Annotated in this window: 50 protein-coding genes, 1 tRNA gene, 1 rRNA gene and 1 pseudogene; 36 read left to right on the forward strand and 17 right to left on the reverse strand. The window is 64.9% G+C overall.

All coding sequences use genetic code 11. From position 1 onward, the window contains the following. Positions 1–174 precede the first annotated feature (174 nt). From rrf to ACZY0Q_RS00055, 11 genes are all read left to right on the forward strand, one after another. Positions 175–291: ribosomal RNA gene (gene rrf / locus ACZY0Q_RS00005) — 5S ribosomal RNA — on the forward strand. Between the two features lie 330 nt (positions 292–621). After that, positions 622–2583 carry a hypothetical protein gene (locus tag ACZY0Q_RS00010; protein ID WP_463913191.1) on the forward strand — a complete coding sequence of 654 codons (1962 nt, stop codon included), beginning with the start codon at positions 622–624 and terminating at the stop codon, positions 2581–2583. A 6-nt stretch (positions 2584–2589) separates the two neighbouring features. Continuing rightward, the gene (locus tag ACZY0Q_RS00015; protein WP_463913194.1) at positions 2590–3579 is read left to right on the forward strand and encodes an HAD-IIA family hydrolase; all 990 of its coding nucleotides are present in this window, start codon (positions 2590–2592) and stop codon (positions 3577–3579) included. 9 nt (positions 3580–3588) lie between these two features. Next, positions 3589–3819, forward strand: coding sequence for a hypothetical protein (locus ACZY0Q_RS00020; RefSeq protein WP_463913196.1), 231 nt, complete (start codon positions 3589–3591; stop codon positions 3817–3819). A gap of 2 nt (positions 3820–3821) precedes the next feature. Further along, complete coding sequence (locus ACZY0Q_RS00025; protein WP_463913198.1) at positions 3822–4634, forward strand: TlyA family RNA methyltransferase; 813 nt, start codon at positions 3822–3824, stop codon at positions 4632–4634. A 13-nt stretch (positions 4635–4647) separates the two neighbouring features. Next, entirely contained in the window at positions 4648–5673 is a 1026-nt protein-coding gene (locus tag ACZY0Q_RS00030; protein ID WP_463913200.1) for an NAD kinase, read from the forward strand. A 3-nt stretch (positions 5674–5676) separates the two neighbouring features. Next, positions 5677–7416, forward strand: a complete 1740-nt coding sequence (gene recN / locus ACZY0Q_RS00035) for a DNA repair protein RecN (RefSeq protein WP_463913202.1) — start codon at positions 5677–5679, stop codon at positions 7414–7416. An 88-nt stretch (positions 7417–7504) separates the two neighbouring features. Further along, on the forward strand, positions 7505–9250 hold the full coding sequence (locus tag ACZY0Q_RS00040; RefSeq protein WP_463913204.1) for a CTP synthase: 1746 nt from the start codon (positions 7505–7507) through the stop codon (positions 9248–9250). Positions 9251–9275: 25 nt separating this feature from the next. Continuing rightward, a complete protein-coding gene (locus tag ACZY0Q_RS00045; protein ID WP_463913207.1) occupies positions 9276–9938 on the forward strand; it encodes an NUDIX domain-containing protein in 663 nt (220 codons plus the stop codon). Beyond that, positions 9938–10921 carry a site-specific tyrosine recombinase XerD gene (gene xerD / locus ACZY0Q_RS00050; protein ID WP_463913210.1) on the forward strand — a complete coding sequence of 328 codons (984 nt, stop codon included), beginning with the start codon at positions 9938–9940 and terminating at the stop codon, positions 10919–10921. Before ACZY0Q_RS00045 ends, xerD begins: the two co-directional genes overlap by 1 nt. Positions 10922–10958: 37 nt before the next feature. Further along, on the forward strand, positions 10959–11444 hold the full coding sequence (locus tag ACZY0Q_RS00055) for an 8-oxo-dGTP diphosphatase (RefSeq protein ID WP_463913211.1): 486 nt from the start codon (positions 10959–10961) through the stop codon (positions 11442–11444). A gap of 123 nt (positions 11445–11567) precedes the next feature. Here the strand turns inward: ACZY0Q_RS00055 and ACZY0Q_RS00060 are convergent, their stop codons facing one another. The 4 genes from ACZY0Q_RS00060 to ACZY0Q_RS00075 all read right to left on the reverse strand — a co-directional run bounded on the left by ACZY0Q_RS00060 (position 11568) and on the right by ACZY0Q_RS00075 (position 15894). Beyond that, complete coding sequence (locus ACZY0Q_RS00060; RefSeq protein WP_463913213.1) at positions 11568–12707, reverse strand: bifunctional 2-methylcitrate synthase/citrate synthase; 1140 nt, start codon at positions 12705–12707, stop codon at positions 11568–11570. A gap of 74 nt (positions 12708–12781) precedes the next feature. Beyond that, positions 12782–13687: a methylisocitrate lyase gene (prpB, locus tag ACZY0Q_RS00065; protein WP_463913216.1), complete on the reverse strand. Its 906-nt coding sequence runs from the start codon at positions 13685–13687 to the stop codon at positions 12782–12784. A 33-nt stretch (positions 13688–13720) separates the two neighbouring features. Further along, entirely contained in the window at positions 13721–15241 is a 1521-nt protein-coding gene (locus tag ACZY0Q_RS00070; RefSeq protein ID WP_463913218.1) for an MmgE/PrpD family protein, read from the reverse strand. An 11-nt stretch (positions 15242–15252) separates the two neighbouring features. Beyond that, entirely contained in the window at positions 15253–15894 is a 642-nt protein-coding gene (locus tag ACZY0Q_RS00075; RefSeq protein ID WP_463916190.1) for a GntR family transcriptional regulator, read from the reverse strand. A gap of 173 nt (positions 15895–16067) precedes the next feature. Here ACZY0Q_RS00075 and ACZY0Q_RS00080 point away from each other — a divergent pair, with 173 nt between their 5' ends. Further along, complete coding sequence (locus ACZY0Q_RS00080) at positions 16068–17966, forward strand: AMP-binding protein (protein ID WP_463913220.1); 1899 nt, start codon at positions 16068–16070, stop codon at positions 17964–17966. Positions 17967–18038: 72 nt separating this feature from the next. Continuing rightward, positions 18039–18587: pseudogene (locus ACZY0Q_RS00085) on the forward strand (aminotransferase class V-fold PLP-dependent enzyme); the annotation flags it as partial. 32 nt (positions 18588–18619) lie between these two features. Here the strand turns inward: ACZY0Q_RS00085 and ACZY0Q_RS00090 are convergent. Together ACZY0Q_RS00090 and ACZY0Q_RS00095 are read right to left on the reverse strand one after the other, a co-directional pair. Next, positions 18620–19333 (reverse strand): response regulator, encoded by a 714-nt coding sequence (locus ACZY0Q_RS00090; protein WP_463913222.1) that lies wholly within the window; start codon positions 19331–19333, stop codon positions 18620–18622. Next, on the reverse strand, positions 19330–20970 hold the full coding sequence (locus ACZY0Q_RS00095; protein WP_463913225.1) for a sensor histidine kinase: 1641 nt from the start codon (positions 20968–20970) through the stop codon (positions 19330–19332). Before ACZY0Q_RS00095 ends, ACZY0Q_RS00090 begins: the two co-directional genes overlap by 4 nt. A gap of 146 nt (positions 20971–21116) precedes the next feature. On the opposite strand from ACZY0Q_RS00095, the gene ACZY0Q_RS00100 reads away from it, so the two are divergent. From ACZY0Q_RS00100 to ACZY0Q_RS00145, 10 genes are all read left to right on the forward strand, one after another. Further along, positions 21117–22460 (forward strand): cation:dicarboxylate symporter family transporter, encoded by a 1344-nt coding sequence (locus ACZY0Q_RS00100; RefSeq protein WP_463913227.1) that lies wholly within the window; start codon positions 21117–21119, stop codon positions 22458–22460. Positions 22461–22702: 242 nt separating this feature from the next. Next, positions 22703–23602 carry a ParA family protein gene (locus ACZY0Q_RS00105; protein WP_056342349.1) on the forward strand — a complete coding sequence of 300 codons (900 nt, stop codon included), beginning with the start codon at positions 22703–22705 and terminating at the stop codon, positions 23600–23602. Between the two features lie 7 nt (positions 23603–23609). After that, a complete protein-coding gene (locus tag ACZY0Q_RS00110; RefSeq protein ID WP_463913230.1) occupies positions 23610–24422 on the forward strand; it encodes a segregation and condensation protein A in 813 nt (270 codons plus the stop codon). After that, complete coding sequence (gene scpB / locus ACZY0Q_RS00115; RefSeq protein ID WP_463913233.1) at positions 24419–25081, forward strand: SMC-Scp complex subunit ScpB; 663 nt, start codon at positions 24419–24421, stop codon at positions 25079–25081. The genes ACZY0Q_RS00110 and scpB overlap by 4 nt, the downstream gene beginning before the upstream one ends. A 110-nt stretch (positions 25082–25191) precedes the next feature. Next, the gene (locus tag ACZY0Q_RS00120) at positions 25192–26481 is read left to right on the forward strand and encodes a pseudouridine synthase (protein WP_463913235.1); all 1290 of its coding nucleotides are present in this window, start codon (positions 25192–25194) and stop codon (positions 26479–26481) included. A 3-nt stretch (positions 26482–26484) separates the two neighbouring features. Beyond that, entirely contained in the window at positions 26485–27594 is a 1110-nt protein-coding gene (locus tag ACZY0Q_RS00125; RefSeq protein WP_463913237.1) for a prephenate dehydrogenase, read from the forward strand. Further along, positions 27594–28307 carry a (d)CMP kinase gene (gene cmk, locus ACZY0Q_RS00130; RefSeq protein ID WP_463913239.1) on the forward strand — a complete coding sequence of 238 codons (714 nt, stop codon included), beginning with the start codon at positions 27594–27596 and terminating at the stop codon, positions 28305–28307. The genes ACZY0Q_RS00125 and cmk overlap by 1 nt, the downstream gene beginning before the upstream one ends. Before the next feature lie 31 nt (positions 28308–28338). Beyond that, the gene (locus ACZY0Q_RS00135) at positions 28339–29019 is read left to right on the forward strand and encodes a lysophospholipid acyltransferase family protein (RefSeq protein ID WP_463916191.1); all 681 of its coding nucleotides are present in this window, start codon (positions 28339–28341) and stop codon (positions 29017–29019) included. Positions 29020–29029: 10 nt separating this feature from the next. Next, the gene (gene der / locus ACZY0Q_RS00140; RefSeq protein ID WP_463913241.1) at positions 29030–30580 is read left to right on the forward strand and encodes a ribosome biogenesis GTPase Der; all 1551 of its coding nucleotides are present in this window, start codon (positions 29030–29032) and stop codon (positions 30578–30580) included. A gap of 148 nt (positions 30581–30728) precedes the next feature. Next, positions 30729–30805, forward strand: a tRNA-Pro gene (locus tag ACZY0Q_RS00145). 87 nt (positions 30806–30892) lie between these two features. Here ACZY0Q_RS00145 and ACZY0Q_RS00150 read toward each other — a convergent pair. Both ACZY0Q_RS00150 and ACZY0Q_RS00155 read right to left on the reverse strand, forming a co-directional pair. Beyond that, entirely contained in the window at positions 30893–31762 is an 870-nt protein-coding gene (locus ACZY0Q_RS00150) for an Fpg/Nei family DNA glycosylase (protein WP_463913243.1), read from the reverse strand. A gap of 3 nt (positions 31763–31765) precedes the next feature. Continuing rightward, positions 31766–32383 carry a hypothetical protein gene (locus ACZY0Q_RS00155; protein WP_463913245.1) on the reverse strand — a complete coding sequence of 206 codons (618 nt, stop codon included), beginning with the start codon at positions 32381–32383 and terminating at the stop codon, positions 31766–31768. 118 nt (positions 32384–32501) lie between these two features. On the opposite strand from ACZY0Q_RS00155, the gene gcvH reads away from it, so the two are divergent. From gcvH to ACZY0Q_RS00180, 5 genes are all read left to right on the forward strand, one after another. Beyond that, positions 32502–32888 carry a glycine cleavage system protein GcvH gene (gene gcvH / locus ACZY0Q_RS00160; protein WP_463913247.1) on the forward strand — a complete coding sequence of 129 codons (387 nt, stop codon included), beginning with the start codon at positions 32502–32504 and terminating at the stop codon, positions 32886–32888. Between the two features lie 144 nt (positions 32889–33032). After that, positions 33033–33509 (forward strand): FHA domain-containing protein, encoded by a 477-nt coding sequence (locus ACZY0Q_RS00165; protein WP_463916192.1) that lies wholly within the window; start codon positions 33033–33035, stop codon positions 33507–33509. A 23-nt stretch (positions 33510–33532) separates the two neighbouring features. Further along, entirely contained in the window at positions 33533–34249 is a 717-nt protein-coding gene (gene ftsR / locus ACZY0Q_RS00170) for a transcriptional regulator FtsR (protein ID WP_463913248.1), read from the forward strand. Continuing rightward, positions 34249–34752 (forward strand): bifunctional nuclease family protein, encoded by a 504-nt coding sequence (locus ACZY0Q_RS00175; RefSeq protein ID WP_056342311.1) that lies wholly within the window; start codon positions 34249–34251, stop codon positions 34750–34752. Before ftsR ends, ACZY0Q_RS00175 begins: the two co-directional genes overlap by 1 nt. 238 nt (positions 34753–34990) lie before the next feature. Next, the gene (locus ACZY0Q_RS00180; protein ID WP_463913250.1) at positions 34991–35587 is read left to right on the forward strand and encodes a MerR family transcriptional regulator; all 597 of its coding nucleotides are present in this window, start codon (positions 34991–34993) and stop codon (positions 35585–35587) included. A 106-nt stretch (positions 35588–35693) separates the two neighbouring features. Here the strand turns inward: ACZY0Q_RS00180 and ACZY0Q_RS00185 are convergent, their stop codons facing one another. Further along, positions 35694–36515: a ParA family protein gene (locus ACZY0Q_RS00185; protein ID WP_463913252.1), complete on the reverse strand. Its 822-nt coding sequence runs from the start codon at positions 36513–36515 to the stop codon at positions 35694–35696. Positions 36516–36816: 301 nt separating this feature from the next. Between ACZY0Q_RS00185 and ACZY0Q_RS00190 the strand changes: the two genes are divergently transcribed. Further along, positions 36817–40212, forward strand: coding sequence for a pyruvate carboxylase (locus ACZY0Q_RS00190; RefSeq protein ID WP_463913253.1), 3396 nt, complete (start codon positions 36817–36819; stop codon positions 40210–40212). 105 nt (positions 40213–40317) lie between these two features. Here ACZY0Q_RS00190 and ACZY0Q_RS00195 read toward each other — a convergent pair whose 3' ends face one another. Then, complete coding sequence (locus ACZY0Q_RS00195; RefSeq protein WP_463913255.1) at positions 40318–42126, reverse strand: AMP-dependent synthetase/ligase; 1809 nt, start codon at positions 42124–42126, stop codon at positions 40318–40320. A gap of 178 nt (positions 42127–42304) precedes the next feature. On the opposite strand from ACZY0Q_RS00195, the gene ACZY0Q_RS00200 reads away from it, so the two are divergent. Continuing rightward, complete coding sequence (locus ACZY0Q_RS00200) at positions 42305–43393, forward strand: ROK family glucokinase (RefSeq protein ID WP_463913256.1); 1089 nt, start codon at positions 42305–42307, stop codon at positions 43391–43393. Between the two features lie 10 nt (positions 43394–43403). Here the strand turns inward: ACZY0Q_RS00200 and ACZY0Q_RS00205 are convergent, their stop codons facing one another. The 3 genes from ACZY0Q_RS00205 to ACZY0Q_RS00215 are packed head-to-tail and all read right to left on the reverse strand — an operon-like array spanning position 43404 to position 45662. Further along, entirely contained in the window at positions 43404–44057 is a 654-nt protein-coding gene (locus tag ACZY0Q_RS00205) for a hypothetical protein (RefSeq protein WP_463913258.1), read from the reverse strand. Further along, positions 44050–44844, reverse strand: coding sequence for an alpha/beta hydrolase (locus tag ACZY0Q_RS00210; protein ID WP_463913260.1), 795 nt, complete (start codon positions 44842–44844; stop codon positions 44050–44052). The genes ACZY0Q_RS00205 and ACZY0Q_RS00210 overlap by 8 nt, the downstream gene beginning before the upstream one ends. Further along, a complete protein-coding gene (locus ACZY0Q_RS00215; RefSeq protein WP_463913262.1) occupies positions 44841–45662 on the reverse strand; it encodes an alpha/beta hydrolase in 822 nt (273 codons plus the stop codon). Before ACZY0Q_RS00215 ends, ACZY0Q_RS00210 begins: the two co-directional genes overlap by 4 nt. A 111-nt stretch (positions 45663–45773) precedes the next feature. Here ACZY0Q_RS00215 and ACZY0Q_RS00220 point away from each other — a divergent pair, with 111 nt between their 5' ends. Beyond that, complete coding sequence (locus ACZY0Q_RS00220) at positions 45774–46553, forward strand: lysophospholipid acyltransferase family protein (protein WP_463913264.1); 780 nt, start codon at positions 45774–45776, stop codon at positions 46551–46553. Positions 46554–46624: 71 nt separating this feature from the next. Beyond that, a complete protein-coding gene (locus tag ACZY0Q_RS00225; RefSeq protein ID WP_463913266.1) occupies positions 46625–48016 on the forward strand; it encodes a class II 3-deoxy-7-phosphoheptulonate synthase in 1392 nt (463 codons plus the stop codon). Between the two features lie 70 nt (positions 48017–48086). On the opposite strand, the gene pknB is transcribed toward ACZY0Q_RS00225, so the two are convergent. Next, positions 48087–50177 carry a Stk1 family PASTA domain-containing Ser/Thr kinase gene (gene pknB, locus ACZY0Q_RS00230; protein WP_463913268.1) on the reverse strand — a complete coding sequence of 697 codons (2091 nt, stop codon included), beginning with the start codon at positions 50175–50177 and terminating at the stop codon, positions 48087–48089. A 103-nt stretch (positions 50178–50280) separates the two neighbouring features. After that, a complete protein-coding gene (locus ACZY0Q_RS00235; protein ID WP_463913269.1) occupies positions 50281–51678 on the reverse strand; it encodes a LysM peptidoglycan-binding domain-containing protein in 1398 nt (465 codons plus the stop codon). Positions 51679–51919: 241 nt separating this feature from the next. On the opposite strand from ACZY0Q_RS00235, the gene ACZY0Q_RS00240 reads away from it, so the two are divergent. Then, positions 51920–52273: an Rv2175c family DNA-binding protein gene (locus ACZY0Q_RS00240; RefSeq protein ID WP_058929391.1), complete on the forward strand. Its 354-nt coding sequence runs from the start codon at positions 51920–51922 to the stop codon at positions 52271–52273. Between the two features lie 60 nt (positions 52274–52333). Here the strand turns inward: ACZY0Q_RS00240 and ACZY0Q_RS00245 are convergent, their stop codons facing one another. Beyond that, positions 52334–53428 carry a polyprenyl synthetase family protein gene (locus tag ACZY0Q_RS00245; protein ID WP_463913271.1) on the reverse strand — a complete coding sequence of 365 codons (1095 nt, stop codon included), beginning with the start codon at positions 53426–53428 and terminating at the stop codon, positions 52334–52336. After that, positions 53425–53955 (reverse strand): hypothetical protein, encoded by a 531-nt coding sequence (locus ACZY0Q_RS00250; RefSeq protein WP_463913273.1) that lies wholly within the window; start codon positions 53953–53955, stop codon positions 53425–53427. The genes ACZY0Q_RS00245 and ACZY0Q_RS00250 overlap by 4 nt, the downstream gene beginning before the upstream one ends. 140 nt (positions 53956–54095) lie before the next feature. Between ACZY0Q_RS00250 and dinB the strand changes: the two genes are divergently transcribed. The 3 genes from dinB (at position 54096) to mraZ (ending at position 56787) form a co-directional block, all read left to right on the forward strand. Beyond that, positions 54096–55253 (forward strand): DNA polymerase IV, encoded by a 1158-nt coding sequence (dinB, locus tag ACZY0Q_RS00255; protein WP_463916194.1) that lies wholly within the window; start codon positions 54096–54098, stop codon positions 55251–55253. A 264-nt stretch (positions 55254–55517) separates the two neighbouring features. Continuing rightward, entirely contained in the window at positions 55518–55892 is a 375-nt protein-coding gene (locus ACZY0Q_RS00260) for a DUF3040 domain-containing protein (protein ID WP_463913275.1), read from the forward strand. Positions 55893–56358: 466 nt separating this feature from the next. Continuing rightward, positions 56359–56787, forward strand: a complete 429-nt coding sequence (gene mraZ, locus ACZY0Q_RS00265; RefSeq protein ID WP_058929387.1) for a division/cell wall cluster transcriptional repressor MraZ — start codon at positions 56359–56361, stop codon at positions 56785–56787. The last annotated feature ends 120 nt before the right edge of the window (positions 56788–56907 follow it).

Below are 56907 nucleotides of genomic sequence, written 5' to 3' on the forward strand. Positions count from 1 at the left end.
GGTGGTAAAAAGAAAACAAGACTGCTTGCGTCCACTATGTGGTTCCCAAACAACAAACCCGCTACCCGCGGCACCGTTGCACAGGAACAAAACACAACAACATAACAACACCACAAATGTTGTAACCAGATTTCCCACCCCCAGCATCACAACTGGCGGGCCGGGTAGAAGGGTTACGGCGGTCATAGCGTGGGGGAAACGCCCGGTCCCATTCCGAACCCGGAAGCTAAGACCCACAGCGCCGATGGTACTGCACCCGGGAGGGTGTGGGAGAGTAGGTCACCGCCGGAACATCATTACAGGTCGAGAGCCCCCCAACCACCAGGTTGAGGGGCTCTCCCTTTTTAACCGGCATTCCGAACCACCACACCCGCAGCCCAAGGACCACAATGGCGTCCCGGGAACCCCGCAGAAACTGCGAGACCCAACGCTGGGAGTGTGAACATTCCCACGACGGCGGCCTGGAGGCGGATCCATGTCACCTGTTGATGGGCTCTCGCCTAGAATTGACTGAGATGTACGGACTTCGAAGCGCTTGATTTCGGGTTACGTAGGATAACGAAACACGGAACGAGCGGCTGCGATTGCGCCAGTGGTCGGCTCATAACAGGAGGAATCCCCATGGCTGAGCACAACGGCGGCAACCGCGGCGATAACGACCGCGGTCCTTTCCGCGGCAATAACAATTCCGGCGGCGAGCCGCGGGGATTCCGTTCCCGGGACGACCGTAACTCTGAGGCGCCGAAGCGCGCGCCTGGCTCCGGTGAACGTAAGCCTTTTGGTGATCGTCCGCGCCGCGAGGGCGACGGCGAACGTCGTAGCTTCGGTGCTGGAGAGCGCAAGCCCTACGCTGGTGGCGGTGACCGTAAGCTGTTTAGCGGTGGTGGCGAGCGGAAGCCTTATGGTGACCGTGACAACAAGTCCATCGGTGACCGGCCCCGTCGTGAGGGTGACGGCGAACGGAAACCGTTCAGCGGTGGCGGGGAGCGCAAACCGTATGGTGACCGCGACAGTAAGCCTTACGGTGACCGCCCGCGCCGCGAGGGCGACGGCGAACGTCGTAGCTTCGGTGCTGGAGAGCGCAAGCCCTACGCTGGTGGCGGTGACCGTAAGCCGTTTAGCGGTGGTGGCGAGCGGAAGCCTTATGGTGATCGTGACAACAAGTCCTTCGGTGACCGGCCCCGTCGTGAGGGTGACGGCGAGCGTCGCAGCTTCGGCGGCGGCGACCGAAAGCCGTTTACCGGCGGCGACCGAAAGCCCTTCAGCGGTGGTGGCGAGCGGAAGCCTTATGGTGATCGTGACAACAAGTCCTTCGGTGACCGGCCCCGTCGTGAGGGTGACGGCGAGCGTCGCAGCTTCGGCGGCGGTGACCGGCCCCGTCGTGAGGGTGACGGCGAGCGTCGCAGCTTCGGCGGCGGCGACCGAAAGCCCTTTGGCGACCGCCAGGACCGTGCGCCCCGCAGCTTCGACCGTGGAGATTCCGGCCCCCGCCAGTTCGGCCGCGACCGGCCAGAAGACCGCCCGGTCCGTGTACCCAATGCGCGTGATCTTCGCAGCGCCAACCGCCCGGACCGCGAGCGTTCACCGCAGATCGACGACGATGTCACGGGCAAGGAACTGGACCGCGCCACGCAGCACCAGATCAAGACCCTCGAGGACAACAGCGCCGAGTGGGTGGCCCGCCACCTGGTGATGGCCGGACGCCTGATCGACGAAGAGCCCGAGCTGGCCTTCCAGCACGCCCTCGCCGCGAGCAGGCGTGGTGGCCGCTTGGCTGCGGTCCGTGAAGCCGTCGGACTCACCGCTTACGCCGCAGGACACTACGGCGAAGCCTTGCGCGAATTCCGGACCTACCGCCGCATCAGCGGTTCGAACGTCCACCTGCCCGTGATGGCAGACTGCGAACGCGGACTGGGCCGGCCTGACCGCGCCCTCGACGTGGTGCGGTCCGAGGAAGCCAATGACCTGGACGCGCCCGGCAAAGTCGAACTGGCCATCGTTGCAGCCGGGGCGCGCACTGACCTCGGCCAGCTGGACGCTGCCGTGGCGGAACTTGAAATTGCCCAACTGGACATCAACCGGGCGTTCTCTTACAGTCCAAGGCTCTTCCGTGCGTACGGAAACGCCCTGGCCGCCGTCGGTCGCGAAGATGAAGCAGCAAAATGGCAGAGGCAGGCCGTTGTGGCTGAAAATGCCCTGGGTATTGGTGCCGATGAGGAACCGGACATCGTGGACCTTGGCTGGGACGAGGAAGAGGAAGCCCGCGAGGAAGCACAGCGCCGGCGCCTGCTCGAGCGCGCTTCCGCAGACTCCGAGACCAGTGCCTCCACGCCTGCTGCCCGTTCCGAGGTAGCCGCGGATAAGACCGTTGTTGAGGCCGCCGGCGTGGATGCAGCCATCGATGACGTGGAATCGGATTTCTTCGAGTCCGATGACGCCGAATCTGACGAGGATTCCGTGGAAGCAGACGAGCTGGAAGCCGGCGACGCCGAGCAAGATGACGAAGAGCCCGACGCCGAGCCCAGCGGCGCAGACGACAACACCAACGGCAGCGATACCCACTCTGACGGACGGGACAGCTAGCCCGCTATGACTGAAGTGCCACTGATTTCCCTGTTCGACGCCCTTTTGGCGGACCTGGACGGCGTTGTCTACGCCGGCCAGCTCGCTATCCCGGGCGCCGTGGATTCGCTGCAGCAACTGGAGGGTTTGGGCATTGGCCTGGGGTATGTCACCAACAATGCCTCCCGCACTCCGGCGCAGGTGGCAGCGCATCTTCGTGAACTGGGTGCACCGGCAGACGACGAACAGGTAGTGAGTTCCTCACAAGCCGCGGCTGAACTCCTGGCTTCACTCGTCGCCCCCGGAGCGCGGGTGCTGATCACCGGCAGCCCCGCCCTGGCACAGGAAATCGAGCTAGTGGGACTGACTCCTGTTTACAGCCAGGATGAGGGTCCGGTGGCCGTGGTCCAGGGATTCAATCCCGGGATCGGCTGGAAAGATCTGGCCGAGGCGGCGTACGTCGTGTCGGCCGGTGCGCTGTGGATTGCTACGAACACCGATATGTCCATTCCGCAGGCCCGGGGCATCGCCCCGGGCAACGGCACCCTGGTGGCGGCAGTCGCCGCCGCCACCGGTCAGACTCCGCGGGTTGCCGGCAAGCCGGAGGCCCCGCTGTTCCACACCGCAGCCAAGCGGCTCGCGGCTGACCGCCCGTTGGTGGTGGGCGACCGCCTGGACACGGACATCGTTGGCGGAAACAACGCCGGGTTTGCCACCGTGGCGGTGCTGACCGGCGTCGACACCACGGCCAGCATCCTGGCCGCGCGTACGGCCGAGCGTCCGGACTACATCATCAATTCCCTCAGCGACCTCCACCGCCCCTACCCGGCCGTGGAACACACGGACGGAATGCACCGCTGCGGTGCCGCCACCGCGCGGGTCAGCGGTGATACCGTCCAGATCAGCGGCAGCGAGAGCGACCTGGATTCGTGGCGGGCCGCCTGTGCCGCTTGGTGGACTGCGGTTCCTGACGCGGACCGGGCCACCGAGCCTAAACTCGAGTGGCGCAATCATTAGACTGGTCCGATGACTGAGCTGAACGAAGTGCACCATCCGGAACCAGCCCAGCCCGCCCCGGAATGGCCGGACACAGCTGCGCCGGCAACCACCGATCCGTCCGTTGCGGCCCTAACGGCCGCGCTGGACGGCGTCCAAGGGCTGCCCGTATCCGAGCATGAAGCCGTTTACAGCGACCTTCACGATGACCTGCTGCGCGCGCTGAACGACGAGGCCCCAAACGGCGAAGGAGAAGTTTGAGCATGGCACGTCTTGACCAGGTGCTCGTCGCCCGTGGCCTGGCCAGATCCCGGACCCACGCAGCATCGCTGATTGCCGAGGGCAAGGTGAGCTCCGCCGGCCAGATTCTGTCCAAGGCCTCCCTGCAGGTAGATGACGGCAAGGACCTCTCCGTCGAGCACACGGAAGCGGACAGCTACGTCAGCCGTGCCGGTCACAAGCTGGCGGGTGCTTTGGACGTATTCCCGGAAGTCACGGTTGCGGGCAAGCGGTGCCTGGACGCCGGGGCGTCCACCGGCGGCTTCACCGAGGTGCTCCTGCGGCGCGGTGCGGCACACGTGGTGGCGGTCGACGTCGGCCATGACCAGCTGGTCCCGCAGCTCCGCGCCGATGACCGCGTAGCCGTTCATGAGGGTCTCAACGTGCGTTACATGGCGCCGGCGGACATCGGCGGGGAGGCTGAACTCACAGTGGCCGACCTCTCCTTCATCTCGCTGACCTTGGTGGTCCTGCCCCTGGCGCTCTGCACGCAGCCGGGCGGTGACCTGGTGCTGATGGTGAAGCCGCAGTTCGAGATCGGCAAGGACCGGCTGGGCCGCACCGGCGTGGTCACCTCCGAGCGCGAACGCCGGATGGCAGTGGAAAAAGTGGCCAATGCAGCGCTCGACGCCGGACTGGACTTATGCGGCTTAGCGGCCAGCCCGCTGCCTGGCCAGGACGGAAACGTCGAATACTTCCTGTGGATAAAGCGCAGGATGGCCCAAGAACTGCCTAAGATCGAAGAGCGCCTCGCAGCCATTGACGGTTTGCTTGGCCGAATCTGGCCGAACCACTAGAAAGCGGAACCCGATGAGTAGGCGAGTACTCGTCCTTGCCCACACTGGCCGCGAGGAATCACTGAAGGCCGCCTGGGAAGCCTGCGCCCAACTCCATGACTCCGGCATTGTTCCGGTCATGCAGGAATCTGAACTGCGTGACATGGAAAGATTCTTCGGGCAGCTCACCCAGCCGGTGGAGATCCTGCACGACCACGTCCAGTTGCCGGACGTTGAACTGGTGATGGTCCTGGGCGGTGACGGCACCATCCTGCGCGCCGCAGAGCTGGTGCGCGAGGTGGACGTTCCCCTGCTGGGCGTCAACCTTGGCCATGTCGGTTTCCTGGCCGAGAGCGAACGGGCGGACCTGGCCCAGACAGTGGAGTGGATTGCCCGCCGCGACTACACGGTGGAAGAACGCATGACCATCGACGTCCAGGTCTGGGTCCGCGGCCAGAAGATCTGGCACACCTGGGCCCTGAACGAGGCCGCCATCGAAAAAGCCAACCGCGAACGCATGATCGAGGTGGTGACCGAAGTGGACGAGCGCCCACTGACGTCTTTCGGCTGCGATGGTGTAGTGGTGGCCACCCCCACAGGATCCACCGCGTACGCGTTTTCCGCCGGCGGTCCCGTGGTCTGGCCGGAAGTCGAGGCCCTGGTGATTGTTCCCATCAGCGCCCACGCGCTCTTCGCCAAACCGCTGGTGGTGTCTCCTCGGTCGCGCCTGGCCGTGGAAGTCCTCACCCGCACCGGTGCCCAGGGTGTGCTCTGGTGCGATGGCCGGCGCTCCGTGGACCTGCCGCCCGGCGCCCGGGTTGAAGTGACCAAGTCCGCCACACCGGTCCGGCTGGCCAGGACGCACCAGACGCCCTTTTCAGCGCGGCTGGTCCGCAAGTTCGAACTCCCCATTCACGGCTGGCGCGGGCCTGTGCCGCAGTCGGAGACCATCCACACCGGACCCATCCCGATCGTCCGGACGCCTGGGCCCAGGCCGCCGCTCCAGCTTGCCTCCGGCGACCAGCCGGAGGATGAAACCGATCCCGCGACCGCAAAGTGAACCATGCTTGAAGAACTGAGAATCCGCGATCTGGGCGTCATCACCGACGCCACATTGCCGCTGGGCCCCGGGCTGAGCGTCGTTACGGGCGAAACCGGTGCCGGCAAAACGATGGTGGTCACCGCCGTCGGCCTCCTGCTGGGGGCAAGGTCCGACGCCGGGGCCGTCCGGAACGGTGCGAAGAGCGCCACGGCGGAGGCCGTGCTCAAGCTCGATGCCGGGCATCCGGCGATTGCCCGGGCAGTTGAGGCCGGTGCCGACGTGGAGGAGTTCGACGGCGGCACTGAGCTCATCCTTGCGCGTCGCCTCGGTGCCGACGGGCGCAGCAGGGCCTTCCTCGGCGGGCGGGCAGCCCCTGTGGGCGTGCTTGCGGAGATCGGTGAAACCCTCGTGGTGGTCCACGGCCAGTCGGACCAGATCAGGCTGAAGGGCGCGGCTGCCCAGCGCGGCGCCCTGGACAAATTTGCCGGCGATGCGCTGGCGGGCCCGTTGGCCTCCTACCAGGCGCTCTACAGCCATTGGAAGGCCAGCCAGGCGGAGCTGGAAGCCCTGCGCAGCGCCGCACGTGACAGGCTCCGCGAGGCAGAGTCGCTCGAAGTCGCGCTGGCCGAAATCAGCACCGTGGATCCGCAGCCGGGGGAGGACGAGTCCCTCAAAGCCGAGGCCGTGAAACTGGCCAACGTCGAAGAGCTCAGGATTGCCGCGAACACGGCGCACCAGGCGCTCATCGCGGAGGACTACGGGGACTCCGGCGACGCCACCACCCTCGTGGACGTTGCGAAAAGAACTTTGGAGCACGTGGCCGAGCACGACGCCGAGCTGGGGTCCGCCGCCGCCCGGTTGGCCGAAGTGGGCTTTCTGCTCAACGACATCGCTACGGAGCTGGCCAGCTACCAGGCCGGCCTGGACTCGGAGGGCCCCGAACGCCTGGCCGAGATCGAGGACCGGCGGGCCGCCCTGGCCACACTGGTCCGCAAATACGCCCCGAGCATCGACGAAGTCCTGGTGTGGACGGAAAACGCCCGGGTCCGGTTCGACGAGCTGCAGGACGACTCCACCAGGATCGAAGCCCTGGACGCCGACGTGGTCCGGACCGAAGCGGAACTTCAGAAGCAGGCCGCCGCCGTCAGCAAAATCCGGGCCAAGGCCGCCAAGGACCTGTCCGGCCGGGTGAGCGCGGAGCTGAAGGCACTCGCCATGGCGGACGCCACCCTGGTGATTACCCGTGAGGCGGCCGCTCAGTTGACACCGCATGGAGCGGACGAGATCACGTTCCTGCTCCAGCCCCACTCCGGTGCCCCGGCCCGTCCGCTGGGCAAGGGCGCCTCCGGCGGCGAACTGTCCCGTGTGATGCTGGCCATCGAGGTGGTGCTGGCCGCGGTGGATCCGGTGCCCACGTTTGTGTTTGACGAGGTGGACGCTGGAGTCGGTGGGCGGGCCGCCGTCGAAATTGGCCGCCGGCTGGCCATGCTTGCTCAGCACGTACAGGTCCTGGTGGTCACGCACCTGCCGCAGGTGGCAGCCTTCGCGGACCAGCACATCACCGTCACCAAGACATCCGTCAGAGGGGCCGACGGCGGCACCGCCACCGGGTTCACGTCCAGTGACGTTCGCCTCCTCGACGGCCCGGAGCGCGTGCGGGAGCTCGCGCGGATGCTGGCCGGCCAGGAGGATTCAGAATCGGCCCAGGCACACGCCCAGGAGCTCCTGGACGACGCAAAACTGCTGCCGCAGCGGGCCTGACCGCCTGCACCCCTTGCTCGCAGGGCGCCTCGCCCTGCACACTGGATCATTTGGGGAGACAGTTCCTGATCCGGGAAAGGCTCAATTGATGATAGGCTCGAATTCCGTGGTGCAGCGATCAAATTCCCGTGTAAATTCCCGGTTCCCGGGCTCGTCCAAGACGACCAAACACATCTTCGTAACCGGTGGTGTGGCGTCCTCGCTCGGTAAGGGACTGACGGCTTCGAGCCTCGGTCACCTCCTGCGGGCACGCGGCCTGTCTGTAACTATGCAGAAGCTCGATCCCTATCTGAACGTGGATCCGGGCACGATGAACCCCTTCCAGCACGGCGAGGTCTTCGTCACTGACGACGGCGCCGAGACGGACCTGGACATCGGACACTACGAGCGGTTCCTCGACGAAAACCTCGAGGGCTCAGCCAACGTGACCACCGGCCAGGTCTACTCCACGGTGATCGCGAAGGAACGCCGCGGCGAATACCTCGGCGACACCGTCCAGGTCATCCCGCACATTACTGATGAGATCAAGCGGCGGATGCGACTTCCGGCCGAAGGCAAAAACGCGCCGGACGTCATTATCACCGAAATCGGCGGCACCGTGGGCGACATCGAGTCGCAGCCCTTCCTCGAGTCGGCCCGGCAGGTCCGCCAGGACATCGGCCGCGGCAATGTGTTCTTCGTCCACGTCTCCCTGGTTCCCTACATCGGACCCTCGCAGGAACTGAAGACCAAACCGACGCAGCACTCCGTGGCCGCCCTGCGCTCCATCGGCATCCAGCCCGAAGCAATCGTGATTCGCTCGGACCGCGAAGTCCCCGAGCCCATGCGCGCCAAGATCGGCCGCATGTGCGACGTCGATGTCGAAGCCGTCATCGGGTGCCCGGATGCACCCAGCATCTACGACATCCCCAAGACCCTGCACACGCAGGGACTGGATTCCTACATTGTCCGGGCCCTGGACCTGCCGTTCAAGGACGTTGACTGGACCAGCTGGGACAAGCTGCTCGAAGCAGTCCACAACCCCAAGCACCACGTGGAAATCGCACTGGTGGGCAAGTACATCGACCTGCCGGACGCCTACCTGTCCGTGACCGAGGCCCTGCGTGCCGGCGGCTTCGCCAACGACACCAAGGTCAAGATCCGCTGGGTACCGTCGGATGAGTGCGAAACCCATGAAGGAGCCGTGGCATCCCTGGACGGCGTGGACGCCATCTGCGTACCCGGCGGCTTCGGCATCCGCGGACTCGAAGGCAAGCTGGGCGCCCTGAAGTACGCCCGCGAAACCAAGCTGCCGGTCCTGGGCCTGTGCCTGGGCCTGCAGTGCATGGTGATCGAATATGCACGCAACGTGGTGGGCCTGGAAGGCGCTTCCTCCAGCGAGTTCGAACCGGATTCCAAATACCCGGTGATTGCCACCATGGAAGAGCAGCTGGACATCGTGGACGGCAAGGGCGATCTTGGCGGCACCATGCGACTGGGCCTGTACGAAGCCAAGCTCGACGACGGCTCGGTCATCGCAGAGACCTACGGCAAGACCACGGTCAGCGAACGGCACCGGCACCGCTACGAGGTCAACAACAAGTACCGCGACCAGATCGCTGCCGAGGGCCTCGTGTTCTCCGGAACGTCGCCGGACGGCAAGCTCGTGGAATTCGTTGAGCTGCCCCGGGAGGTCCACCCGTTCTACGTGGCAACCCAGGCGCATCCCGAACTGAGCTCACGGCCCACTCGGCCGCACCCGCTCTTCGCCGGGCTTATCAAGGCCGCCCTGGACCATCAGCACGCACAGGACGCGCCGGCCGCCAAGCCGTTGCGTACGGTTGCCGCGAAATAAAACCGAATAAGTAGAGGACGGCGCGATGCCCGGCACACCTGAAACCCCCCAAGCTGCACGGCAGGTTTCGGACGCACCGAGCCCGCGCCGTCTTCTGTCTACGGAGAAGGTCTATGAAGGCCGGATCTGGGATGTGGTTAGCGACAGCTTCCAGCTGAGCGAGACAGGGGAGTCCCTGACCCGCGACTACATCGACCATCCTGGCGCCGTGGCGGTCCTGCCCATGAACGATGCCGGCGAGGTTCTGCTGATCAGGCAGTACCGGCACCCTGTGGGCATGGACCTTTGGGAGATCCCGGCCGGCCTGCTGGATGTGGAAGGCGAGGATTTTGTGGTGGGTGCTGCCCGCGAACTTGCCGAGGAGGCGGACCTTGCGGCCCGCGAATGGAATGTCCTGGTGGACTTCTTCAATTCGCCGGGTTCCTCCAGCGAGGCCATTCGCATTTATCTTGCGCGCGGCCTCACCGAGGTACCTCACCACGAACGCCATGAGCGGACTGATGAGGAAGCCGAGATTGAGTTCCACTGGATAGCTTTGGACGACGCCGTGGCCTCGGTCCTGGAAGGCAGGCTGCACAACCCGTCCGCCGTCGTCGGAATCCTGGCAGCCGCTGCGGCGAAGGCTGACGGCTTTGGCGGGCTGCGTCCCGCGGATGCCCCCTGGCCCGCGCACCCCAGCCAGCGTTGATGACGGCGACTACTGAGGCCGAAGCCCCGACGCCGCCGGTCCGGCCGCTGACTGCCATCGACCTCGCCATCACCGAGTATCTGCAACATATGGGCGTGGAACGCGGCTTGGCCGCCAACACACTCTCGGCCTACCGCCGTGACCTGGCGCGGTACTCCCGCTATGTGACATCGGAGGGCTGCGACGCCCCGGACCAGATCACCCGCCACCACGTGACGGGGTTTCTGATGGCCCTCAACGACGGATCCGACGGTGGCACGGCCCTGGGTGTCAGGTCTGCTGCCAGGACCGTGGTGGCCGTCCGGGGACTGCACAAGTTCTGGGCTCTGGAGGGGATCACCACGGCGGACCCCGCCAGCGACGTCCACCCGCCGATGCCGGGCAAGCGGCTGCCCAAGGCCATCAGCGTGGACGAAGTCACCCGGATCCTTGAAGCCGCGGGTACGGACACTGCCACAGGGCTCAGGGACCGTGCCCTGCTTGAATTCCTCTATTCCACTGGTGCACGGATCAGCGAGGCCGTGGGCCTGGACGTTGACGACATTGCCCTGCAGGAAGCCGAAGCCGGGCCCGCCGTGGTCCGCCTGTTCGGGAAAGGATCCAAGGAACGGCTGGTGCCGCTGGGTTCCTATGGGGCGCGGGCTGTGGACGCATACCTGGTCCGCGGACGTCCGCTGTTGGCGGCGAAGGGCAAGGGGACTCCCGCCCTGTTCCTGAACGCCCGCGGGGGAAGAATCAGCAGGCAAAGCGCCTGGACCATCCTGAAGGCAGCCGCGGACAAGGCCAACATCACGAAGGATGTTTCGCCGCACACACTCCGCCATTCCTTCGCAACGCACCTGCTCGAAGGCGGCGCGGATGTCCGCGTGGTGCAGGAACTGCTGGGGCACGCCTCGGTCACCACAACTCAGGTCTACACGCTGGTCACCGCCGACACCCTCAGGGAAATTTACGCAGCAGCCCACCCGCGCGCGCTGGGGTGACGTCCGCGGCCAGGCTACCGGCTATAGGGTTGAGGGCATGACGTTCACTCCTGTCACACTGTGCTTTCTCACCCGTGAGTCCGCCGGGGTGCCACAGGTCCTGCTCGGCCTGAAGAAAACCGGCTTCGGCCGCGGCAAAGTGGTGGGGCTTGGCGGCCACGTTGAACCGGGGGAGACGGATGAAGAGGCTGCCTGCCGCGAAGTCCACGAGGAAGCCGGCCTGGTGGTCCGGCAGGAGGATCTGCGCGACGCCGGCGTGGTGACCTTCGATTTCCCGGCCCGCCCGGAATGGAACATGAGCACCCGGCTCTTTGTCGCAGCGCGTTGGATCGGGCAGCCGGCAGAAAGTGCCGAGATCCGGCCGGAATGGTTCGACGTCGGCGCCTTGCCGGTGGACCAGATGTGGCAGGACGCGGCGCACTGGCTGCCGCTGGTCCTGGGCGGCTCCAGGCTGCGCCTCACCATAGTCCTGAACCCGGACAACGAAACCGTCCGCGAAGTGCTGGACTACTCGACCCGCTGAGGCAGACACGCAAACGGCGGGCCGGTCACCTTCAAAGGTGACCGGGCCGCCGTCGTGCGGTTGGGCCCACGCCGGCGAGGGACCCGAACCGAGCTTGCGAGGTTTGGGAGCCGGTGGGGAGGATTAGGGTACGTGCCGTTCTTCCGGTCCGTTGTATTCGCTCAGCGGACGGATCAGCGAGTTGCTGGCTGCCTGTTCCATGATGTGGGCGGTCCACCCGGTGATGCGGCTGGCCACGAACAGCGGAGTGAACGTGGGGGTGTCGAAGCCCATCAGGTGGTAGGTGGGGCCGGCCGGGTAGTCGAGGTTCGGCTTGATGGCCTTGGCCTCGTCCATGGCCTGCTCAAGGCCGTTGTAGAGACCCAGCAGTTCGGGGCGGCCGTAGTGGGCAATCATCTTGTCCAGCGCCGCCTTCATGGTGGGGACGCGAGAGTCACCGTGCTTGTAGACACGGTGGCCGAAGCCCATGACCTTTTTCTTCTGGGCCAGAGCGTCCTCCATCCAGGCCTTGGCCCGGGCGGCGGCTTCGTCCAGTGATTCCTCAGGCCGGATGCCGATCTCGTCGAAGGTGTGCATCACGGCTTCGTTGGCGCCGCCATGCAGCGGGCCCTTGAGTGCGCCGATCGCGCCTGTCACTGCCGAGTGAAGGTCGGACAGGCTGGAGGTGATGACCCGGGCGGTAAACGTGGAGGCGTTGAAGGAGTGCTCGGCGTACAGGATCATCGAGACGTTGAAAGCCTCCACGACTTCCGGGACCTGCTCTTCGCCGAAAGCCATCCACAGGAAGTTTTCCGAGTAGCCCAGGTCATCCCGGGGCTCAACCACTTCCTGGCCGCGCCGGCGCCGCTGGTCGTAGGCGACCACCGCGGGCATGGCTGCGAAGAGATCCACGGCCTTGGCCATGTTGGCCTCGGGCGACGAGTCTTCAGCCAGTGGGTGCCGGGCGCCCATGACGGACGCTGCGGTCCGGCAGACATCCATCGGGTGGGCGGTGGTGGGAATTGTGTCGACGATCTGCTTCACCACAGGATCAAGGGCGCGGCCGGCGCGCTCGCGGGAAGAGAACGCGGACAGCTCTTCAGGGGTGGGCAGTTCGCCGTTCCACAACAGGAAGGCAACTTCCTCGAAGCTGCATTTGGCGGCAAGCTCCTGGACCGGATAGCCGCGGTACAGCAGCGAATTGGTATCCGAGTTGACCTTCGAAACCGCGGTGTAGTCCACCACGACGCCGGCCAGGCCCTTCTTAATATCTTCAGCAGCCATGCTGAACTCCTTCGTTCGTTGGGCAAGCCCGGATGTGCCGGAATGCTTGCAGTCTCCTTGGTGGCTCCCGGGCCCTAGCGGACGCCGGGAATGTGGAAGTTGAAAACGCCGGTATCGAAGTGGTTGTAGGCCTCGTAGTCCACAAGGTCATAAAGCCGCGCACGGGTGAGCATGTTCTCCACCTGTGCTTCCTGCGACCCTGTGGCCTTGATCGATTCCAGCGTACGCTCTGCAGCTCCCATGGCAATGCGCAGCAGCGTGACCGGGTAGATGACCATGTTGACGCCGACGCTTTGGAGCTGGTCCACGGTGAACAGGTCGCTCTTGCCGAACTCGGTCATGTTGGCCAGGATGGGCACGTCCACGGCGTCGCGGATGGCCTGGAACTCGGAGAGGTCCTTCATGGCTTCCGGGAAGATGGCATCGGCACCGGCCTCAACCAGGGCTCGTGCCCGGTCCTTCGCAGCTTCGATTCCTTCCACGGCGCGGATGTCGGTCCGGGCCATGATGAGGAAGTTCGGGTCCCGCCGTGCATCCGCCGCGGCGCGGATGCGTTTGGTGGCTGTGTCCTGGTCCACCACGTTTTTGCCGTCCAGGTGTCCGCACCGTTTGGGGTTGAACTGGTCTTCGATGTGGCAGCCGGCCAGGCCGGCGTTCTCCAGTTCCTGGATGCTGCGGGCCACGTTCATGGGTTCGCCGAAGCCCGTGTCCGCGTCCACCAGTGTGGGCAGGTCAGTCATGCGGGCGATCTGCCCGGCCCGGGTGGCGACTTCGGTGAGGGTGGTCAGCCCGATGTCCGGCAGGCCAAGGTCATTGGCCAGCACGGCACCGGAGACGTAAACACCGGCGAAGCCCTTTTCCTCGATCAGCCGGGCCGAGAGCGGGTTGAACGCGCCGGGGAACTGCTGGATGGTGCCGGACGCGAGCATGTCGCGCAACGCGATCCGCTTCTGTTCCGGGGTGGTCTTGGAATACAGCATCTGATTCTCCTGTGCGGGGTGGGTAGGCAGAGCTTAGAAGAGGCCGGCCGGTGCGTTGCTGAGGTTGATGACGCCCGGGGCGGCGGTGATGTTCAGCTGGTCCAGTTCGCCCGGGCCCAGGTCCGGGAGGCTTTCGGCGGCTGCGAGGAAACGCTCGATTTCCGCCTCGGCGACCAGTCCGGCTGCCAGGGTGCGGAACTTGTTGATGTACTGCTGGCGGGCGAAGGGCCGGGCGCCGAGCGGGTGGGCGTCGGCTACGGCAATCTGGTCGGTGATGACAGTGCCGTCGTTCAGGGTGATCTCCACGGAACCGCCGAAGGCCTTCTCGGCGATGTCCAGCGAGTGGTAGCGGCGGGTCCATTCGGCGTCTTCCACGGTACTGACCTTGTTCCACAGCTCCACGGTGTCGGCGCGGCCGGCACGCTCGGGGCTGTAGGAGTCCACGTGGTGCCAGGAGCCGTCCTGGAGTGCCACGGTGAAGATGTACGGGATGGAGTGGTCCAGGGTTTCACGGCTGGCCGTGGGGCTGTACTTCTGCGGATCGTTGGCGCCGGAACCGATCACATAGTGCGTGTGGTGGCTCGTCTTGATCAGCACCGACTTCACGTTGGCGGGGTCGGTGGCCTCCGGGTGCTCCTTGTGCAGTTTGCGGGCCAGGTCGATCCAGGCCTGGGCCTGGTACTCGGCGGAGTGTTCCTTGGTGTAGGTGTCCATGATGGCGCGCTTGGCTTCGCCGGCCTCGGGCAGCGGGACCTCGTAGGAGGCGTCCGGGCCGTCCAGCATCCAGGCGATCACGCCGTCTTCGCCTTCGTAAATCGGTACGGGGGAGGTCTGTCCGCGCATGGAGCGGTCCACGGCCTCAACGGCCATCTTGCCCGCGAACGCCGGGGCGTGGGCCTTCCAGGTGGAGATTTCGCCCTTGCGGGACTGGCGGGTGGCGGTGGTGGTGTGCAGTGCCTGGCCGACGGACTGGAAGATCGTCTCGACGTCGAGGCCCAGGAGCGTGCCGATGCCGGCGGCGGCGGACGGGCCGAGGTGGGCGACGTGGTCGATCTTGTGCTTGTGCAGGCAGATGGCCTTGACCAGGTTGACCTGGATCTCATAGCCGGTGGCGATGCCGCGGATCAGGTCCTTGCCGCTCGCGCCGACGTGCTGGCCGACGGCGAGAATCGGCGGGATGTTGTCGCCCGGGTGGGAGTAGTCAGCCGCCAGGAACGTGTCATGGTAGTCGAGCTCGCGGACGGCGACGCCGTTCGCCCATGCTGCCCACTCGGGGGAGACCCGGTCAGTGATGCCGAAGACGCCGGAGCCCTTGCCGTTGGTGGTCGGTGCGTGGGTCAGTGCCTGGGCCCGGGCAGCCACGATCGGGCCGCGGTTCAGGGAAGCGATGGCCACGGAGGCGTTGTCGATGACGCGGTTGATGACCATCTCGGTGACCTCAGGCGTGACCTCGACGGCGTCGGCGGCGACGACCGCGATCTTGTGGGCCAGCTGGTCTTCACGGGCGAGGTTCTCTTCGCTCTTGTAGACGCGGACGTGGTTGAGCTTAACCATGGTGCTCCTTCTTAGTGCTGTGGGTGGGTAGCTTTTACGTGGGAAAGGCTGCGGTGCAGGTGCAGGGTGGTGGCTGCTTCGGCGAGCCTGGCATTGCCTGCGGCGATGGCCTCGGCAATGGCCGCGTGCTCGACGGCGGCCGCGTGCAGTCGCGGTGCGTCATCGGCGGCGAGACGGCGGACCCGGACCAGATGGACCCGCAGGCTGCGCATCGCCTGGGCGAGGTAGGAGTTTGAGATGGCAGCGTCGATCGCCTCATCCAGCCGGCCCACCAGGGCGTAGTACTCGTGCCGGGCAGGATCGGTGTCGCTGATCAGCTCCTGCGCCCGCAGGAGATCGTGGTGCAGCTTCGCAAACACAGCGCGCTCGCCGCGAACGGCCGCGAGGGCAGCAGCCTTGCCCTCCAGGGTTTCACGAAGCTCAAACATCTCATCGATGTCCTCCAGTGAGATGTCGGTGACGACGACGCCGCGGCCGCCTGCCGCCGTCGTCAGCCCTTCTGCGCTGAGCCGGCTCAGTGCCTCCCGGACCGGAGTGCGTGAGACGCCCAGGCGTTCCGATTGCTCCACTTCGGCGAGGACCGTTCCGGGCGTCAGGCGCCATTCGATAATGTCTTCCCGAAGCGTTGCATAGGCTTTGTCGCTGGCCCGCATGGGTCCTCCCGTCAGTCTGCTCATAGGCACCAGTGTATACACGTAATGCCGAATAAGCCCAGAAAAATCAGATAACCAGCGGCATAGGCGCATGTATGTATACATGAGCCTTGTCTGGGACGGGTGGGCCGCATATCATGGTGGCAACACAGCGACGTGAACGGGAGCCCACGATGGTCAGCGGAAATTACCGGGAAGCATATTCGCGCAGCATCGAGCAGAAGGATGCCTTCTGGCTCGAGGCCGCGGGAGGCGTGACCTGGTCCAGGCCTCCGGAAACCGCGCTTGATGGATCGGCCGCCCCGCTGTTCCGCTGGTTTCCCGATGGCATGCTCAACACGAGCTACAACGCCCTGGACCGCCATATTGAGGCCGGCCGCGGGGACCAGGCTGCCCTGATCTACGACTCCGCGATGCTGGGGATCAAACGCACGTACAGCTACGCCGAACTGACGGACCTCGTGGCGCGGTTCGCGGGTGTGCTGCGCTCGCAGGGAGTCGGCAAAGGGGACAGGGTGGTTATCTACATGCCCATGATTCCCGAGGCGGCCATCGCAATGCTGGCTACGGCCCGGCTCGGGGCCGTACATTCGGTGGTCTTCGGCGGGTTCGCACCCAAGGAGCTCGCCGCCCGCATCAAGGATGCCGGTCCAACCGCGATTGTGACGGCGTCCGGCGGGATTGAGCCCTCACGCCGGGTGGAGTATCTTCCGGCGGTCGCCGAAGCACTCGAACTCGCCGGCGCCGGGCAGACGCCCGTCATCGTCAAGGACCGGGAAGGCTTTAGGCATTCGGGCTCCGAGTATCCGGACTGGCTGGACTGGGACCGGTGCATTGACGCTGCCGCCCCGGCGGCACCCGTGGACGTCGCAGCAACCGACCCCCTTTACATCCTGTACACCTCCGGCACCACCGGCACACCGAAGGGCGTTGTGCGCGACAACGGCGGCCATGCCGTCGCGCTCAGCTGGACCATGGCAAACATCTACGACGTCGGTCCGGGTGACGTGATGTGGACCGCGTCCGACGTCGGCTGGGTGGTTGGGCACTCCTACATTGTTTATGGCCCGCTGCTGGCCGGTGCCACCACGGTCCTTTACGAGGGAAAGCCCGTGGGGACCCCTGATGCGGGAGCATTCTGGCGCGTCGTACAGGACCACAAAGTCAGCGTCTTATTTACCGCTCCCACCGCCCTGCGCGCGATCCGCAAGGCAGACCCCCAGGCTGCGGAACTGGCCAACTACGACATCTCCACCCTGCGAACGCTGTTTGCCGCCGGTGAGCGGCTGGACACGGACACCTACCGCTGGGCAGGTGAGGTCCTGGGTGTTCCGGTGGTGGACCACTGGTGGCAGACCGAAACCGGCTGGGCCATCTGCGCCAACCCGCGCGGGCTGGATGACCTTCCCTTCAAGCCCGGATCACCCACCGTGCCCATGCCCGGCTTCGAACTGAAGATTGTGGACGGCTCCGGGGCTGCGGTGCAGCCGGGAGAGGAGGGCAACATTGTCCTGCAGCTTCCCTTGCCTCCCGGTACCCTGACTACCCTGTGGCAGAACGACGACCGTTATGTGTCCTCGTACCTGGCGGCCTTTGAAGGCAGCTACGCAACAGGCGACAGCGGCTACCGGGACGCCGAGGGCTACGTCTTTGTGATGGGCCGGACCGACGACATCATCAACGTGGCGGGCCACCGGCTGTCCACCGGTGCGATTGAGCAGGTCATCGCCAGCCACCCGGCCGTCGCCGAATGTGCCGTGATTGGCGTGGCGGATCCCCTCAAGGGTCAGCGCGCCAACGGCTACGTGGTGCTCAAGGCAGGCGTGACCGCCAACGAAGACGAGGTGGTCCGCGAGCTGATCGCCCTTGTCAGGAAGGACATCGGGCCGGTGGCTGACTTCAAGCACGCCACAGTGGTCGAAGCACTCCCCAAGACCAGGTCAGGGAAGATTCTGCGCAAGACCATGCGCCAGATTGCCGACGGCGACGATTACGTGGTGCCCTCTACGATTGAGGATCCAGAGGTGATCGGGCACTTGCTGGGTGTCCTCCGGCCGGAAGGCGCCGTTTGATACCCGCGGCAGTAGCCCCGGACGCAAAGAAGGCTTGACTGACGAAGGAGTTCCAATGCCACAGGCTTTGACCGCACGCTGCCTTTGAGCGTCACCGGTTCAGGCGGCATGGAAGCGGCTTTTGTAAACATTGTGGACGACGGCGATGTGGCAGTGATCGCCGTCAACGGGCCCTTCGGTGAGCGTATGTGTGAGGTGGCCCGCCGCTGCGGCGCGACCGTGGTTCGTGTTGACCACGAATGGGGTACGCCCATCGACGTCGAACGCGTTCTGACGGCTCACCCGCGGCCGAAGGTGATTGCGGCAGTCCACGCCGAAACGTCAACGGGCGTCCTGTCCGACGTCGCATCGCTCGGGCAGAACAGGGGTGATGCGCTGTTGATTGTCGACGCCGTGACATCCATCGGCGGGCTGGAACTCCGCGCAGACGACTGGAGAATCGACGTCGGCTATGCCGGCACCCAGAAAAATCTCCTGGAGCATTTCAGCATCGAGATCGGCTCAGGGGCGGGCAAGTACGCTTCCAGCATCTGGCGGATCGGACTGATGGGCCCCAACGCAAACGCGGCATCAGTGACCCTGGTGCTGGGGGCTCTGAAGGAAGCCATCTCCTCTGCCTAGCCGCGGGCTCTCCGGAAAACACGTCTGTAGTTTCAGGGCCGCTTCCAGCCGTATTCATTTTCCGGCCGGCCGGGCGTACCGTAGCGGGGCGCCCGGGAGGCGGTGCCGGCGTCGGCCAGGTATTCGAGGTAGCGGCGGGCCGTCACACGGGACATTCCAAGCGCCGCCATGACTTCCGTGGCCGAAACGGATCCAGAGTGCTGTTTCAGGTAGTCCCGGACCGATTCCAGTGTGGAAACGGAAAGGCCTTTCGGCAGTGGCATTTCCGATGGCGCGCGCAGGCTAGCGAAGGCCTGGTCAACCTCGCTCTGGGACGCGCCGGTCCTCCCGGCCCCGGACCCGGGGGAGGCCAGCTGCTGCCGGAACAATCGGTAGCTGGAGAGCTTGTCTTCGAACGTGGCAAAAGTGAAGGGCTTGATCAGGTACTGGACCACACCGATGGCCACGGCGCTCCGAACAATCGCCACTTCCCGGACGGCTGTGATGGCAATAATGTCCGCCAGGATTCCTGCCGCCCGCATCCGCCGGGCGATGTCCAGGCCGTGCAGGTCCGGCAGGTTCATGTCGAGCAGGACCAGCTCCACCGGCTGGCCGGCGGCCGTCAGATCCGTCAGGAGCCTGAGCGCGGACTGGCCGTCAGGGGCCGTCCCGGCCAAAGTGAATCCGGACATCCTGCCCACATAGGCCGCGTGCGCGGCCGATGCCACCGGTTCGTCCTCCACGACGAGGACGCGGATATCGGTCACTGGAACTGCTCCTCTTTGTCGGTTCCGCCGGCCATGGCCGGCAGAAAGACATGGAAGCGTGCGCCGTCCTTGCCTGTGATGGTCATGGTACCGTCCAGACGCTGCACGGCCTGGCGAACGAGGGCCAAGCCAATTCCCCGCCCGAAAGGACTGGACCCCTTGGTGCTGTAGCCGTGCTTGAAGATGCGGTCCACGTCGGCCGGGTCTACGCCGGGGCCCGAATCCTGGACCATGATGTCCAGGCCCTCGGCGTCAGACTCCACGGTCAGCTCCACCTTCTTTGGTGACTCGCCGTCTGCGGCGGCGTCGATGGCATTATCCAAGAGGTTACCCAGGATGGTGACCAGGTCCTGGACGGCAAGGCCCGCAACGGATGCGGACCCTTGGACGGAGACCGCCAGCTTCACGCCGCGCTCATTCGCTTCGGCGGCCTTGCCCATGATCAGGGCGCTGAGGACCGGCTCGTCCACCGAACGGACCATTTTGTCGGTGAGCTGTTGGCTCAGTTCGAGGTCCTTGGTGGCGAACTCCAGGGCCTCCCGGGTCCGCCCCAGTTCCAGCAGGGAAACCATGGTGTGGAGCCGGTTGGCATGCTCGTGTGTCTGGGCGCGGAGGGCGTCGGACAGCGTCCGCATCGTTTCCAGTTCACTGCCCAGTGACTCTATTTCCGTGCGGTCGCGGATGGTGGCCACGGTGCCGTACACCGCCGGTGGCCTGTGGCCCGGGGAGTCCGTGCCTACGGCCGGGCCCTGGTTGACCACTACGATCCGGGGGCCGGTCAGATGGATTTCATCGTGTGACGTGCGGCCGGATTCAAAGAGTTCCTTCAGGCTGGGCGCCAGCGGAAGGTCCGCCAACAGTGGGGGATTGGACGGGTCAGTGCCCGAATTGCGTGGTGCCAGGCCCAGCAGCTCGGCCGCCTGGTCGTTGTACATCACCACCCGGCCTTTGGTGTCGATCAGGATCAGCCCCTCGCGCACGGAATGCAGGACCGATTCGTAGTAGGCGAACAACTGCGCCAGCTGCTCCGGACCCCACCCCCTGGTCACGCGGCGCAGGTACCGGCCCAACAGCCAGGAAGCCAAGGATCCGCCCACCAGCAGGGCCAGGCCGAGGGCCAGCAGGGCGGGCAGCCGGCCGGAGAGCGCCACGTCCACTGTTCGGACCGTAACGCCGGCAGCAACCAGCGCCTTGACGTTGCCCGCGGCATCCTTGACCGGGACCACCGTCCGCACCGACGGCCCCAGCGTTCCTGCCGTGACCTCGGTGAACACATCGCCACGCAGCGCCGCCTCGATGGAGCCGATATACGGCCTGCCCAGCTCCTCGTTCCGGGGATGTGTCCAGCGCGTCCTGTCCGGCGCCATGATGGTGAGGAAGTCCACCCCGGAGCCGGCCATGACGTCCAGCGCGTAGGGCTGGAGCAGCGCTGACGGATCCGTCCGGTCCGCGGCCTGGAGGACCAGGGGATTGGCGGCGACGGCGGCAGCGACACCGGTCATCCGCCGGCCGGCTTCCTCGTAGCTCCGGTCCCTCGCGTCGACGAAAGTAGCGGTGCCCGCAACGGCAATGAAGGCCAGCACAATCAGCAGATTCGCCACGAACAGCCGGCGGGCGATACTCCAGCGGTGGATCATCAAGCACCTTCCATGACCAATATGAACGCAACCGTGAGCTAAGTCACGGTGTGGCCAATGATGGATATCACACCGGACCGACGCGAAGAGCCCAGAGAATGCGCCGCAGCGTCTACCAGATTATCCATATATCAAGGAGACACATCATGGCTTCTCAACGAGGAGAGTCGCTCGGCACCGTGGAGACGCGGCGCAAGGGCCTGGACAAATCGCACTACCTTTACATAGCCGTTATTGTCGCCGTCATCCTGGGCGCCGTCGTCGGCCTGTTGTTCCCCGAGGTCGGCAAGTCAATGAAGCCCCTCGGCGACGGCTTTATCAAGCTCATCAAAATGATGATTGCACCGATCATCTTCTGCACCATCGTCCTGGGAATCGGCTCCATCGCCAAAGCCGCAACGGTCGGCAAGGTCGGCGGCCTGGCCCTTGGCTACTTCGTCGCCATGTCCACCTTTGCCTTGGGTATCGGCCTTGTGGTCGGCAACCTCATCCACCCGGGGGAAGGCCTGAACCTCACGCCGTACGACCCTAACAAGAAGGCGGAAGTAGACAGTACCGTTGCCTTCCTCCTGGGCATCATTCCGGGCGACATTCCGGTTCTGCCCACGCTCTTCGCCGCTATCCTCGTAGGCTTCGCCCTCCAAAAGATGGGCCCACAGGGCGCTCCTGTCCTCAAGGCCATCGGCCACGGCCAAGTGCTGGTATTCCGCATCCTGATCATGATCATGTGGCTTGCCCCCGTCGGAGCTTTCGGTGCCATCGCTGCCGTCGTCGGAGCCACCGGCTTCCAGGCGATCGTAAGCATGTTCACCCTGATGGCCGCTTTCTACATCACCTGCGCACTGTTCATCGTCATCATCCTGGGTGGCCTGCTCAAGGTGGTTACCGGCGTCAACATCTTCAAGCTCATGAAGTACTTGGGCCGCGAGTACCTCCTGATCTTCTCCACCTCCTCCTCCGAGGCAGCCCTTCCCCGCCTCATCGCCAAGCTGGAACACCTGGGGATCTCCAAGCCCGTCGTGGGCGTCACCGTCCCCACCGGCTACTCCTTCAACCTGGACGGCACGGCCATCTACCTGACCATGGCGTCCCTGTTCGTGGCCAACGCCATGGGCACGCCGCTGGATCTCGGAGCGCAGATTTCCCTGCTGATCTTCATGATTATTGCCTCCAAGGGTGCCGCCGGAGTCACCGGCGCCGGCCTGGCCACTCTGGCTGCCGGTCTCCAGGCGCACGCGCCCCAGCTGCTGGGCGGCGTGGGCATGATCGTTGGCATCGACCGCTTTATGTCCGAAGCCCGGGCGCTGACCAACTTCACGGGCAACGCGGTTGCCACCGTGCTGATTGGGACCTGGGTCAAGGAAATCGACACCAAGCAGGTGGGTGAAGTCCTCTCGGGCCGGGCCCCCTTCGACGAGCAGACCATGATCGCAGGACACGGCGAGCCCGTGGCCGATTCCGCGAAGGCGCCGGCGCTGGCCAACGCCTAGGCAGCCCCGCCGCTGATTCCTGGACATGCAGCGAACCGCCCGCATAGCCCCGGCTGTGCGGGCGGTTCCTGCGTGCAGACGCCTAACCTTCGACTTCTACTAGAAGGTCAAGGCTCAGAATCCGCCCAAAGTCAAGTTCCCTCAAATACCGTGTCGGGGCCTGTAGCCTAGGGTGAAAGCAGGATCGGCGCTGGAGCTCCAGCGGCAGGAAAATCACCGTCATCGAAAGTGTGGATAGATACGTGAGCAGCGAACAGGGTTCGGCAACTCTGGAAGGCACGGAACTCGATCTGGAAGACGCCGTGATGGGTCCCACCGGGCGGCCCCACCGCGAATTTCCTGAACCAGCCCCGCTGTCGTCCCACGGTCCCGCGCGCGTGATCGCCATGGTCAACCAAAAGGGCGGCGTCGGTAAGACCACGTCCACCATCAACCTGGCAGCGGCCCTTGCCGAATACGGCCGCAGGGTACTGCTGGTGGACTTCGATCCGCAGGGTGCTCTGTCCGCTGGCCTCGGCATCAACCCGCACGAACTGGACCTGACGGTCTACAACGTCCTGATGGACCGCAAGGTGGACATCCGCGACGCCATCCACCAGACCGGCGTCGAAAACGTGGACCTGCTGCCGGCCAACATCGACCTCTCCGCCGCAGAAGTGCAGCTGGTCAACGAAGTAGCCCGTGAGCAGGTCCTGGACAGGGCGCTGAAAAAGGTGGAAGACGATTACGACGTCGTCCTGATTGACTGCCAGCCCTCACTGGGTCTGCTGACAGTCAACGCCCTGACTGCCGCCCACGGCGTGATCATCCCGCTGATCTGCGAGTTTTTCGCACTACGTGCAGTAGCCCTGCTGGTGGAAACCATCGACAAAGTCCAAGACCGGCTGAACCCCGGCCTGCAGGTTGATGGTGTCCTGGCCACGATGTACGACGCCCGTACACTCCACAGCCGCGAAGTCATCACCCGCCTGGTGGAAGCCTTCGGTGACAAAGTCTTCGAGACCGTCATCAAACGCTCCATCAAGTTCGCGGACGCCACCGTCGCGGCCGAGCCGATCACCAGCTACGCAGGCAGCCACATCGGCGCCGATGCCTACCGCCGCCTGGCCAAAGAGCTGATTTCGCGCGGCGGCGCACCCTAACCACGCCATGGCCGAGTCCAAACCCGGCTTTGAGGTGCGGCTGGCCAACTTCACCGGCCCATTCGATCTCTTGCTGGGCCTGATCGCGAAGCACCAGCTGGATATTACCGAGGTGGCTATTGCCACCGTCACTGATGAGTTCATCAAATACATCAGGAAGCTCCAGAAGCTCGGCGAGGAATGGGCGCTGGATGAAGCCAGTGAATTCCTGGTCATCGCCGCCACCCTCCTGGACCTCAAAGCGGCTCGGCTCCTGCCAGCCGGTGAAGTCGAGGACGATGAGGACATCGCCCTGCTGGAAGCACGGGACCTCCTTTTTGCGAGGCTTCTCCAATACAAGGCGTTCAAACAGGTGGCGGCCCTGATGGCCGGAACCCTGGAACAGGAAGCCAGCCGGTTTCCACGTCAGGTTGCCCTGGAGGAGCATTTTGCCGCCATGCTTCCGGAGCTCGTGTGGAAGCACTCGCCGGAGCAGTTCGCCCGCCTGGCAGAGTCAGCCCTGCAGCCCAGGACGCCAAGGCCCACGGAGGTGGGCCTTGCCCATCTGCACGGCAGTACCGTCAGTGTGAAGGAACAGGCCGAGATCCTGGGGCTCCGGCTCCAGTTGGGGAAGCCCCTGACTTTCCGCGCGCTGATCGCCGACGCCGATTCCACCCTCGTGGTGGTGGCCAGGTTCCTGGCCTTGCTGGAGATGTTCCGGGACAGGGCAGTGTCCTTTGACCAGGTGTCGCCGCTGGGCGATCTCACCGTGCACTGGACAGTGGATGGCCGGGACTGGTCAACAGAAAACCTAAGCGAAGAATACGAGGAACTGTCGTGAGCCAAGAACTTCCGGAGCCTGGGGCGGAGCCGGGCACGGACGTCCGGGATTTGCCCGGCGGTGCGAAGGCTGCACTGGAGGCTGTCCTGATGGTCCTGGACCAACCGGCCAGTGCTACTGAGCTGGCCACCGGGCTTAACCTGACAGTCGCCGTCGTCGAGGAGTTGCTGGCGGAACTGCAGCGGGAGTATAGCGGCTATACTGTTAAAGCCCCGGACGTGGACCGTGCCAGCGATGCTGGTTTCAGTGCCACCCCCCGGGGTTTCGAATTGCGGAACATCGCCGGTGGCTGGCGGATCTACTCCCGCGCAGACTTCGCCGAAATTGTCGGACGGTTTGTGCTTGAGGGTCAGACGGCCAGGCTCACGCAGGCGGCTCTGGAAACACTGGCTGTCATCGCATACCGACAGCCCGTCTCCAGGGCCAGGGTGTCTGCAATTCGGGGAGTCAATGTCGATTCTGTCGTACGGACATTGACGCAGCGCGGGCTGATCGAAGATTCGGGACATGATCCTGAGTCGGGTGCCATCCTCTACCGGACCACGTCGTATTTCCTGGAACGTATGGGAATCGGTTCCGTAGCGGAACTGCCCCAGCTTTCACCCCATCTTCCGGGGCTTGAGGGGATCGCGGAGTTCTACGACGCCGACAGAATGTAGGCGGGAAATCCCGCGTGCGCACACGAATATTCATAAGGGCAGATAATTTCTGCATGGCTGGCTAGGGTTGTTCTTGGACAACCAGCCGGCCAAATAACGAAGGACGGGTCATGACACAGGCGGGACGCCAGGGTTCACCACGTAACAGTTCGGGACGTAACAGTTCAGAACGCAATGCCGGACAGGGCGGCGCCAGCCGTAATCCAGCGGCTAGCCGTAATCCGGCGCAGGGCGGCGCCAGCCGTAACGCTGCTCAGGGCGGCAGCGGCCGCCCCAGCACGGCAGGCGGCGGTTTCCGCGCCGGCGCCGGCAAGCGCAACGCCGGATTCGGCGGCGGGGACCGGCCGTACAAGGCCCCGAGGCCGCGCGAGGAGCCATTTGTGGATCCCGGCGATGCTCCGGCGTCGCCGCCGGCCGGCCGCGGAGCCTCCGACTGGAAGCCCGCTGCCAGCGCCTCGGCGCGCAAGCCTGCCGCCCGCAAGCCGGGCGCCAACAAAGCTCCCGGCACCCCGGGCGCACTCAAGCCCAAGCCACGCACCGGCAAGCCCGGAGCCGCGGCCTCACGCGCGTTTGGCAGCGAACGTTTCGGCCAGAACCTTGGCCCCGTGCGCAAGCCTGCCCGCAAGCGCGGACCCCGCGGTTCCGTTCCGCAGTCTGAAATGCACGACGCCGATGGCACCCGCCTGCAGAAGGTCATGGCCCAGGCCGGCGTGGCTTCGCGCCGCGTCTGCGAAGAGATGATCTCCGAAGGCCGGGTGGAAGTCGACGGCCAGGTGGTCACCGAGCTTGGTGTCCGCATTGACCCCAAGACAGCGGTCATCCACGTTGATGGCCTGCGCATCCAGCTGGATGAAAACCTCGTGTACATGGTCTTCAACAAGCCCAAGGGCGTGGTGTCCACCATGGAGGACCCCGACGGCCGTCCCTGCATCAGCGATTTTGTGCGGAAGACCCACCAGGGTGAACGCTTGTTCCACGTTGGCCGGCTGGACGTCGCCACTGAAGGCCTGCTGCTGCTGACGAACGACGGCGAACTGGCCAACCGGCTGACCCACCCGTCCTATGAAGTTCCCAAGACGTACCTGGTCCAGGTCCGCGGTCCGTTCCCGCAGGGAGTCGGCGCCCAGCTCAGGGAAGGTGTGGAACTTGAGGATGGTTTCGCCTCCGTTGACTCCTTTAAGCTGGTGGACTCCACCCCGGGCCACGTGCTGATCGAAGTAATCCTGCATTCGGGCAAGAACCGGATTGTCCGGCGTTTGTTCGACGCCGTCGGTTTCCCGGTCCTGCGCCTGGTGCGCGTCAAGGTGGGTCCCATCGGCCTGGGTGACCAGCGCCAGGGCAGCATCCGCAACCTTGGCAAGCAGGAAGTCGGCCACCTGCTGGCATCCGTAGGACTCTGAGGCATGTCCGCATTTCGCTCCCACGGGCGGGGACACCTCAACGGGCCGGTCGTGGTGATTGGCACCGGCCTGCTCGGTGCCAGCATCGGGCTGGGCCTGCGTGGACGCGGCGTGCCCGTGTTCCTGTCTGACCCGTCGCCGACCAACCAGGCGGTGGCCGTTGATATCGGTGCCGGCCAGCCCCTGGACCAGCTCGGAGACGAGGCACCGGAGCTTGTGGTGGTGGCAGCACCGCCGGACGTGACCGCCGACGTCGTGGCCCGTGCGCTTGCCGACTACCCGGATTCCGTGGTTGTTGACATCGCCAGCGTCAAGGCCGCCATCCTGGCGGAGTTGGGCGGCCGCGGCGCGGACATCACCCGCTATGTGGGCACGCATCCGATGGCCGGGCGCGAAAAGTCCGGGCCGGTTGCGGCCCGCGGCGAGCTCTTCACGTCCATGCCGTGGGTGGTTTGCCCGGGCCCGGAGTCATCCGCGGCGGCCGTGCAGACCGCGCGCTCCCTGGCGGCCGATCTGGGAGCTGTGGTTTCCCAGTTCACTGCCGACGAACACGACGAAGCCGTGGCGTTGGTGTCGCACCTGCCCCAGATCATGTCCTCGCTGCTGGCCAGCCGGCTGCAGGGGACGCCGCTTCACGCGCTGTCCCTTGCCGGCAACGGGCTGCGGGACGTCACGCGGATCGCCGCCAGCGATCCCACGCTGTGGGTCCAGATCCTGGGCGGCAACGCGGGGAAGGTCGTGGAAATCCTTTACGGGGTCCGCGAGGACCTGAACAGGCTCATCGGCACGCTCGAGGAACCGTTGGCGCCGGGCGCCAGGCTTGACCTTGCCCAGCTGATCAGCGAAGGCAATGCCGGGCAGGCCCGTATCCCGGGCAAGCACGGTGGGCCGCCGCAGGCCTACTCCTGGCTCACGGTCCTGGTCGATGACCGGCCAGGACAGATCGCGCGGCTCCTCACCGAAATCGGTGAGATCGGCGTGAACGTGGAAGACCTGCGGCTTGACCATTCCTCGGGCCAGAACGTGGGCATGGTGGAACTGTCCGTGCTGCCGAACAAGCATGACCATCTGATCGAAGCACTCAACGACCGCGGATGGCGGGTATTGCAGTAATGACACAAGAACTTCTTGACACCCTTCCGGCCTTGCGCGTCGGCAGGCCCCTGGTAGTTGCCATCGACGGGCCGTCAGGCTCCGGCAAATCCAGCGTGAGTAAGGAAGTGGCCCGCCGGCTGCACCTTGCCTACCTGGACACGGGTGCCATGTACCGAGCTCTGACCTGGTTCTGCGTCACCACAGGAATCGACCTCAGTGACGCCGCAGCCGTGGAGCAGGCTGCCCGGGACCTGGTCCTGGAACTGAGCACCACACCGCGCGAGGACTACGTGCGCGTGGACGGGGCTGACGTCACGGACGCCATCCGCGAACCGGCAATTTCCTCGGCGGTAAGTACGGTCGCCACCACCCTAGGTGCGCGGACCGAACTGATCCGCCGGCAGCGTGAGCTTATTGAAAAGCACCACCGCCGCATCGTGGTGGAGGGCCGGGACATTACCACCGTCGTCGCGCCGGGCGCTGAAGTCCGCATGCTGCTGACGGCCAGTGAGGAAGCCCGGCTCCGCCGCCGCGGCATCCAGCTGGGCGGCACGCAGAATGCGGAGCAGCTCGCCGCCCAGGTCACCCAGCGCGACGCCAAGGATTCCACGGTGGTGAACTTCACCCAGGCTGCCGACGGTGTTGTCACCCTTGATTCGTCCGATCTGGACTTCGCCGAGACCGTGGACGCGGCGCTCGTGATCGTCACGAAGGTGCTTAACCGTGACTGACGGCGGTGTGCGTCTTCCCTCCGGCTGGACCATGACATGGAGCCGGCCCGTCGGCTGGCTCCTTGACCATGTGGTGTACCGGACGTCCGTCAGTGGCCGGGACAACGTGCCTACAGGCGGGCCGGTGATCTTCGCCGGCAACCACATCAGTTTCCTGGACGGGCCGGTGATGTTCGGCGCGGCGCCGCGTCCCATGCACATCCTGGTTAAGAAGGAGATGTTCAAGGGTCTGTTGGGCCGGGTCCTTCGGGCCTCCGGCCAGCTGCCGGTGGACCGCTCCGGGGACCGGGCAGCGCTGCTGCTGGGCAAAAACATGCTCGACGCCGGCCGTTGCCTCGGGATTCTTCCGGAAGGTACGCGGGGGAGCGGTGCGGCAACGGACATCAACAACGGGGTGGCATGGCTGGCGCTGAACTCTGGCGCCCCAGTGGTCCCCGTGGCGATCCTCGGCACCCGGACGGGCAACGAACACCTCGACACAGTACCCAGGCCGGGGCGGCGGTTCCACGTCAGCTTCGGCAACGCACTGACCCTCAGCCGAAACCCCGGCGAAACGGGCCGTGCTTCAATGGACAGGGCGGGAATGGAAATCCGCGCTGCGCTTGCGGGGCACGTCCAGGAGACCATCCAACACAGTGGGCAGCCTTTGCCCCACGCGGATTTCCGCACGAACTTCACAGCAGTAGCCGGGACGCCGGCAGATGACCACTAAGGAAAGTGCAATGAGCGATACGACTCAAACCTCCGGCCACTCCGGCGCCGGCGAAGACGAATACACGCCCACCGGCACGGACCAGGTGGCCGAGCGGTTGGCAGCCATGGACGACGACGAAGCGGAGATGCGCGCCGCGTCGCTCCGCGCGGGGCTGGCCGACTACGAACTCGACGATGAAGACGCCGCCCTTCTGAGCGGGCAGTTCGACGACGAGGACTTTGACGGTCCGGTCAAGCTCGATCCGGTGCTTGCCATCATCGGCCGTCCCAACGTCGGCAAATCCACCCTCGTGAACCGTATCCTGGGCCGCCGCGAGGCAGTGGTTGAGGATACTCCCGGCGTGACGCGGGACCGGGTGATGTACTCGGCACACTGGAACGGGCGCAACTTCACGGTCGTGGACACCGGCGGCTGGGAGCACGATGCCCGCGGTATCCACGCCCGGGTGGCCGAGCAGGCGGAAATGGCCGTAGAAATGGCTGACGCCGTGCTCTTCGTCGTCGACTCTGCGGTGGGCGCCACCGCAACGGACGAGGGCGTGATGAAGATGCTCCGCCGCAGCAAGAAGCCAGTCATCATGGTGGCCAACAAGGTGGACGACTTCGCCCAGGAGGCGGACTCCGCCACCCTGTGGGGCCTCGGCTTCGGCGAGCCCTACCCCGTCTCAGCCCTGCACGGACGCGGCGTCGCCGACCTCCTGGACCACGTGATGGACACCCTGCCGGAGTTCTCCACGATTGAGGGCCTGGAACGCTCGGGCGGACCCCGCCGCATCGCACTGATCGGCCGCCCGAACGTGGGCAAATCATCACTGCTGAACAAGCTGGCAGGGTCCGAGCGTGTAGTAGTCGACAACACCGCCGGCACCACCCGTGATCCGGTGGATGAGTTCATTGAACTCGGCGACCGCACCTGGCGCTTTGTGGACACGGCGGGCATTCGCCGCCGCCAGCACATGGCACAGGGCGCCGACTACTACGCCTCCCTCCGGACGCAGGCAGCGCTCGAGAAGGCGGAGGTCGCCGTCGTTCTCCTCGCCGTTGATGAAGTCCTCAGCGAGCAGGACGTCCGCATCCTGCAATTGGCCATCGAGTCGGGCCGCGCCCTGGTGCTGGCGTTCAACAAATGGGACCTGCTCGACGACGAACGCCGCACCTACCTGGAGCGCGAAATCGAGCAGGACCTGGCCCACGTGGCCTGGGCGCCGCGGGTCAACATTTCCGCGCTGACCGGCTGGCACAAGGACCGCTTGGTTCCGGCCTTGGACCTGGCCCTGGAGAACTGGGACCGGCGCATCCCCACCGGCAAGCTCAATGCCTTCCTCGGCGAGCTGGTGGCGGCGCACCCGCACCCGGTCCGTGGTGGAAAGCAGCCGCGTATCCTGTACGGCACGCAGGCGTCCAGCCGGCCGCCGAAGTTTGTGCTGTTTACCACCGGATTCCTGGACCCGGGCTACCGCCGCTTTATCACCCGCAGGCTCCGCGAAACGTTCGGTTTCGAGGGCACGCCCATCGAGGTCAACATGCGCGTCCGCGAAAAGCGTGGCAAGAAGCGTTAATTAGGACACGCCGGGGGGCGTGCAGGCTGCAAAGTGTCACTTGCACCCTCCGGAATCGTGTAAGCTTTTCAAGGTGGTTCGGCCGGACTGCTGAGTTGAAATCCTGGCTAACATCGGGAGTAAACGCAGCGGAGAACGGCGGAACTAACGGGCTGTAGCGCAGCTTGGTAGCGCACTTGACTGGGGGTCAAGGGGTCGCAGGTTCAAATCCTGTCAGCCCGACCAAAACAGAAGCGTCCCGGAGAATTTTCTCCGGGACGCTTCCGTTTTGTGCCGTCCTATTAGATTTTCCGTCGGGTTTCGTCACCCTGCCTATTTCAGGAACTTCGACGTCCTGCGGTCCGCCAGGATCTTCCCCTTTGTCTGGCACGTGGGACAGTACTGCAGGGACGTATCGGCGAACGACACCTCCCGGACTGTGTCGCCGCACACCGGGCACGCCTCGCCGGTCCGGGCATGGACACGCATGTGGCTGCGTTTGACGTCCTTGAGCTCATTGGGTGGCTTGCCCTCGGCTTCGGCCAGGGCAGTTCCGAGCACGCTGTGGATGGCGTTGTACAGCACCTGCACCGTGTCGCGGTCCAAGGACTTGGCGGTGGCAAAGGGAGAGATCCTTGCCGCATGGAGGATCTCGTCGCTGTAGGCGTTCCCGATCCCTGCGATCACGCTCTGGCTCCGCAGGACGCCCTTGATCTGCTGGGAGGTGGAGCCAAGAATTTCCGCCAGCATGTCCGCGTCGAATGCTGCGCTGAACGGGTCCGGCCCGAGGGCCGCGATGCCCGGCACATCCTGGGGATCGCGCACCACGTACACGGCCAGGCTCTTTTTGGTCCCCGCCTCCGTGAGGTCCATGCCATGGGCACCGTCCGGACCGCTGAACGCCAGCCGGGCAGCGATGTAGCCCTTTCCCAGCCGGAGCTGGGTGCCGGTAGGGGAGTCCGTGAAACGGATCCACCCTGCCCGGGCGAGATGGAAGACAAACGACGGCCCGTCAGTGTCAAGGCTGACAAACTTTCCGAACCGGCTGACGCCGCGGATGATGCAGTTCTCCAACGCGGTGAAGGGCGGATCCGCCGTCTTCAGCACGGCAAAGGAGACGATCTGGATCTTCCGTACCACCGCTCCGCGCAGGTGCTCGTCCAGGAAACCGGCCAGGCCTGCAACCTCTGGTAGCTCCGGCATGGCTTACCTGCGGTCAGCCTGGCTGTCCGTGGCGGCCGGTGTCTTAGGGACAGGTGAGGTAGCCGCGGGGTCATTGGCCGCCTTCGCCGCCAGGGAGCGCTCGGCATCTGCCTTCTTAAGCGCCTTCATCTTTTTGCCGCGCTGCCGCCAGACCCTCCACAGGACCAGGCCAACCACAAAGATAACAGCGGCGGCGATGGCTGAGATCTGCGTCCACATGGGGAACCAGGTGGCCTCGGTGCCAAGGATCCGCTGTCCGTTGTGGGCGGCCTGCGAGCTGCCGAACATGATTCCGGCGGTCAGTAGATTTGGGGACGCGAGGGCCACAGCGCCGAGGAGGATGGCTAGCTTCCAGGGCCATCCCACGGATTTGCGGGTTGCCTGCCAGGCCACCAGGAGGGGGACGAACGTGAAAACGAACCCATAGAACATCCCCACCAGGATGCCCGCACCAAGGTTGCCCTGGACCTGGTTGCGGATAACGTTCGCCCACCAGACCGGGAGGATGGCCGCAAAGGCAAAGTATGCGATGGCGAGTACAACCAGCGCCACCGCAACGAGGATGATCCGCGCAGCCCAGTTCGCCCTTTTTGCAGGCGATTCCCGTGAGTGTGTTCTCATGCGTCTCATCATGTCAGAATCCTCCTCGAACGCCCGTGGAGTTGTGCCTATACTTTCAGCGGCGGCTTGTTTTGCAGGCCCCGTTGACATTGGTGATTGACCCGATGAAAGGCCCCTGATGAGCAACATTCCCGAAGACCTGTCCTACACCGCCGAGCACGAGTGGGTGTCCGCACCGAGCGCCGACGGCGTGGTCCGGGTGGGCATCACCGACTTCGCGCAGGACGCACTCGGAGATGTTGTCTACGCCCAGCTGCCGGAAGCAGGTACTAACATCACCGCCAACGAAGTAGTTGGCGAGGTCGAATCCACCAAAAGCGTCAGCGATATCTATGCTCCGGTGAGCGGCGAAGTCGTTGCACGCAACGAATCCCTGGATACCGATTCGGCTTTGATCAACTCCGATCCCTACGGCGACGGCTGGCTGATCGAGATCCGGCTTGCCGAAGCAGACGCCGTGGAATCCTTGCTCAGTGCATCCGAGTACGAACAGCAGGTAGGCTGAAGCTAACGGGTTCATCCGGTCCGGCCAAACGGCGTCTTCGCACGTCAGTGGCCGGATCCGGGCCCGGTAACGGATCCGCGAGGCGGATCCGCAGGGCAAATGTTGATTGCAGGCGTGAGAGCTGCAGCGAAAGAGGAGGAATCCATGGTTGGCCACGAACAGGACCCTGCCGAAGGCGAGCACGGCACAGGTGCAGCCAGGGCTTCGGAGACCACCTCGATTCATCTCACCCCCGTCACCGACGAGCCCACGATCGCCCCCAAGCTGTCCATGGACGAGCGTTCATCCGTGGAGGCACTGCCGGCCGGTTCCGCGCTCCTGGTTGCCCACAGCGGCCCGAATGCGGGTGCCCGGTTCCTGCTTGACACGGACACCACCACGGCCGGCCGTCATCCTGACGCCGACATCTTCCTTGATGACGTCACCGTATCGCGGCGCCACGTCGAATTCCGCCGCACAGCGCGGAGCTTTGAAGTGGTGGATACCGGCAGCCTCAACGGCACGTACGTTAACCACGACCGCGTCGACAGTGTTGAGCTGAAGTCCGGGAACGAAGTCCAGATCGGTAAGTTCCGACTCACCTTCTACCTGAGCCCTGCCCGCGCAGCAGGCCGCGCCTGATCCCGGGACACTTGCCTGTGGCAATGGCACAACCGGAACGCCGGGGGCCCCAAGTTTTGAACATCGGGGAAGTCCTCGCGCAACTCAGCGGCGACTTTCCGGGTATGACTGCGTCGAAAATCAGGTTCCTGGAGGAAAAAGGCCTGATTAATCCTCGCCGCACTCCGGCCGGGTACCGGCAGTACTCGGACAGTGACGTCGAGCGTCTCCGTTTTGTGCTGGCGCTCCAGCGGGACCAATACCTTCCACTGAAAGTCATCAAGGACTACCTTGATGCGATTGACAGGGGAGAACGGCCGGAGAACCTGCCGCCCGGCGTCGTGGTTTCGCCGCGGATCGTTTCGGATGAACTGGCCGCGGAGCTTCAGAACCGCGGCCGGAAATTCAACGAGGAACAACTGCGGACTGAATCCGGTGCCAGCGTTGCTTTGCTCCAATCCCTGCTGAGCTTCGGGCTGATCAGCCACAGCAGCGGCAAGTTCGACGAGCACGCCCTCCAGGTTGCCCGTGCCTGCGTGCAACTGGAGAGCCACGGCCTCGAACCGCGCCACCTGCGGCCGTTCCAGGCCGCGGCGGAACGTGAATTCGGGCTCGTCGAGCGGGCAGTTGCGCCGCTTGCGTCCAGGCGAGATTCCGCGTCACAGGCACGGGCTGCAGAGGCCGCCCGCGAAATCAGCGACCTCTGCCTGGTCCTGCACCGGGCCCTGGTCCAGGACCGTATCTCACGTATGGACATCTGATGATCGAAGTGGAGATCGTAGGCGTTCGCATCGAACTGCCGTCCAACCAGCCGCTCGTCCTGCTGCGCGAGATCCATGGCGAACGCCACGTGCCCATTTGGATCGGGACTCCGGAGGCAAGCGCCATCGCCCTGGCCCAGCAAGGGGTAGTGCCGCCGCGCCCGATGACCCACGACCTCCTGGTTGACGTAGTGGAATCCCTGGGCCACTCGGTTGTCAGCGTCAACATTGTGGCCGTTGAGGACAACATTTTTTATGGCCAGCTCCAGTTCGAGAACGGGACCACCGTCAGCTCACGCGCGTCGGATGCCCTCGCTATCGCGTTGCGGGCCAAGTGCCGCATCTGGTGTGCTGACTCCGTGATGGATGAAGCCGGAGTCCGTATCACCGAGCATGACGAGGGGGAAGACACTGACCCGGGCCCCACCGTGGACGAGGAGCGCGAACTGCGGCGGTTCCGTGAGTTCCTGGACGACGTTGAGCCGGAAGACTTCGACGGCTGAGGTCACGTTAAGGTTAAAGTTGAGCCTGAAAGTTCCGACACGCCTGCACCAAGGGGCCAAGATCTTTGACCTTGGGGCGCGGCGGGCCTAACGTCGAAGGTACCAAGCTCCCATTGCTTCCGGCAGCCGCGCAAGTCACACTGTAAAAGTACGACCCCCGCGAAATTACATGCATGGACTTCATGCGTGCACCGGCTGATGCAGTGATCCCCGGGAGCTTATACGAAGGAGGATCCAGGTGAGTCCCAAAGGCGAAGCAGGCGGGCTGAAGCAGCCCACAACGGCTGGTGTAGCTGTGCCCGCGAGCGGTGCCCAGGGCCTCCTGTTTACCGAAGACCTTCCCGTACTTGATGAGGACGCTGGATACCGCGGCCCGACGGCCTGCAAGGCGGCCGGAATCACGTACCGCCAGCTGGACTACTGGGCACGGACCGGGTTGGTTGAGCCCGCAGTCCGCGGCGCCGCCGGCTCAGGCTCACAGCGGCTCTACGGTTTCCGGGACATTCTCGTCCTCAAAGTAGTCAAACGGCTCCTGGACACCGGAGTTTCCCTTCAGCAGATCCGCACCGCAGTGGAACACCTCCGCGAACGCGGAGTGGAGGACCTGGCGCAGATCACCCTCATGAGCGACGGCGCGAGCGTCTACGAATGCACATCCGCTGACGAGGTTATCGATCTTGTCCAGGGCGGCCAAGGTGTATTCGGCATCGCGGTGGGCAAGGTCTGGCGCGAAGTCGAAGGCAGCCTGGCTTCCCTGCCGAGCGAACACGCCGTCGAACAGTCCTTTCCCGACGACGAACTGAGCAAGCGGCGCGCTGCCCGCAAGATCGGCTGACACCACAGGCTGACACAAAAACAACGAGAAGAGGCCACCCCGGCGGGGTGGCCTCTTCTCGTTGTCCGCAAAACCTGTGGCTGCAGAGGGGCACTGCAGCCAGGTGTTACCGCTGGGTTCGGTTCCGCAGGCCGCTTCCGGTCGCCAGGAGGTTGGCAAGGAGGGCGTCGAACAGCGCAGCGGATGACTTCGCGGATTCGCCGGGCCAGTGGTGCACCGGGTGGGCCGCGCCCTGGATCTGCTGCCAGTTCGCCTGTTCGGGGATGCGCGGGCTCAACAGGAGGTCACCGAACATCGATTCCATTTCCGCGAGCCGGTAGGTGTGTTCGGAGGAGCCTGTGCGCACGCGGTTGGCCACAATGCCGGCGGGAGATAGGTTCGGCGCAAATTCCTGCTTGAACAGCTGGATGGCGCGCATGGTCCGCTCGGTTCCCGCCACCGAGAAAAGTCCGGGCTCGGCCACCAGTGCCACCTTGTCACTTGCGGACCAGGCCATCCGGGTCAGCCCGTTCAGCGATGGCGGGCAGTCTATGAGGACCAGTTCGTAGCGGTCGGCGCCGGCCAGGACTGCGGAAAGCCTGCGGAGGTCGCGGCGGCCCAGGTCGGGGCGGTCGTAGATGCCCGTGTAGGCCGAACCCACAGCGACGTCCAGTACGGCCGGTCCGGACCCGTTGGTGTGCGCCCGTGCCGTCCAGGAGCTGCCTGCGACATTGTCCGCCAGTTTGGCACGGCGGGGGCTCTTGAGCATCCTGCCGATGTCCAGCTGGTCGCCGGACTGGACGCCCAGGGCAGTGGTCGCGTCCGCATGCGGATCGAGGTCCACCACCAGTGTGGGGATGCCCGCGGCAAGCGCCGCAGACGCCAATCCTGTGGTGACGGAAGTCTTGCCGACTCCGCCCTTGAGGCTGCTGATGCTGACTACTTGCACTTGTGAGACCAAAACCTAACGCCGGCTGCCGTGTTCGGGGTAATGTTTGCTCCGGCACTGCCGAAGCTGGCGGCTCGAGCCGCCTTACTCATCATATGTGGCTGCGCCGGTGAATCCCGCCTTATGGGGACGCGGCATGGCACGGGGATGGTATGGCGGGCTGGTTCTGCCAGCCTCCGTGGATGCACGCGGGACATGACGGAGGTTTCTGTGACTCTGGCCACAGTGATTTGTATTTCTAAGCGCGGGTCTTAGACACTGTGACCACTTACCGATACACCCGCAATGATGCAGGAGAATTATGTTTTCCAAGATTCTGGTGGCCAACCGCGGCGAAATCGCGATCCGGGCCTTCCGTGCCAGCTACGAGCTCGGCGCCAAGACCGTTGCTGTCTTCCCCAATGAGGACCGAAATTCCATCCACCGCCAGAAGGCCGATGAGGCATACCTGATCGGCGACGTGGGGCATCCCGTCCGGGCCTACCTCGATGTTGCCGAAGTGGTTCGCGTCGCCAAGGAGTCCGGCGCCGACGCCATCTACCCCGGCTACGGCTTCCTGTCGGAAAACCCGGACCTCGCCCGCGCAGCACAGGAGGCGGGCATCACCTTTGTTGGCCCGCCGGCTGAGGTGCTTGAGCTGGCCGGCAACAAGGTGGCAGCTCTGAAGGCCGCCCGTGAGGCCGGTGTGCCGGTCCTGAAATCGAGTGAACCCTCGAAGGACATGGATGAGCTGATCGCCGCGGCCGACGAGATCGGCTTCCCCATCTTCGCCAAGGCCGTCGCCGGTGGCGGCGGACGCGGCATGCGGCGCGTCGACACCAGGGAAGGCCTTCCTGAGGCCCTGCAGGCCGCCATGCGCGAAGCTGATGCCGCGTTCGGTGACCCCACCATGTTCCTCGAGCAGGCAGTGCTCCGCCCGCGCCACATAGAGGTCCAGATTCTGGCCGACGCCGAGGGTAACGTCATCCACCTCTTCGAGCGTGACTGCTCCATCCAGCGCCGGCACCAGAAAGTCATCGAGATTGCCCCGGCACCCAACCTGGACGAAGGCATCCGCCAGGCCCTTTACCGTGACGCGGTGAAGTTCGCCAAGGCCCTGAACTACGTCAACGCCGGAACCGTGGAGTTCCTGGTGGATACCGTCGGCGAACGCGCCGGACAGCACGTCTTCATTGAAATGAATCCCCGTATCCAGGTGGAGCACACCGTTACTGAGGAAGTCACGGACGTTGACCTGGTCCAGGCACAGCTTCGGATCGCCTCCGGCGAGACCCTCGCGGACCTCGGCCTCTCCCAGGAGACGGTCCAGCTCAAGGGTGCGGCGCTGCAGTGCCGCATCACCACCGAGGACCCGGCGAACGGGTTCCGGCCCGACGTCGGGAAGATCACCGGCTACCGCTCCGCCGGCGGTGCCGGTGTAAGGCTCGACGGCGGCACCGTCTACTCGGGTGCCGAAATCAGTCCCCACTTTGACTCAATGCTCGTAAAGCTGAGTTGCCGCGGCCGCGACTACCCTGCCGCCGTGGCCCGCGCCCGCCGGGCCCTCGCGGAGTTCCGCATCCGAGGTGTGTCGACCAATATTTCCTTCCTTCAGGCCGTCCTCGATGACGCCGACTTCATTGCCGGCAACGTTGCCACGAACTTCATCGACGAGCGTCCCCAGCTGCTGAAGGCCCGGGTCTCCGCCGACCGCGGCACCAAGCTCCTGACCTGGCTGGCCGAAGTCACTGTCAACAAGCCCAACGGTGAGCTGAAAGTGCACTCGGATCCGGCCGCCAAACTCCCCGCCGTTGGCGATGGGCAGGCCGCACCGGGATCGCGCCAGCGCCTGCTGGAGCTTGGCCCCGAAGGATTCGCCAAGGCCCTGCGTGAGCAGACCGCCGTGGCCGTCACTGACACCACCTTCCGCGATGCCCACCAGTCCCTGCTGGCCACTCGGGTGCGGACACGCGACCTCGTGGCCGCCGGTCCAGCAGTCACAGCCCTCCTGCCGGAACTCCTGTCCGTTGAGGCCTGGGGCGGCGCAACCTATGACGTAGCACTGCGCTTCCTCGGTGAGGACCCCTGGGACCGGCTGGCCGCCCTGCGGAAGGCGCTGCCCAACGTTTGCCTGCAGATGCTGCTGCGCGGCCGGAACACGGTGGGCTACACGCCCTACCCGGAGGAGGTGACCGTGGCTTTTGTCAACGAGGCCGCCGCCACCGGCATCGACATTTTCCGCATCTTCGATGCCCTGAACGACGTGAACCAGATGGCGCCCGCCATCCGCGCTGTCCGGGCCACCGGCACAGCAGTGGCTGAAGTGGCCCTGTGCTACACAGGCGACATGCTGAACCCGGACGAGAAGCTGTACACGCTGGACTACTACCTGGAACTGGCCCAGCGGATCGTGGACGCCGGCGCGCACATCCTTGCCATCAAAGACATGGCGGGTCTGCTCCGCCCGGCAGCGGCCGCCAAACTGGTGGCTGCACTGCGCGAACGCTTCGACCTCCCGGTCCACCTCCACACCCATGACACGGCCGGCGGTCAGCTGGCCACCCTGCTGGCGGCAGTTGACGCCGGCGTGGATGCTGTTGACGTTGCCTCCGCCTCGCTGGCCGGTACCACCAGCCAGCCCTCCGCCTCCGCCCTTGTGGCGGCGCTGGCGCATACCCCGCGGGATACCGGCTTGAGCCTTGAGGCAGTCAGTTCCCTTGAGCCGTACTGGGAAGCCGTGCGCCGCGTCTACGCGCCGTTCGAGTCAGGTCTTCCGGGCCCCACCGGCCGTGTCTACCAGCATGAAATCCCGGGCGGCCAGCTCTCCAACCTGCGCCAGCAGGCCATGGCTCTGGGTCTGGGGGAGCGCTTCGAAGCGATCGAGGACATGTACACCGCCGCGGACCGGATCCTCGGCCGCCTGGTGAAGGTCACACCGTCGTCCAAGGTGGTGGGCGACCTCGCCCTGCATCTCGTGGGCCTTAACGCAGATCCGGCGGACTTCAACGAAAACCCGCAGAACTACGATATCCCCGACTCCGTCATCGGCTTCCTCTCCGGCGAACTCGGGGACCCGCCCGGAGGATGGCCGGAACCCTTCCGCACGAAGGCGCTCCAGGGCCGCAGCATCAAGGTCCGCGATGTTGACCTCAGCCCCGAGGACAGCGCCGCGCTCCAGGGTGATTCCAAGACCCGCCAGAGCACGCTGAACCGCCTGCTCTTCGAGGGCCCCACCAAGGATTACCTCAAGAGTGTGGAGACCTACGGCAACATTTCCGTCCTCGACACCCGCGATTACCTTTACGGCCTTCAGCGCGGCGCCGAGCACGAGATCCAGTTGGAGAAGGGTGTCCGGCTGATCGCCTCGCTGGAAGCCGTTTCCGAGCCCGACGAGAAGGGCATGCGCACGGTGATGTGCACGCTCAACGGCCAGTCCCGCCCCGTTGTGGTCCGTGACCGCTCCGTGGTGAGCAACGTCAAGGCCGCAGAGAAGGCAGACCCGGCCCAGCCCGGCCACGTTGCCGCGCCGTTCGCCGGTGCCGTCACCGTGACCGTCAAGGCCGGCGACACGGTCAGTGCCGGTGACACGGTGGCCACCATCGAAGCGATGAAGATGGAAGCCTCCATTACGACCCCGGTGGCAGGCAAAGTCTCGCGGCTCGCTATCTCAGCCGTGGAGCAGGTCCAGGGCGGGGACCTCCTGCTCGTTGTGGAGTAACACCACTCAAACGCAACGCGGGGTCACTCCGCGCCCAATAAACACTGTTTATCGGGCGGGAAGTGACCCCGCGTTGTTGTTTGCTTGGCGGTTTTGCGGTTGGCCTCAGCCGCGCCGCGCGCCGTACATTTCCTCGATGACTGTCTCGAAGTCCTTCATCACCTGGCCGCGCTTCACCTTCATGGACGGCGTGAGGTGGCCGGAGGCTTCCGTGAAGTCCGAAGCGACGATCCGGAACGACTTGATGGCCTCCGCCTGTGACACCGAGGCGTTTGCCTGCGTGATGAGGTCCTGCACGGCGGCCTTGACCACCGGGTTCTCGACCGCCTCATCGAGTGTGGTGGCGGCCGGCAGCCCGTGCCGGTGAAGCCAGCCCGGCAAGGCCTCCTGGTCCAGGGTCACCAGGGCGCCGATGAACGGCCGGTTGTCGCCGACCACCAGGACCTGGGAGACCAGCGCGTCCGCCCGGATCTGGTCCTCAAGCAGTGCCGGAACCACGTTTTTGCCGCCCGCTGTGACAATGATTTCTTTCTTGCGGCCGGTGATCCAGACGAAGCCGTCGTCGTCCAGGCGGCCGATATCACCCGTGCGGAACCAGCCCTCGGCAAACGTATCCGCCATCAGGTCATCGCGTTTGTAGTAGCCGCGCATCACGCACACGCCCTTGGCGAGGATCTCGCCGTCTTCGGCGATTTTCACCGAGTTGCCCGGCAGCGGCTTGCCCACTGAGCCGATCTTGATCCGGGACGGGGTGTTCACAGTGATCGGTGCCGTGGTCTCGGTAAGGCCGTAGCCCTCGAGCACCTGCAGGCCGATGCCCTGGAAGAAGTGGCCCAGGCGCTCTCCCAGCGGCCCGCCGCCGGAGACAGCGTGGGCAACGTGCCCGCCCATGGCGGCACGTAGCTTGCCATAGACCAGCTTGTCGAACAGTGCATGGCGGAGCTTAAGGCCCAGGCCGACGTGCCCTGCCTGCCGGGCTTTGGAGAACGCGATGGCGGTCTCGGTGGCCTTGTGGAAGATCGCCCCCTTGCCGCCGTCCTCTGCCTTCGTCAGGGCCGAGTTGTACACCTTTTCGAAGACGCGCGGGACGGCCAGGATGAACGTGGGCTCGTAGCTCTGCAGGTCAGCCAGCAGGTTCTTGATGTCCGGGGTGTGGGCCACGGTGGTTCCGGCGGCCATGGCCAGGACGGAGATGAAGCGAGCGAACACGTGCGCCAGCGGCAGGAACATGATGGTCTTGGCGTGCTCATGCACAATCTCGCCGATGATGGCAAGGGCGTTGTCGGAGAGCTCAACGAAGTTGCCATGCGTGAGTTCGCAGCCCTTGGGCCGGCCCGTGGTTCCTGAGGTGTAGATAATGGTGGCGACGTCGTCAAGGTTGGCGGCACTGCGGCGAGCCTCAAGGTCGGCGTCGCTGACGTCCCGGCCGGCCTCACGGACGGCGTCCAGGCCGCCGCCTTCGAGCTGCCAGACGTGCTGGAGGGCGGTGAGGCCTTCGGAGGTGGCGGCCTGCCGGATGATGTCCTCATGGTGGGCGGCCTCGCCGAATGCGGCGACCGCCCCGGAGTCACCGAGGTTCCAGGCAACCTGCGACGGCGATGAGGTCTCGTAGATGGGCACCGAGACGGCACCGGCGAACCAGATGGCGAAGTCGATGAGCGCCCACTCGTAGCGTGTGCGGGACATGATGCCCACCCGGTCGCCGGCTCCCACGCCGCTGGCCATCAGGCCCTTTGCAAGGGCTTGGACGTCCGCAAGGAAGTCTGTGGCGGAGACATCCCGCCAGGCGCCTGCGGAGTCCAGCCGCGAGAAGAGTGCCGGGTTGCTGGGCTTGGCTGCCTGCCGAAGCACAAGATCGGTGATGTTGGTTTCCGGTGGGACAACAACCAGGGGCGGAACACTGAATTCGCGCACTATAGCTCCTTTGATATCCATAGACCCGCACAGGGTATGCCTAAAGACTAATACGCCTGTGACGTGGCCGTGCAGAATCAAACCTACTGGCCAGTAACATAGGAGTCAAAGAGGAGTGTGAAGGCCATGGGCCCGGCTTAGGGTGCTGCCCGCCCGGGGCGCCCTAGAATGAAGCACTATGTATGTAACGCCTCCCGGCGAGCCGGCCGCTCCGCCCCGACGTCCAGCCCCCTGGCGGCGGCGGCCGCTGGGATTGAAGGCCCGGCCCAGGCAGGTGGAAACGTTCCGCGAGCACCTCCGGCTCGGGCGCAAGGGGCTGGCGATCGGCATCGATATCGGCGGCACCAAGGTCGCCGCCGGCGTGGTGGACGCTGACGGAAGGATTCTCAGCGAGGCCCGGCGGTCCACCCCCGGCAGCGACCCGCGCGCTGTCGAGCAGGTTATCGTCGAACTCGTGGACGAACTGGGCGCCGGCCACAGGGTCTGGTCAGTGGGCATCGGTGCGGCCGGTTGGATGGACCTGGACGGCGGAACCGTGCTTTTCAGTCCGCACCTCGCCTGGCGCAACGAGCCGTTGCGGGCAAACCTGCAGCGCCTGCTGCGCCGGCCTGTGCTGCTGACGAACGACGCCGACGCCGCGGCCTGGGCGGAGTGGCGCTTTGGTGCGGGGCAAGGGGAGGACCGGCTGGTGTGCATCACCCTCGGTACCGGTATCGGCGGCGCCATGGTGATGGACGGGCGGGTGGAGCGCGGCCGGTTTGGTGTGGCCGGCGAATTCGGCCACCAGATCATCATGCCCGGCGGGCAGCGTTGCGAGTGCGGGAACCGGGGCTGCTGGGAGCAGTATGCGTCGGGCAACGCCCTCGGAAGGGAAGCGAGGATCCTGGCGCGCGCCAATTCGCCGGTTGCCCAGGAATTGCTGGCCACCGTCGGCGGTGATGCGGAGCAGATCACCGGGGCGATTGTCACTGAACTGGCACTCGCCGGCGACGCGGCCTGCCGCGAACTCCTGGACGAAGTGGGCGAGTGGCTGGGGTTGGGACTGGCGAACCTGGCGGCAGCATTGGATCCGGGACTGTTTGTGATCGGCGGGGGACTCTGCTCGGCAGGGGACCTGCTGGTGGAGCCGGCCCGCAAGGCCTTCGCCCGGAACCTCACCGGCCGGGGCTTCCGTCCGGCGGCCGGCATCGAGCTGGCAGCGCTCGGACCAAACGCGGGGCTCATCGGAGCGGCCGATCTATCCCGCGTCAGCAGCCGCATGCGGTGACGTGCGATCCTCAGACGCGGGCGCCGTCGTCGTTGTCGTCTTTTTCCTGGGGCAGCTTCATGATCAGGTAGACAACAGCGAGGATGAACACTGCCACCATGCCCACTATCGCCAGCAGTGGCGCGGACCGCCAGAACATAACGGCCAGGAGCAAGGCAAGGGGCGCACCAATAGCGCCGAGCCAGGCAAGCACGGTCAGGGGATCCGTCCCGGCAAGGCTCGGCGGTTCTTCCGGCACAAAGTCCCCGGCGTCGTCCTCCACGGCATAGTCTCGCGGGCCGAAGGCCTCGGTGCCGCCCTGGCCGTAACCAGCGGTACCGTCGGCGGCCTTCGCACCGTCACTGGCGTCGGACGTTGCCGCCTGCCGTTCGGCCGCGGACAGTTCGGTGGGGGCTGTGCCCGCCAGCCCGAGCGGATCAAAGTCACGGAACGTCGCCGACCTGCCAGGCACTGCCACGGCGTCCGCGTCCCCTGGATCAGTAGTTTTAGCGTCGCCATCCGTGGCATCGGGGCCCAGGGCATTCGGGCCGGTGGAGGTGGCACCTGCCGCGTCTGCGCCGGTAGGGGCTCCGGGCTTTTCTTCCAGCCGGGCCACCAGGTCCAGCCACACGGCGTCATCCTGGTTTGCGCTCTGGTCCGGTGAACCGGAGTCGGGCCTATTCATGGGCGGTACCCTCCTGGACCTGGGCTGTTGCCGTGCCGGCAACCACCGCCCGGATGAAGTCGGCGGATCCCCAGAAGATCTCCTCCGCGTCGTTGTCAAGCGTTGCCACGTGGTAGCTGTTATCCAGCGTGGTCAGTGTCAGCGGAGCGTTGGTCAGGCCGCGGCGCAGCGCTGCCACACTCGTGTCCGAGACCACGTGGTCCACGGTGGATCGGAAGACCCGCACAGGCGCCGTGATGCGGGGGAGCAGCCGGATGGTGTCCTTGAACATCTTGTTCAGCTCATGGGCCGCAGCTACGGGCGTTCGCGGGTAAGCTCCCTCGTCCATCCCGGGTTTGAGGATGTCGTTGGCAATGGCCGGGGTGCTCTTCAGGACCAGTTTCAGGATGCCTGCCAGGGGTGCTCGGGGATCATCGATGACGAGGCCAGGGTTCACCACGATCACGCCCGCCACGGGCCGGGTGGCCGCAATTCTGAGCGCCAGCGCACCTCCCATGCTCAGCCCGGCGACAAAGACATGGTCGCAGTGAGAGTCCAGGTCCAGGTAAGCGTCGTCCAGCGCGCCATGCCACTGCGGCCAGCGCGTGCGCCCAAGGTCCTGCCAGCTGGTGCCGTGCCCTGGCAGCAGCGGCATGCGTACGGCGAAGCCGGCGTCGGCGAGCGACTGGGCCCACGCGCGCAGCCCGTGCGGGCTGCCTGTGAATCCGTGTGAGAGGACCACCCCGATCCGGGCTCCGTCACCGTTGACGGTGCTGCTGAAAGGGCTGTGGTCCGGTATGCCGGTCATGAAGTCTCCGAGGTGGTGTGAGGTGTGGCCGCGGTTCGGGCTGACGGGGCAGTGCTGGGTGTATGGGCAAGGAAGAAGGCGCTGGAACGGGCAAAAATCTGGGGCGCATCAACATCCAGGGTGGCCACATGTCCACTGTTGTGCAGGTCCACTACTTCCACCAGCCGTGGGCCTAAACGCTGCCGCAGCGTCAGGAGCGAGGTGGCCGGCACTACAACGTCCGACTGGGACTTGAAGACCTGCACCGGGGCGTCGACCTGGTGCAGTCCGCGGGTGGCTGTGCCGAAAAGCTTCTTGAGCTCATGCACGGCTGCCAACGGAGTCCGCGAATAGTCGCCGTCATTGGTGACACCCGCCGTCGGCTGTTCCTCCTGGATGGGCAAAGTGGTGCGCTGGAAATATTTGAGCACTCCGATGACCCGCACGCGGCGGTCGTAGAAGCTGAGGCCCGGATTCACCAAAGAGACACCAGCAACGGGATGCCTGGCGGCCGTCAGCAGCGCGATGGCGCCGCCCATCGAGAGGCCGGCCACAAAACACTGTTCCGTCCGGTCGCTCAGCTCCAGGTACGCCGCTTCGAATGTCCCGTACCAGTCGCGCCAGTTCGAGCGGGCGAGCTGCCGCCAATCCGTACCGTGGCCGGGCAGGAGCGGCACCGACACTGCGAATCCCTGCGCGGCGAGGTGCTCTGCCCAGGGCAGGACGCTTAAGGGGCTGCCGGTGAAGCCATGACAGATGGCGATCCCGGTGGTGGCATTGGGTCCGTGGCCGGGGTAGCTGAAAGCGGCAGGCCGGGGCGCTATGCTGCTTTCTGTCATGACACCATCGTGTCATTGTTCGGGACAAATCTCACTAGAGTAGGGTTGCATTGAAGTGCCGGCCCGGCCCGGCGAAGGGCCGGCCGGCCGGCTTCCGGAGAGGTTCATCACGTGTTCTATTGGGTCATGAAGAGGATCTTCCTGGGGCCGGTACTACGGCTCCTTTTCCGTCCCTGGGTCAAAGGCCTGGACAACGTTCCGGCGCAGGGGGCAGCGATTATCGCCTCGAACCACCTGTCTTTCTCCGACTCCATCTTTATGCCCCTGATGGTCCGCAGGCCTGTGGTTTTCCTCGCCAAGTCCGAGTACTTCACCGGAACCGGCCTCAAAGGCAGGCTGACGGCCTTGTTCTTCAGGCTCACCAACCAACTGCCCATGGACAGGTCCGGCGGCGCGGCATCGGCCGTGTCGCTCAATGCCGGCATGGATGTCCTGACCGGCGGAGGCCTGCTGGGCATCTACCCTGAAGGGACCCGCAGCCCTGACGCACGCCTCTACCGGGGCAAGGTGGGCGTCGCCAGGCTCGCCCTGGAGGCCGGGGTGCCTGTGATTCCCGTAGCAATGATCGGCACGGACAAGGTTCAGCCCATCGGCAAGCGGATGCCGAATATCCGGCGGATCGGCATGATTTTCGGTGCCCCGCTGGATTTCAGCCAGTATGCAGACCAGGCGGAGGATCGGCTGGTCCAGCGCAAGGTCACCGACGAGATCATGTTCGAGCTGATGCGTCTCTCCGGCCAGGAGTACGTGGACGAGTATGCCGCGGTGGTCAAGCTCCGCCTGGCAGGAACATCGGCAACCGGGGCTGGCGGTACCTCGGCGAAACCCGTCGAATCCGACGGTGGTGCTGAGGGCACTGAGAACGAGGGTAAGGACCCGGCAACCGGCTGACTGTGACGGCGCTCTCGCTACGCGTGACGGTCAGGTGTCCTGAAGCCAGCCGCGCACATTAGTCTTAGATAGTGACTGAGCTATCTGCAAAACCTGCCTTTTCGCTGTCCAGCACCGCCCAGAGCGGAGCAGCCAATTATCCTGGCCTTGATGACTGGCGTGACCTTCCCGTTTCCCAGCAGCCCAGCTGGCAGGACAAGGACGTTTTCGACGCATCTGTCGGGGAACTTTCCGTTCTCCCGCCGCTGGTTTTCGCCGGCGAAGTGGACGTTCTCCGTGAACGGCTGGCAGCTGCCGCGGAGGGCAAAGCCTTCCTGCTGCAAGGTGGCGACTGTGCTGAGACCTTTGAAGCCGCAACGGCGGATAAGATCAGCGCCCGGGTCAAGACCATCCTCCAGATGGCAGTGGTGCTCACCTACGGTGCAGCGATGCCGGTCATCAAGATGGGCCGGATGGCCGGCCAGTTCGCCAAGCCCCGCTCTTCCAACGACGAGACCCGCGACGGAGTGACCCTCCCGGCGTACCGCGGCGACATCGTCAACGGCTACGAGTTCACTCCCGAGTCCCGAGGCCATGACGCCGCCCGGATGCTCAAGGCCTACCACACGTCCGCCTCCACCCTGAACCTCATCAGGGCCTTTACCCAGGGTGGCTTCGCGGACCTGCGCTCCGTGCACCAGTGGAACAAGGGTTTCACCGAAAACCCGGCGCACGCCCGCTACGAATCCCTCGCCCGTGACATCGACCGTGCCATCAAGTTCATGGCGTCCTGCGGCGCTGATTTCGAAGCCCTCAAGCGGGTGGAATTCTTCGCCAGCCACGAGGCGCTGCTGCTGGACTACGAGCGCGCACTCACCCGCATCGATTCGCGGACCGGTTTCCCGTATGACACCTCGGCGCATTTCATGTGGATCGGTGAGCGTACCCGCGAACTTGACCACGCGCACGTTGACTTCCTCTCACGCGTCCGGAACCCCATTGGCGTGAAGCTGGGCCCGTCGACAACCGGCGATGACGCCCTCCGCCTCATCGACAAGCTGGACCCTGAGCGTGAGCCGGGCCGGCTGACGTTCATCACGCGCATGGGGGCGGGCAACATCCGCGAGAAGCTTCCCGCCATTGTTGAGAAGGTCACTGCCTCCGGGGCCAAGGTTCTCTGGGTCACCGATCCGATGCACGGCAACACAGTCACGTCGCCCAACGGTTACAAGACGCGCAACTTCGACGACGTCATTGACGAAGTGCGCGGGTTCTTCGAAGTGCACCAGGCCCTGGGCACGGTTCCCGGTGGCCTCCATGTGGAGATGACCGGTGACGACGTCGCAGAGTGCCTGGGCGGTGCCGATCCGGTGGATCAGGAATCGTTCCTCGACAAGTACGAGTCGGTCTGCGATCCGCGCCTGAACCACATGCAGTCCCTGGAAATGGCCTTCCTGGTGGCTGGAGCACTGGCCAAGAACTGACCGCCCGACGCCGGAGCCGGGCTTCCGCGTCGGTGTGACCGGAAAGGTGGTGTGACCGGCGGTGCGCCGGCTACACCACCGTCAGGGTGACGACGGAGCCTTCAGGCACCTTCTTCTTCACCGGGTCCTGGTCACGCACCGTGCCGAAGAAGCCGCCGAGGATATTGTTTACCCGTACCTCGAAGCCCAGCGCGCGCAGCGCGTCTTCGGCTTCTTTGGCTTGTTTGCCGATGAAGCTGGGAACTTCAATCAGCTTGGGTCCGTCGGAAATCGTCAGCGTCACTGTGCCGCCCTTGGTCAGGGTGCCGGTAGCGGGTGACTGTGCGGCAACTGACCCCTTGGGCACCTTGGGATCGTTGACTTTGTCCTGCGCGACATCGGCTTTGAGGCCGGCCGCCTTGATGGCGTCGACGGCGGCGTTCTCCGCCAGTCCCACCACTGACGGGACCGGGATCGGCTGCGGCCCCTTGGAGACCAGAAGATTCGCCGGGGTGCCGTGGCGCGCGGGAGTCGCGGCGGCCGGATCCTGCGAGAGCACGACGCCGGCGGCAACGGTGTCGTCAAATTGTTCAGTGACGGTGCCCAGCGCCATTTCGCCCCGGTTCAGCGCATTTTTCGCGCCATCAAGCGTTCCGCCGGTCAGTTTCGGGAGTTCATAGAGTTGGGGGCCCTTGGAAACAAACAAGGACACCGGCTGGAACTTCCGGGTCTCCGTGCCGGCAGTCGGGTCGGAGCCCACTACGAGGCCGGAGGGAACGTCGTCGTCAAAGACATCGTTGGTCCGTGACTGGAACCCCGCCTCGTCCAGCAGTTGCTGGGCTTGGGCCACTGACTTGTTGGCGACCGCCGGAATGGTGCCCGGCGACCCGGGGCCCATGCCGAAGAACCAGCCGGCCCCTGTTGCAAGCAATGCGATGATGACCAGGACCATCACCCAGAGGACGCTGCGGCGCCGCGGGTTGCCCTCGTGCAGGCTCCGGACCGGTGTCGCCGCAGCCCGCGCCCTTGCCTTCTCGTCCTCCCGGTCGAGCTTGCGGCGGGCGCGTTTGCTAAGGGGGACCGCGTCCCGGGCCGAGGCCTGATCATCGGGCCCGTGCTGCGTTTGCTGCCGGTCATGCGCTTCCGGCCGGTACTGTTCGCCTGGCCGGAAGTCGGCGTCGGGCGGATACAGGGCATGCGGAGCCTGCGGTGGGTGCTGTGGCTGGGGCCGGGAGAAGGACGACATTACGGCCGTGGGATTGTTGGTGCGGGCGATGACCTCAGTGTGGTTCTGCTGTCCTTCCGGCGCCGCTGCCGGCGGCATAAGGTCGAGCTCGGCGTCCGTGAGGTTGGTCCGGATGTGGCGCAGTTCCTGTAGCAGGGCGTTGCCGTCCACCGGGCGGTTCTCGGGATCGTTTGCGGTGCACCACTGGACGAGTTCATCCACCTCGGCGGCGAGGCCAGGCACCAAGGCCGAAGGCGGACCGACCGATTCATTCACGTGCTTGTACGCAACCTGGATGGGGACCTCGCCGTCGTACGGCTGCTGGCCGGTCAGCATCTCATAGAGCATGATGCCCACGGAGTAGATATCACTCCGGGTGTCGGCCTGTTTTCCCAGCACAAGTTCGGGGGAGAGGTAACCTACGGTACCGATCAGGGTCCCGGTGCTCGAGGATGTCGTCACCGCACGGGCCAGCCCGAAGTCGCCGATCTTGATCCGGCCGTCGTCCGCGATCAGGACGTTCTCCGGTTTCACATCCCGGTGGATCAGTCCCGCGGCGTGCGCCGCGCCGAGGCCCTGCACTACCGGATCAATCAGGGCAAGGGCCAGCCGGGGAGGCAGCGCACCTTTGGATCTGATGACGTCACGGAGGGTGTGGCCCTTGATGTGTTCCATCACCAGGTACGCCGTCTGGCCGTCGTTGCCCTGGTCCAGGACTCCCACAACGTGGGCGTGGGACAGCTTCGCGGCGGCCTTCGCCTCGCGGCCCAGCCGGTCCAGGAACGTTTCGTCGGTGGCGAGGTGGGGATGGAGGACCTTGAGGGCAACATCGCGCTCCAGCCGGAGGTCCGTTGCCAGATATACGGTGGACATACCCCCGCGCGCGAGTTTGGAGCGGACGGCGTAGCGGTTGTCCACCAGCGTTCCAACGAGACGGTCTGACACTTGTTCCTGCACCCTACGATCCTAATCCCGCATGGAAAAGGGTCCGAACCGACGTGCGGTCCGGACCCTTATCGTTATCCCCGGGCTGGCGTCAGCAAGCCTGCGGCACGGAGGCCTAGCCGAAGTTCTTCTGGTGCGCCTTGATGGCAGCTACGTAAGCCTTGGTGTCGTCGTACATGCCATATTTGCTGACGGAGTACTGGCCCTGGTAGTACCCCGCTATCGCTGTTTCTTCGTCCTTGCTGGTGGCGATAAGCCGCTTGATGATAGCCACGCCGGCCGTTGCGTTGTCGTAGGGGTCCAGCAGGTTGAGCTTGCGCCCAACGAGGTCCGAGGCCCACTGCCCGGAGGAGGGGATGACCTGCATGGTTCCGATCGCGTTGGCCGGTGACACAGCACGCTGGTCAAAGCCCGACTCCTGGTGCGCGAAGGCCAGGGCCAGTGAGGGGTCCACCCCCATCTGGCGGGCCGTGTCTGCCACAATTGTGCGCATCTCAGCGCGGGACGGTACGGGGGAGGCGTTCAGCAAAGCCTTGTTCTCGTTGGCGGAGCTCACTACGGCCGCGGGGTAGGTGAAGCCTAGGAAGTGGCTCGGAACCAGCGGGGCGGCGGGGGCGGCGGGGGCTGCCGGGGCGGGCTGGGTGGAGGAAGCGGGCTGGATGGAAGCGCCGGGAATGACCAGCTTGTTGCCGGGGTAGATGACTGTAGTCATGCTCAGCTGGTTGGCCGCCAGGATGTCCGAGAGCCTGACGCCGTGCCGGGAGGCGATCGCTGAGAGGGTGTCCCCGGACTTGATCGTGTATGAACCGCCGGGAGCAGGAGCGGCAGGAGCTGGTGCGGGAGCCGGTGCTGCCGGAGCGGAAGTAGGCTGGACGGCCGCAGCCGGTGCTGCGGGGGTACCCGCGCCCACGTTGATCTTCTGGCCCGGGTAGATGATGGAGCGCATGTTCAGGCTGTTCCAGCTCAAAACATCGGACAGGCTGACGTTGTGCCGGGCTGCGATGGCGCCGAGCGTATCCCCGGCCTTTACCGTGTAGCTGCTTCCGGTGTTGGCTGGAGCAGGCGCAGCCGCGGCCGGGGCCGCCGGTGCAGCGGCGGAACCCGAGCCGGACAGCTTTATCTTCTGGCCGGGGTAGATGATGGTGTTCGGCTGGAGGTTATTGAGCTTAAGGACCTCGTGGGCGTCCAACCCGAACTTGCCGGCGATTCCGCTGACGGTGTCGCCCCGGGCAATGGTGTACTCCGCGGGCGCCGCCGGCTGCATGGGCTGGAAGGCAGCCGGAACAGTGGTGGACACCGAGGCCGCCGGGATCAGGGCAGCCTTCGCTTCGGCGGCCTGGGCCTTCATCGCGGCGGCGAGGGTTGCCGGGATTGCACGGGCAGGTGCCTCTGCGGCGGCTGGCTGGACGAAGGCCAACGACGACAACACAACCGCAGGAAGCGCCGCCGTGGTGACCGCAATCATAGGCAGGCTCTGCCTGGGGGGCTGCTTTGGCGAGCGGGACGTCGTCATGGAAAGAATCCTCTTCTTCAACTGCAGGGGGCCGGGACATGCGATGTGACTATTGATACTAGTGTTACTTAAGTTATTGCTGTTACAAATGTGATCTATGTGAATCTCTCATGAAAGTCCGCATAGCACAAGAATTCGGCCCCATGCAGAATAAAGAGTTTTATGGAGTGTCGCGTGATTCGCGGCAGTGGCGGCGAATCACGACTATGCGGCAGGGCTCCGGCCGTGGCAACCTTGATCCGTGAGTAACGTAGAAAGCCTTGTGGGCGAGTGGCTGCCCCTGCCTGATGTCGCGCAGTTGTTGGACGTTTCGATTACGAGAGTCCATGGCCTTATTGATGAACGCGCGTTGGCGGCCCTGCGGGTCGGGGAGCGGCGGATACGTTCCGTTCCAGCCGCATTTATCCTGGACGGCCAGGTTGTTGACAGCCTCAAGGGGACCATTGTTGTCCTGGCGGACGCCGGCTATTCCGACGAGGACCTGATCGTCTGGCTGTTTACCCCCGACGAGTCGCTCCGCGGCCGGCCGATTGATGCGTTGCGGGAAGGCCGCAAGACGGAAATCAGGCGCCGGGCCCAGACCCTGGCCTGGTAAAGAGCACCAAGGGCCCGGACGGCGCCGGGCCCGCGGAAGCGGCGGAGACCAGCGCCAACCTCAGGATGCGCGGCTGACCGTGGCTTCCGCCAGCTTCCGCAGTGCAGTCTTGGGCAGTTCGTCCAGCGGCAGCTGTTCCAGTGCGTCGTACGCCGCAGCCCCGAACTCGTTGATCAGCACTTCAGTTGCCTCCAGCGCCCCCGACTCTTCGATGATCCGCCGGATCTCAGCAACATCGGCATCGCCCAGGTCAGGGCTGCCCAGCTTCGCGTCGATAAATGCCGATTCTGCGGTTGACGCCTGGCCCAGCGCGAGGGCAATGAGTACCGTCCGCTTTCCTTCGCGGAGATCGTCGCCTGCCGGCTTGCCTGTCGTGACGGGGTCGCCGAAGACGCCCAGGACGTCGTCGCGCAGTTGGAACGCCTCGCCCAGCGGCAGCGCGAAGGCCGAGTAGCCCCGCAGCAGGTCGTCCGGAGCGCCCGCCAGGGCGCCGCCAAGCGCCAGCGGGTGCTCAGTGGAGTACTTGGCGGACTTGAACCTGATGATGGACTGTGCCCTCGTCACCGCTCCGGCCCGGTCCCGGACAGGACCGGCCACTTCCTCCAGGATGTCAAGATACTGCCCCGCCATCACTTCGGCACGCATGAGGTTGAAGATCAGCCGCGCCCTGCTGCCCGCAGCCGCCTGTTCGCCGATGTCCGTGAAGGCCTCCTCGCTGAAGGAGAGGCATAGATCCCCGGTGAGGATCGCGGCTGCTTGCCCAAACCGCTCGCTGTCCAGGGCCCAGCCTTGCGCATGGTGCAGCTGGCTGAAGCGGCGATGCACGCTTGGCCCGCCACGCCGTGTGTCCGAGCGGTCAATGATGTCGTCATGGATCAGGGCAGCTGCCTGGAAGAGTTCGAGGGCCGATCCCGCCGTAACGATTTCCGCGGCCGCCGGATCGCCGCCCGCACCGCGCCACCCCCAGTAACACATCAGGGCGCGGAGCCTCTTGCCGCCCGTCACCAGATTGGAAATGGAGCCCATAATGGGCTCGATATCGGGTGAAATGGCGACCATGAGCGATTGCCGCGTGGTGAGGAAGTCTGTCAGCCCACCGGCAACAGCGGCAACGAATGCAGCCTGCTCAGTCCGCAACTGCTCCGGAACACTCACTTGGCAGACTCAGCAGCCACGTTGGCGCCGATGGTGAACGTGGAGACACCGGCGGCCTCGACGGCGGCGATGTTGACCGTCTCGGAGCCGTTCCGGACGAAGTCTTTGGAAGCGACGGCGCCCACTGCGTCCCCGGGGACGGCTTTGAATCCCTGCGCTTGAAGGTGCTTGGTGTAGAAATCCACGACGGCGGCAGTCGGGGCGTTGATGCTGGCCACAAGTGCTGCGGTGGCTGGCGTTGACGTCTTGTCAAAGCTGCTCGAAATCACCGTGGCGCCGGTCATCACGGGGAGCAGCGTTTCGGGGAATCCCGCAACGATTGTCCCCACCGTGGCTGACGTTCCCGGCGAAGCCGTTGGGCTGGCGGAGGCGGTAATGCTGGCGCTGCCCGACGCTGGTGCAGAAGTGACTGAGGAGGGTGATGCCACCACTCCGGGCTCCGCGGGGCTGCAGGCAGCGAGGGCGAGTATCGCGCCGGCAGCCAGTGCCGCTAATCCTGTTGGCTTAAGACTTTTCATGACGGTCACAGGGACTGTCCTCCTGGTGTTGTTGCCGGATTCAGCCTCCAGTTTAGTCAGTACCAACCGATACAATTGCCGGTGTGGGGCCTGAGCGGAACAACCAGTACACCGAAGCGGGTCTTCGTGAGCTCCGGCGTAACTGCATCATGCACGTGGACATGGACGCATTCTTCGTCGCAGTGGAGCTTCGTACCCGGCCGGATCTCCGTGGCAAACCGGTGATCGTCGGATTCCCTGCGGACCGCTCGGTAGTACTCTCGGCGTCGTATGAAGCCCGCGCCTTCGGAGTGAAGTCCGCCATGCCCATGGTGGTAGCAGCCCGGATGTGCCCCAAAGCCGTCATCATTGAACCGCGCCACAAGCTGTACTACGAGGTTTCCGCCCAGCTGATGGAAATCTTCGAGTCCATCACTGATCTGGTGGAGCCGCTGAGTGTCGACGAAGCGTTCCTGGACGTCGGTGGCGCCATCCGCCGGTTGGGACCGCCGCGCGACATAGGTGAACTGATCCGGCGCCGGGTGGCTGCCGAATTGGGCATTACCGCCTCGGTGGGAATAGCTGCCAGCAAGTTCGTAGCCAAAATTGCCTCCACGCGTTGCAAACCTGACGGGCTGTTGCAGATCGGACCCGACGAGACCGTGCCCTACCTCCACAGCCTGCCGGTCGGGGCATTGTGGGGCATCGGCGCCAAGACCGCGGATGTCCTGGCCCGGATGGGCATCAGGACCGTGGCGGACGTGGCTGCCACGCCGGTGTCCTCCCTGAAGAGAATGCTGGGTGCCACCGGTGAACACGTCTACCGCCTGTCGTGGGGGATCGATCCGCGGCCAGTGACCCCCGTGAGACTTGAGAAGAGCATCGGCGCGGAAGAGACCTTCGCCGTGGACACCGGCGACAACGCCCTGATCGCACGGGAGCTGCTGCGGCTTTCCCACCGGACGGCAGGACGGCTGCGGAGTTCGGGGATGGTGGCGCGGACGGTGGCGTTGAAACTCCGGTATGCCGATTTTTCCACCATCTCCAGGAGCCGCACTGTCCACACACCGGTAGACAGCGCCCAGCTCATTTATGCCGTGGCCATGCAGCTTCTGGAATCATTAGGGAGCCGGCCCATGACCGTGCGGCTTGTTGGCATCCGGGCCGAGCAGCTCGAAGCCACCGCCCACACGTCCCTCCAGCTCAGCTTTGACCGCCGGGATGACAACTGGCGGGCAGCAGAACAGGCCTTGGACGAGGTGAGCCGGAAGTTCGGAAGTAAATCGATTCTCCCCGCCAGCCTGCTGGAGTCCGGAAACGGGACGTAGGGCTGCGTCGGCACGTTGCGTGTTTGGTTCAGGGAGGTGATGGCCGTCTTTCAGAACAGCCCCCGACAAACTATCCTTATATATACATAGTTTTCAGTTATTGCCGGACTTCTTGGACATGCTGCAGTTCCAAAGCCCTGCATGCCGGTGTTCGCATTCCGCCATCGCCGGCGGGGCGGGAACCTCCCGGGCATGCCGGTCGTTATCGGAGCAGTAGTACGGGATGGGACCAGCCCGGACGTTGGCCTACTTAAGGAGGTCGTGATGCCGCTCTCGGAGCACGAACAGAAGCTGCTGGAGCAGCTGGAGAAGCAGCTGCACGAAGACGATCCGAAATTCGCGAATTCCATGGGTTCGGATCCCGGGCGAACGTGGTCCACCCGTCACATCGTGATTGGTGTGCTCTGCACCCTGGCGGGGATCGCCCTGCTCCTGGTCGGTGTGACGGTCCAGAACATCTTTGTCGGTGTCCTGGGCTTTGTGGTTATGGGCGGCGGTGTGTACTTCGCCACGATGCGCAACGCTGCTGGCGGCAAGCAACGCTCCGTACCTGGCACCGGTAAGTCGGGGAAACCGCGGAGTTCATTCATGTCCAACTTGGAAGAGCGCTGGGACGAGCGCCGCCGCGACGAATCCTAAGGCAGCGCGCGTAAATCCGGTGCCATGGCCATTGGTTCATGCCTGCCCTCCATTTCGCTCCCTTCGGTCAGGATGACCGCAGCAGAAGACCCGCTACGGCGGGTCTTCTGCGTTTAACCCGCAGCAAGTAGCGGTCCGTGCCCGTTTGCGCGCTCAAAACCACCCCTGCTGCGCTCTGGATGGGCCGCCGGACGCCCGCGGATGTGCCGCCTGAGCCGTTCTGAGTCCGACGGCGGCACGGCGCCGCCGTCGGGTACTTATGGTTCGAGCCGAAACGGCGGCAGACCCTCCACTTCCATCCACCGCCAGCTCACGCGCCATTCGGGGGACTGTGGCCTGAAAAGGGGGGACTATTGGCTCGATTTGCGTTGACTGTGGTGGAAAGTGGAGTAATGTGGAGGACATAAGAGGGTAGTTGCAACACAGGGGATATTGCAGTTCCTGACGGCAGACAGGCGGTGGGCCAGTGTTTCTGGGCACACACTCGCCACGTCTGGACGAAAAGGGCCGAATTATCCTCCCCGCGAAGTTCCGTGAGGAGCTTGCCAGTGGACTTGTTCTCACCAGGGGACAGGAACGTTGCATCTACGTCTTCAGTGAGCAGGAATTTGCACGTGTCCACGAGCAAATGCGGGAGGCGCCCATTTCCTCCAAGCAGGCCCGGGACTACATCCGCGTCTTTCTCTCTGGAGCCTCTGACGAGGTACCTGACAAGCAGGGGCGCATAACCATTCCGGCCGCGCTCCGGGAGTACGCAGGCCTCGGCAGGGAACTGGCCGTCATCGGTGCAGGAACCCGGGCCGAGATCTGGGATGCCCAGGCCTGGAACGAGTACCTCGCGGAGAAGGAAACCGCCTTCTCCGAAACCGACGACGCCATTCCGGGGATTCTGTGATCACCTGAACGGCCAGGCGGAACCGCTTCTTGAACGAGATCTCCAGCCGCCCATCAGACAGTCAACCTGGCCTCACTTCCCCGGAGCCAGGCCGGCAGGATGATAGGCGCGGATGGGGAT

The sequence above is a fragment of the Pseudarthrobacter lactosi genome (genome assembly GCF_055412785.1).

Bases quoted from the DNA above. Each gene is read 5' to 3' on its own strand.
- ACZY0Q_RS00010 (WP_463913191.1), top strand. From the start codon at position 622: ATGGCTGAGCACAACGGCGGCAACCGCGGCGATAACGACCGCGGTCCT.
- ACZY0Q_RS00015 (WP_463913194.1), top strand. From the start codon at position 2,590: ATGACTGAAGTGCCACTGATTTCCCTGTTCGACGCCCTTTTGGCGGAC.
- ACZY0Q_RS00020 (WP_463913196.1), top strand. From the start codon at position 3,589: ATGACTGAGCTGAACGAAGTGCACCATCCGGAACCAGCCCAGCCCGCC.
- ACZY0Q_RS00025 (WP_463913198.1), top strand. From the start codon at position 3,822: ATGGCACGTCTTGACCAGGTGCTCGTCGCCCGTGGCCTGGCCAGATCC.
- ACZY0Q_RS00030 (WP_463913200.1), top strand. From the start codon at position 4,648: ATGAGTAGGCGAGTACTCGTCCTTGCCCACACTGGCCGCGAGGAATCA.
- recN (WP_463913202.1), top strand. From the start codon at position 5,677: ATGCTTGAAGAACTGAGAATCCGCGATCTGGGCGTCATCACCGACGCC.
- ACZY0Q_RS00040 (WP_463913204.1), top strand. From the start codon at position 7,505: ATGATAGGCTCGAATTCCGTGGTGCAGCGATCAAATTCCCGTGTAAAT.
- ACZY0Q_RS00045 (WP_463913207.1), top strand. From the start codon at position 9,276: ATGCCCGGCACACCTGAAACCCCCCAAGCTGCACGGCAGGTTTCGGAC.
- xerD (WP_463913210.1), top strand. From the start codon at position 9,938: ATGACGGCGACTACTGAGGCCGAAGCCCCGACGCCGCCGGTCCGGCCG.
- ACZY0Q_RS00055 (WP_463913211.1), top strand. From the start codon at position 10,959: ATGACGTTCACTCCTGTCACACTGTGCTTTCTCACCCGTGAGTCCGCC.
- ACZY0Q_RS00060 (WP_463913213.1), bottom strand. From the start codon at position 12,707: ATGGCTGCTGAAGATATTAAGAAGGGCCTGGCCGGCGTCGTGGTGGAC.
- prpB (WP_463913216.1), bottom strand. From the start codon at position 13,687: ATGCTGTATTCCAAGACCACCCCGGAACAGAAGCGGATCGCGTTGCGC.
- ACZY0Q_RS00070 (WP_463913218.1), bottom strand. From the start codon at position 15,241: ATGGTTAAGCTCAACCACGTCCGCGTCTACAAGAGCGAAGAGAACCTC.
- ACZY0Q_RS00075 (WP_463916190.1), bottom strand. From the start codon at position 15,894: ATGCGGGCCAGCGACAAAGCCTATGCAACGCTTCGGGAAGACATTATC.
- ACZY0Q_RS00080 (WP_463913220.1), top strand. From the start codon at position 16,068: ATGGTCAGCGGAAATTACCGGGAAGCATATTCGCGCAGCATCGAGCAG.
- ACZY0Q_RS00095 (WP_463913225.1), bottom strand. From the start codon at position 20,970: ATGATCCACCGCTGGAGTATCGCCCGCCGGCTGTTCGTGGCGAATCTG.
- ACZY0Q_RS00100 (WP_463913227.1), top strand. From the start codon at position 21,117: ATGGCTTCTCAACGAGGAGAGTCGCTCGGCACCGTGGAGACGCGGCGC.
- ACZY0Q_RS00110 (WP_463913230.1), top strand. From the start codon at position 23,610: ATGGCCGAGTCCAAACCCGGCTTTGAGGTGCGGCTGGCCAACTTCACC.
- ACZY0Q_RS00120 (WP_463913235.1), top strand. From the start codon at position 25,192: ATGACACAGGCGGGACGCCAGGGTTCACCACGTAACAGTTCGGGACGT.
- ACZY0Q_RS00125 (WP_463913237.1), top strand. From the start codon at position 26,485: ATGTCCGCATTTCGCTCCCACGGGCGGGGACACCTCAACGGGCCGGTC.
- cmk (WP_463913239.1), top strand. From the start codon at position 27,594: ATGACACAAGAACTTCTTGACACCCTTCCGGCCTTGCGCGTCGGCAGG.
- ACZY0Q_RS00135 (WP_463916191.1), top strand. From the start codon at position 28,339: ATGACATGGAGCCGGCCCGTCGGCTGGCTCCTTGACCATGTGGTGTAC.
- der (WP_463913241.1), top strand. From the start codon at position 29,030: ATGAGCGATACGACTCAAACCTCCGGCCACTCCGGCGCCGGCGAAGAC.
- ACZY0Q_RS00150 (WP_463913243.1), bottom strand. From the start codon at position 31,762: ATGCCGGAGCTACCAGAGGTTGCAGGCCTGGCCGGTTTCCTGGACGAG.
- ACZY0Q_RS00155 (WP_463913245.1), bottom strand. From the start codon at position 32,383: ATGAGAACACACTCACGGGAATCGCCTGCAAAAAGGGCGAACTGGGCT.
- gcvH (WP_463913247.1), top strand. From the start codon at position 32,502: ATGAGCAACATTCCCGAAGACCTGTCCTACACCGCCGAGCACGAGTGG.
- ACZY0Q_RS00165 (WP_463916192.1), top strand. From the start codon at position 33,033: ATGGTTGGCCACGAACAGGACCCTGCCGAAGGCGAGCACGGCACAGGT.
- ftsR (WP_463913248.1), top strand. From the start codon at position 33,533: ATGGCACAACCGGAACGCCGGGGGCCCCAAGTTTTGAACATCGGGGAA.
- ACZY0Q_RS00175 (WP_056342311.1), top strand. From the start codon at position 34,249: ATGATCGAAGTGGAGATCGTAGGCGTTCGCATCGAACTGCCGTCCAAC.
- ACZY0Q_RS00190 (WP_463913253.1), top strand. From the start codon at position 36,817: ATGTTTTCCAAGATTCTGGTGGCCAACCGCGGCGAAATCGCGATCCGG.
- ACZY0Q_RS00200 (WP_463913256.1), top strand. From the start codon at position 42,305: ATGTATGTAACGCCTCCCGGCGAGCCGGCCGCTCCGCCCCGACGTCCA.
- ACZY0Q_RS00205 (WP_463913258.1), bottom strand. From the start codon at position 44,057: ATGAATAGGCCCGACTCCGGTTCACCGGACCAGAGCGCAAACCAGGAT.
- ACZY0Q_RS00210 (WP_463913260.1), bottom strand. From the start codon at position 44,844: ATGACCGGCATACCGGACCACAGCCCTTTCAGCAGCACCGTCAACGGT.
- ACZY0Q_RS00215 (WP_463913262.1), bottom strand. From the start codon at position 45,662: ATGACAGAAAGCAGCATAGCGCCCCGGCCTGCCGCTTTCAGCTACCCC.
- ACZY0Q_RS00235 (WP_463913269.1), bottom strand. From the start codon at position 51,678: ATGACGACGTCCCGCTCGCCAAAGCAGCCCCCCAGGCAGAGCCTGCCT.
- dinB (WP_463916194.1), top strand. From the start codon at position 54,096: ATGCACGTGGACATGGACGCATTCTTCGTCGCAGTGGAGCTTCGTACC.
- ACZY0Q_RS00260 (WP_463913275.1), top strand. From the start codon at position 55,518: ATGCCGCTCTCGGAGCACGAACAGAAGCTGCTGGAGCAGCTGGAGAAG.